Annotated in this window: 50 protein-coding genes, 1 tRNA gene and 1 other RNA gene (2 of these 52 running past the window's edge); 30 read left to right on the top strand and 22 right to left on the bottom strand. The window is 62.8% G+C overall.

All coding sequences use genetic code 11. The features are described from left to right. Positions 1 to 302, bottom strand: the 5' end (the start) of a protein-coding gene (locus D0Y96_RS01230; RefSeq protein WP_117297454.1) for an energy transducer TonB. 412 nt of this gene lie to the left of the window's left edge; 302 of the gene's 714 nt are visible here — the first part of the coding sequence; its start codon is at positions 300 to 302; the stop codon falls past the left edge of the window. A gap of 126 nt (positions 303 to 428) precedes the next feature. Between D0Y96_RS01230 and D0Y96_RS01225 the strand changes: the two genes are divergently transcribed. Further along, positions 429 to 950, top strand: a complete 522-nt coding sequence (locus tag D0Y96_RS01225; RefSeq protein WP_117297452.1) for a cupin domain-containing protein — start codon at positions 429 to 431, stop codon at positions 948 to 950. A 62-nt stretch (positions 951 to 1,012) separates the two neighbouring features. Here D0Y96_RS01225 and D0Y96_RS01220 read toward each other — a convergent pair whose 3' ends face one another. Further along, entirely contained in the window at positions 1,013 to 2,035 is a 1,023-nt protein-coding gene (locus D0Y96_RS01220) for a beta-ketoacyl-ACP synthase III (RefSeq protein ID WP_434090766.1), read from the bottom strand. A 186-nt stretch (positions 2,036 to 2,221) separates the two neighbouring features. After that, an RNA gene (ffs, locus tag D0Y96_RS01215) (signal recognition particle sRNA small type) lies at positions 2,222 to 2,319 on the bottom strand. 65 nt (positions 2,320 to 2,384) lie between these two features. Here ffs and D0Y96_RS01210 point away from each other — a divergent pair. The 12 genes from D0Y96_RS01210 to D0Y96_RS01155 all read left to right on the top strand — a co-directional run bounded on the left by D0Y96_RS01210 (position 2,385) and on the right by D0Y96_RS01155 (position 13,996). Next, positions 2,385 to 2,909 carry a Uma2 family endonuclease gene (locus D0Y96_RS01210; RefSeq protein ID WP_158562121.1) on the top strand — a complete coding sequence of 175 codons (525 nt, stop codon included), beginning with the start codon at positions 2,385 to 2,387 and terminating at the stop codon, positions 2,907 to 2,909. A 116-nt stretch (positions 2,910 to 3,025) separates the two neighbouring features. Beyond that, positions 3,026 to 4,603, top strand: coding sequence for a 30S ribosomal protein S12 methylthiotransferase RimO (gene rimO, locus D0Y96_RS01205; RefSeq protein ID WP_117297446.1), 1,578 nt, complete (start codon positions 3,026 to 3,028; stop codon positions 4,601 to 4,603). Further along, positions 4,600 to 4,830 carry a DNA gyrase inhibitor YacG gene (locus D0Y96_RS01200; RefSeq protein WP_117297445.1) on the top strand — a complete coding sequence of 77 codons (231 nt, stop codon included), beginning with the start codon at positions 4,600 to 4,602 and terminating at the stop codon, positions 4,828 to 4,830. Before rimO ends, D0Y96_RS01200 begins: the two co-directional genes overlap by 4 nt. Next, positions 4,820 to 5,299: a phosphatidylglycerophosphatase A family protein gene (locus D0Y96_RS01195; protein WP_252263369.1), complete on the top strand. Its 480-nt coding sequence runs from the start codon at positions 4,820 to 4,822 to the stop codon at positions 5,297 to 5,299. Before D0Y96_RS01200 ends, D0Y96_RS01195 begins: the two co-directional genes overlap by 11 nt. A 139-nt stretch (positions 5,300 to 5,438) precedes the next feature. Continuing rightward, positions 5,439 to 6,482 carry an SMP-30/gluconolactonase/LRE family protein gene (locus tag D0Y96_RS01190; RefSeq protein WP_350448941.1) on the top strand — a complete coding sequence of 348 codons (1,044 nt, stop codon included), beginning with the start codon at positions 5,439 to 5,441 and terminating at the stop codon, positions 6,480 to 6,482. 57 nt (positions 6,483 to 6,539) lie between these two features. Further along, entirely contained in the window at positions 6,540 to 7,784 is a 1,245-nt protein-coding gene (locus tag D0Y96_RS01185; protein ID WP_117297441.1) for a competence/damage-inducible protein A, read from the top strand. Between the two features lie 243 nt (positions 7,785 to 8,027). Beyond that, positions 8,028 to 8,684 (top strand): glycerol-3-phosphate 1-O-acyltransferase PlsY, encoded by a 657-nt coding sequence (plsY, locus tag D0Y96_RS01180; RefSeq protein WP_117297439.1) that lies wholly within the window; start codon positions 8,028 to 8,030, stop codon positions 8,682 to 8,684. Then, complete coding sequence (locus tag D0Y96_RS01175) at positions 8,681 to 9,688, top strand: NAD(P)H-dependent glycerol-3-phosphate dehydrogenase (protein ID WP_117297437.1); 1,008 nt, start codon at positions 8,681 to 8,683, stop codon at positions 9,686 to 9,688. The genes plsY and D0Y96_RS01175 overlap by 4 nt, the downstream gene beginning before the upstream one ends. A gap of 223 nt (positions 9,689 to 9,911) precedes the next feature. Then, positions 9,912 to 10,844, top strand: a complete 933-nt coding sequence (locus D0Y96_RS01170) for an HD-GYP domain-containing protein (protein ID WP_117297435.1) — start codon at positions 9,912 to 9,914, stop codon at positions 10,842 to 10,844. A gap of 72 nt (positions 10,845 to 10,916) precedes the next feature. After that, on the top strand, positions 10,917 to 11,882 hold the full coding sequence (gene ftsY / locus D0Y96_RS01165; RefSeq protein ID WP_117297433.1) for a signal recognition particle-docking protein FtsY: 966 nt from the start codon (positions 10,917 to 10,919) through the stop codon (positions 11,880 to 11,882). Between the two features lie 37 nt (positions 11,883 to 11,919). Further along, positions 11,920 to 13,110 (top strand): bifunctional diaminohydroxyphosphoribosylaminopyrimidine deaminase/5-amino-6-(5-phosphoribosylamino)uracil reductase RibD, encoded by a 1,191-nt coding sequence (gene ribD / locus D0Y96_RS01160; protein ID WP_350448940.1) that lies wholly within the window; start codon positions 11,920 to 11,922, stop codon positions 13,108 to 13,110. Positions 13,111 to 13,315: 205 nt separating this feature from the next. After that, positions 13,316 to 13,996: a riboflavin synthase gene (locus D0Y96_RS01155; protein ID WP_350448939.1), complete on the top strand. Its 681-nt coding sequence runs from the start codon at positions 13,316 to 13,318 to the stop codon at positions 13,994 to 13,996. A gap of 134 nt (positions 13,997 to 14,130) precedes the next feature. Here D0Y96_RS01155 and D0Y96_RS01150 read toward each other — a convergent pair whose 3' ends face one another. From D0Y96_RS01150 to D0Y96_RS01140, 3 genes are read right to left on the bottom strand one after another with little or no spacing between them, the layout of a single operon-like run. Further along, positions 14,131 to 15,348, bottom strand: a complete 1,218-nt coding sequence (locus D0Y96_RS01150) for a threonine synthase (RefSeq protein ID WP_117297426.1) — start codon at positions 15,346 to 15,348, stop codon at positions 14,131 to 14,133. A 42-nt stretch (positions 15,349 to 15,390) separates the two neighbouring features. After that, positions 15,391 to 16,071 (bottom strand): VTT domain-containing protein, encoded by a 681-nt coding sequence (locus D0Y96_RS01145; RefSeq protein WP_158562119.1) that lies wholly within the window; start codon positions 16,069 to 16,071, stop codon positions 15,391 to 15,393. A gap of 50 nt (positions 16,072 to 16,121) precedes the next feature. Beyond that, positions 16,122 to 16,991 (bottom strand): menaquinone biosynthetic enzyme MqnA/MqnD family protein, encoded by an 870-nt coding sequence (locus tag D0Y96_RS01140; protein ID WP_350448938.1) that lies wholly within the window; start codon positions 16,989 to 16,991, stop codon positions 16,122 to 16,124. 497 nt (positions 16,992 to 17,488) lie between these two features. On the opposite strand from D0Y96_RS01140, the gene dprA reads away from it, so the two are divergent. The 5 genes from dprA (at position 17,489) to D0Y96_RS01115 (ending at position 24,795) form a co-directional block, all read left to right on the top strand. After that, positions 17,489 to 18,421, top strand: a complete 933-nt coding sequence (gene dprA / locus D0Y96_RS01135; RefSeq protein WP_350448937.1) for a DNA-processing protein DprA — start codon at positions 17,489 to 17,491, stop codon at positions 18,419 to 18,421. Between the two features lie 156 nt (positions 18,422 to 18,577). Continuing rightward, positions 18,578 to 21,202 carry a type I DNA topoisomerase gene (topA, locus tag D0Y96_RS01130; protein ID WP_117297420.1) on the top strand — a complete coding sequence of 875 codons (2,625 nt, stop codon included), beginning with the start codon at positions 18,578 to 18,580 and terminating at the stop codon, positions 21,200 to 21,202. A 119-nt stretch (positions 21,203 to 21,321) separates the two neighbouring features. Further along, the gene (locus tag D0Y96_RS01125; protein ID WP_117297417.1) at positions 21,322 to 21,606 is read left to right on the top strand and encodes a DUF427 domain-containing protein; all 285 of its coding nucleotides are present in this window, start codon (positions 21,322 to 21,324) and stop codon (positions 21,604 to 21,606) included. A 55-nt stretch (positions 21,607 to 21,661) separates the two neighbouring features. After that, positions 21,662 to 22,021 carry a PadR family transcriptional regulator gene (locus tag D0Y96_RS01120; protein WP_117297415.1) on the top strand — a complete coding sequence of 120 codons (360 nt, stop codon included), beginning with the start codon at positions 21,662 to 21,664 and terminating at the stop codon, positions 22,019 to 22,021. Between the two features lie 71 nt (positions 22,022 to 22,092). Further along, positions 22,093 to 24,795: an ABC transporter permease gene (locus D0Y96_RS01115; protein WP_158562118.1), complete on the top strand. Its 2,703-nt coding sequence runs from the start codon at positions 22,093 to 22,095 to the stop codon at positions 24,793 to 24,795. Positions 24,796 to 24,923: 128 nt separating this feature from the next. Here D0Y96_RS01115 and D0Y96_RS01110 read toward each other — a convergent pair whose 3' ends face one another. The 10 genes from D0Y96_RS01110 to D0Y96_RS01065 form a co-directional block, all read right to left on the bottom strand. Beyond that, positions 24,924 to 26,369 (bottom strand): sensor histidine kinase, encoded by a 1,446-nt coding sequence (locus D0Y96_RS01110; protein ID WP_117297412.1) that lies wholly within the window; start codon positions 26,367 to 26,369, stop codon positions 24,924 to 24,926. Between the two features lie 67 nt (positions 26,370 to 26,436). Continuing rightward, positions 26,437 to 26,922, bottom strand: a complete 486-nt coding sequence (locus tag D0Y96_RS01105; protein WP_117297410.1) for a DUF4174 domain-containing protein — start codon at positions 26,920 to 26,922, stop codon at positions 26,437 to 26,439. 94 nt (positions 26,923 to 27,016) lie between these two features. Continuing rightward, positions 27,017 to 28,048: a ketol-acid reductoisomerase gene (gene ilvC / locus D0Y96_RS01100; protein ID WP_117297407.1), complete on the bottom strand. Its 1,032-nt coding sequence runs from the start codon at positions 28,046 to 28,048 to the stop codon at positions 27,017 to 27,019. 73 nt (positions 28,049 to 28,121) lie between these two features. Continuing rightward, the gene (ilvN, locus tag D0Y96_RS01095) at positions 28,122 to 28,721 is read right to left on the bottom strand and encodes an acetolactate synthase small subunit (RefSeq protein WP_117297405.1); all 600 of its coding nucleotides are present in this window, start codon (positions 28,719 to 28,721) and stop codon (positions 28,122 to 28,124) included. A gap of 2 nt (positions 28,722 to 28,723) precedes the next feature. Then, a complete protein-coding gene (gene ilvB / locus D0Y96_RS01090) occupies positions 28,724 to 30,475 on the bottom strand; it encodes a biosynthetic-type acetolactate synthase large subunit (RefSeq protein ID WP_117297403.1) in 1,752 nt (583 codons plus the stop codon). Positions 30,476 to 30,558: 83 nt separating this feature from the next. Next, positions 30,559 to 32,247, bottom strand: coding sequence for a dihydroxy-acid dehydratase (gene ilvD / locus D0Y96_RS01085; protein ID WP_117297401.1), 1,689 nt, complete (start codon positions 32,245 to 32,247; stop codon positions 30,559 to 30,561). A 37-nt stretch (positions 32,248 to 32,284) separates the two neighbouring features. Then, the gene (gene leuD / locus D0Y96_RS01080; RefSeq protein WP_117297399.1) at positions 32,285 to 32,884 is read right to left on the bottom strand and encodes a 3-isopropylmalate dehydratase small subunit; all 600 of its coding nucleotides are present in this window, start codon (positions 32,882 to 32,884) and stop codon (positions 32,285 to 32,287) included. Further along, positions 32,884 to 34,317, bottom strand: a complete 1,434-nt coding sequence (leuC, locus tag D0Y96_RS01075) for a 3-isopropylmalate dehydratase large subunit (protein WP_117297397.1) — start codon at positions 34,315 to 34,317, stop codon at positions 32,884 to 32,886. The genes leuD and leuC overlap by 1 nt, the downstream gene beginning before the upstream one ends. Before the next feature lie 80 nt (positions 34,318 to 34,397). Next, a complete protein-coding gene (gene leuB / locus D0Y96_RS01070) occupies positions 34,398 to 35,483 on the bottom strand; it encodes a 3-isopropylmalate dehydrogenase (protein ID WP_117297395.1) in 1,086 nt (361 codons plus the stop codon). A 90-nt stretch (positions 35,484 to 35,573) separates the two neighbouring features. Beyond that, positions 35,574 to 36,773, bottom strand: coding sequence for a 2-isopropylmalate synthase (locus D0Y96_RS01065; protein ID WP_117297393.1), 1,200 nt, complete (start codon positions 36,771 to 36,773; stop codon positions 35,574 to 35,576). Positions 36,774 to 37,093: 320 nt separating this feature from the next. Between D0Y96_RS01065 and D0Y96_RS01060 the strand changes: the two genes are divergently transcribed. Both D0Y96_RS01060 and D0Y96_RS01055 read left to right on the top strand, forming a co-directional pair. Continuing rightward, entirely contained in the window at positions 37,094 to 38,017 is a 924-nt protein-coding gene (locus D0Y96_RS01060) for a LysR family transcriptional regulator (protein WP_117297391.1), read from the top strand. 149 nt (positions 38,018 to 38,166) lie between these two features. Further along, positions 38,167 to 38,760, top strand: a complete 594-nt coding sequence (locus tag D0Y96_RS01055) for an acyloxyacyl hydrolase (protein ID WP_252263368.1) — start codon at positions 38,167 to 38,169, stop codon at positions 38,758 to 38,760. A gap of 279 nt (positions 38,761 to 39,039) precedes the next feature. Here the strand turns inward: D0Y96_RS01055 and D0Y96_RS01050 are convergent, their stop codons facing one another. From D0Y96_RS01050 to D0Y96_RS01040, 3 genes are all read right to left on the bottom strand, one after another. Further along, entirely contained in the window at positions 39,040 to 39,627 is a 588-nt protein-coding gene (locus D0Y96_RS01050) for an outer membrane beta-barrel protein (RefSeq protein ID WP_158562117.1), read from the bottom strand. Between the two features lie 122 nt (positions 39,628 to 39,749). After that, positions 39,750 to 41,525: a M48 family metalloprotease gene (locus tag D0Y96_RS01045; protein ID WP_117297385.1), complete on the bottom strand. Its 1,776-nt coding sequence runs from the start codon at positions 41,523 to 41,525 to the stop codon at positions 39,750 to 39,752. Positions 41,526 to 41,624: 99 nt separating this feature from the next. Further along, the gene (locus tag D0Y96_RS01040; protein ID WP_147324883.1) at positions 41,625 to 42,695 is read right to left on the bottom strand and encodes an energy transducer TonB; all 1,071 of its coding nucleotides are present in this window, start codon (positions 42,693 to 42,695) and stop codon (positions 41,625 to 41,627) included. Positions 42,696 to 43,192: 497 nt separating this feature from the next. On the opposite strand from D0Y96_RS01040, the gene galE reads away from it, so the two are divergent. From galE to D0Y96_RS01025, 3 genes are all read left to right on the top strand, one after another. After that, complete coding sequence (gene galE / locus D0Y96_RS01035; RefSeq protein ID WP_117297381.1) at positions 43,193 to 44,158, top strand: UDP-glucose 4-epimerase GalE; 966 nt, start codon at positions 43,193 to 43,195, stop codon at positions 44,156 to 44,158. Between the two features lie 262 nt (positions 44,159 to 44,420). Further along, entirely contained in the window at positions 44,421 to 44,996 is a 576-nt protein-coding gene (locus D0Y96_RS01030; RefSeq protein WP_117297379.1) for a DUF421 domain-containing protein, read from the top strand. A 219-nt stretch (positions 44,997 to 45,215) separates the two neighbouring features. Continuing rightward, positions 45,216 to 45,560: a CxxC-x17-CxxC domain-containing protein gene (locus D0Y96_RS01025; protein WP_117297377.1), complete on the top strand. Its 345-nt coding sequence runs from the start codon at positions 45,216 to 45,218 to the stop codon at positions 45,558 to 45,560. Positions 45,561 to 45,645: 85 nt separating this feature from the next. On the opposite strand, the gene D0Y96_RS01020 is transcribed toward D0Y96_RS01025, so the two are convergent. Then, on the bottom strand, positions 45,646 to 47,022 hold the full coding sequence (locus D0Y96_RS01020) for a glucuronyl esterase domain-containing protein (RefSeq protein WP_252263367.1): 1,377 nt from the start codon (positions 47,020 to 47,022) through the stop codon (positions 45,646 to 45,648). Between the two features lie 274 nt (positions 47,023 to 47,296). Between D0Y96_RS01020 and D0Y96_RS01015 the strand changes: the two genes are divergently transcribed. From D0Y96_RS01015 to D0Y96_RS01005, 3 genes are all read left to right on the top strand, one after another. Further along, the gene (locus D0Y96_RS01015; protein ID WP_117297375.1) at positions 47,297 to 48,328 is read left to right on the top strand and encodes a glycine--tRNA ligase subunit alpha; all 1,032 of its coding nucleotides are present in this window, start codon (positions 47,297 to 47,299) and stop codon (positions 48,326 to 48,328) included. Between the two features lie 23 nt (positions 48,329 to 48,351). Continuing rightward, on the top strand, positions 48,352 to 50,451 hold the full coding sequence (gene glyS, locus D0Y96_RS01010) for a glycine--tRNA ligase subunit beta (protein ID WP_117297373.1): 2,100 nt from the start codon (positions 48,352 to 48,354) through the stop codon (positions 50,449 to 50,451). A 99-nt stretch (positions 50,452 to 50,550) separates the two neighbouring features. Further along, entirely contained in the window at positions 50,551 to 50,928 is a 378-nt protein-coding gene (locus D0Y96_RS01005) for a hypothetical protein (RefSeq protein WP_147324882.1), read from the top strand. Between the two features lie 287 nt (positions 50,929 to 51,215). Here the strand turns inward: D0Y96_RS01005 and D0Y96_RS01000 are convergent, their stop codons facing one another. After that, positions 51,216 to 52,229, bottom strand: a complete 1,014-nt coding sequence (locus tag D0Y96_RS01000; protein ID WP_350448936.1) for a zinc-dependent alcohol dehydrogenase family protein — start codon at positions 52,227 to 52,229, stop codon at positions 51,216 to 51,218. Between the two features lie 139 nt (positions 52,230 to 52,368). On the opposite strand from D0Y96_RS01000, the gene D0Y96_RS00995 reads away from it, so the two are divergent. From D0Y96_RS00995 to zwf, 3 genes are all read left to right on the top strand, one after another. Beyond that, positions 52,369 to 52,445 (top strand) — tRNA-Arg (locus D0Y96_RS00995). Between the two features lie 54 nt (positions 52,446 to 52,499). Next, complete coding sequence (locus tag D0Y96_RS00990) at positions 52,500 to 53,507, top strand: zinc-binding alcohol dehydrogenase family protein (RefSeq protein WP_117297367.1); 1,008 nt, start codon at positions 52,500 to 52,502, stop codon at positions 53,505 to 53,507. 100 nt (positions 53,508 to 53,607) lie between these two features. After that, positions 53,608 to 54,987: a glucose-6-phosphate dehydrogenase gene (gene zwf / locus D0Y96_RS00985; RefSeq protein WP_117297365.1), complete on the top strand. Its 1,380-nt coding sequence runs from the start codon at positions 53,608 to 53,610 to the stop codon at positions 54,985 to 54,987. 49 nt (positions 54,988 to 55,036) lie between these two features. Here the strand turns inward: zwf and D0Y96_RS00980 are convergent, their stop codons facing one another. After that, complete coding sequence (locus D0Y96_RS00980; RefSeq protein ID WP_117297363.1) at positions 55,037 to 56,083, bottom strand: metallophosphoesterase; 1,047 nt, start codon at positions 56,081 to 56,083, stop codon at positions 55,037 to 55,039. Between the two features lie 207 nt (positions 56,084 to 56,290). Between D0Y96_RS00980 and D0Y96_RS00975 the strand changes: the two genes are divergently transcribed. Continuing rightward, positions 56,291 to 56,942: the 5' portion of a quinone oxidoreductase family protein gene (locus D0Y96_RS00975; protein ID WP_117297361.1), read on the top strand. It continues 311 nt past the right edge of the window; the window shows 652 of its 963 coding nt (coding positions 1-652); it begins with the start codon at positions 56,291 to 56,293; the stop codon falls past the right edge of the window.

Here is a 56,942-nt window from a genome sequence, read left to right as displayed (position 1 = left end):
GGGCCGGGAGCTTCGGCGGCGATGTGGGCGGGAATGAGGCGCGGCGCCGTGAAGGCATTGTCGATCCGCACAGGCGGCGCAGCGGACGAGACGGTATGCTGCACGGGCGCCGGCGCGACGGGCGGCGGTGGCGCGGTGAGAAGCATGCTGAGCGACTGGCGGGGCAGCGCCGCCGGATACAGATATGGAATGAGTGCAAGGCCGCCGAGAAGCGCGGCCTGCAGTGCGAACGATCCTGCGGCATAACGGCGGCTGCGGGTGCGAATCTGCCCGGCCGACTCCATCAGACTGTCTTCGAACATAGGTTCTCCCTCAGTGATATGGCTGAGAGAGCGAGACACCTGCTGTATCAGACACCGAACGTTAACATGAGTTCCCGCAAAGCTGGCTTACGATAAACATCACCGGCCAGGACAGGGGACCGATATATGACCGCAGATGAAATCAAAGCGCTTCTGAATCTGGAGCCGCATCCGCGTGAGGGCGGCTTCTTCGTGGAAACGTGGAAATCGGATGAGACGATTCCGGTGGACACGCTGCCGTCGCGATATCACGGTCCGCGCCACGCGGGCACGGCGATCTACTACCTGCTGGAGCCGGGAACGTTTTCGGAGATCCACCGGCTCTCCTCCGATGAGGTGTTTCACTTCTACCTGGGCGATCCGGTGGAGATGGTGCAGCTGGCTCCCGATGGCTCGGGTCGGACGATTGTGATCGGCAGCGATCTGAAGCAGGGCATGCAGCCGCAGGTGCTGGCGCCGAAAGGCGTGTGGCAGGGCTCACGGCTGCTGCCGGGCGGAAGATTTGCGCTGCTGGGATGCACGGTGAGCCCGGGCTTCGATTACGCGGATTATGAAGCGGGCAGCCGCGTGGAGCTGCTGCACCGCTATCCGCAGTACCGCGAGCACATCGAGGCGCTGACGCGGGTGGAGGCCTTCGGGCTGTTTTAAATCGCCCACGTCCGAAGATCCGGACGTGGGGTACCCGGCAACCTGCTGTATGCCGGCAGGCTCTAGATCTCCCAGCGCAGCAGGGCAGCTCCGACGGTGAAGCCGGCTCCGACGCTCGCGAGCAGCACCAGATCGTTCTTCTTCAGGCGGCCTTCCTGACGGGCGGTGTCGATGGCAAGAGGAATGGTGGCGGCGGTGGTATTGCCGTAGCGGTCGATGTTGATGATGACCTTTTCCTGCGGGAGGCCGAGCCGCTCGGCGCTGGAGTCGATGATGCGCTTGTTGGCCTGGTGGGGAATGAAGCAGCCGAGCTCTTCAGGCGTGACCTGGTTCCGGGCAAGGACTTTTTCCGTGGCCTCGACCATCTTGCGCACGGCGAACTTGTAGACCGCCTGGCCGTCCTGGTGGACGTAGTGCATCTTCTTCGTGACGGTCTCGATGGAGGCGGGATGCAGGCTTCCGCCGGCGGGCATATTGAGCGAGCAGCCGCCTGAGCCGTCGATCTCATGCACGAAATCGATCATGCCGGTCTCGCCTTCCGCGGCGGGCTCGATCAGCACGGCTCCGGCGCCGTCGCCGAAGAGCACGCAGGTGGAGCGGTCGGTGTAGTCGATGATGGAAGACATGGTGTCGGCGCCGATGACGAGCACCTTCGAATGCGCGCCGCTCTCAACGAGTTTGCAGCCCACCTGCAGGGCATAAACGAAGCCGGAGCAGGCGGCGGAGAGATCGAATCCCCAGGCGCCTTTGGCGCCGAGCTTGTCCTGCACGAGGCAGGCTGTGGAGGGGAAGAGCATGTCGGGCGTGACGGTGGCGACGATGATGACTTCGACATCGGACGGCTCGATGCCGCGCTCGGCGAGGCAGCGCTTTGCGGCTTCGACGGCCATGTCGCTGGTGGCCTGGCCCTTTTCGACGATGTGGCGCTCGCGGATGCCGACACGTGTGGTGATCCACTCGTCATTGGTGTCGACCATTTTTTCGAGATCGGCGTTGGTAAGCACGCGAGGCGGGACCCAGGTTCCCAGGGCGCTGATTTTTGCCCGGCGAGCAGTACGCGGGCGGACTTCAAGAGTCAAAGGGATTCTCCGTAAATTGCGGATCAGGCTCCGACATCAAAGCACTCTCCGGTAAGGCCGGAGAACCTTCCGTTCAAAAAGAGTATTTTCGCCGACGAGCGTGGAAGCTGTCTATGAAGGCCAGTGTAAGGATTGTGTAACCGGGCTCAGAAGCATCGGGGCACGGAGTGAACGAGCAGGAACAAGATGGATATGTACCGGGGTTCCTGCTGCGCACGCACTGGCCCGTTACCGTTGCTTCCTTCCGGACCTGGCGGGGTTGGCGGGATTGCGTCGCGCAGGTCCCGGCACAAGAGTGATGATAGCACCTCGAAAGAGGACTGCGGTGTTAGACTCGGGGCCAAAGGAGGCGAATATGGCGACAGCATCCGCGCATCCTCACGTACCGGTGGAAGTCTATCTGCGCTCATCAGAATATGAGCCCGATGCGGAGTACGTCGATGGAGAGATCGAGGAGCGGCCGATGGGCGAGTTCGACCACACTTCATGGCAACAGGCGATTCAGAAGTGGTTCTGGCAGCACGAGCAGGAATGGAATATTCGTGTAAGGCCCGAGCTGCGCGTACAGGTGTCTGACACTCGTTTTCGCGTTCCGGATGTGACGGTGCTGGATCGCAGCCGGCCCATCGAGCAGATTATTACGCATGCTCCTGTTGCGATCTTCGAAGTGCTTTCGCCGGAAGACAGCATGACACGCATTCTGCGCAAGCTGAGAGATTATGAGGCGATGGGTATCGCTCAGATATGGGTCATCGATCCGGAGGAGCAAAATGGCTTCTATCGATTTCACAACAGTGAGCTGACGCCAGCCTCTGTTTTTGGAACGCCGGACGAGCCGATTCATTTCGAAATGACGGAGATCGAGAAGCTGCTGGACTGACAGGATGCTGCACAGGGGCAGGCAGGAAAATGCAGATCCCTCCACCCCACGCTGCGCGCTTCGGTCGGGATGACAATTCAGAGAGTCTGAGCAAATACCTCCGGTAAAATAGAGATGTGAAGCATCTTTCTGAAAACGACGGCTCTGTTGCCGTTCTCAACGAAACCCCGCGCCCGAAAATTGGATTCGTCTCCCTGGGCTGTCCCAAGAATCTGGTCGACAGCGAAGTGATGATGGGGCTGCTTGACCGCGCCGGCGCCGAGATCACGACGAAGCCGGAGGCCGCGGACATTCTTGTCGTCAATACGTGCTCGTTTATCGATACGGCGAAACAGGAGTCGGTCGATACGATTCTGGAGATGGCGCAGCACAAGACCAGCGGCTCGGCGCGGCGGCTGATCGTTGCCGGGTGTCTGGTGGAGCGCTATCGCGACGAGATCCGGAGGAATATTCCCGAGGTCGATGCCGTGGTGGGCACCGGCGAGCTGGAGCAGATTCTGGCTGCGGCCGGGCTGGAGGCACCGAAGCCGCAGACAATCCTGGCCAACGCTTCGCCGTTTCATATTCTTTCCGCCGAAGGCGGAGCCGCCCGTGCGGCCAGCACAGCGGCGCAGGCCACGGCAGCACGGCCGGAGGGCGATCTGCGCGAGCAGCAGGGCCGTTTTGCGCGCGATACCTGGGATGGCGCGACGGCGCAGCTGCCGCAGTATCTTTACGATCACACCACGCCGCGGCTGCTGGCGACGAAGAAGGCTTCGGCGTATATCAAGATCGCCGAGGGCTGCGATCATCCGTGCAGCTTCTGCGTGATTCCCAACCTGCGCGGCAAGTTCCGCTCGCGGCGTTTTGAGTCGGTGGTTGCCGAGGCGGAGGCGCTGGTGGCGCAGGGGGTGCGCGAGATCACGCTGATCGGGCAGGATACAACCTGCTACGGCGAGGACCTGGATCTGAAGGATGGGCTGGCGCTGCTGCTGGACCGGCTGGCGCAGATCGAAGGGCTGGTGTGGCTGCGCTTTCTGTATGCGTATCCGAACCGGATTACCGGAAAGCTGCTCGAAACCATCGCAAAGCACGACAACATCTGCAAGTATCTCGACGTTCCGCTGCAGCATGCCTCTCCGGCGGTGCTGAAGACGATGAAGCGCGGGGCGGGCGCGGAGATTTTTCTGAAGACGATCGCCAAAGTGCGGGCGGCGGTGCCGGGAATCGCGCTGCGGACGTCGTTCATCGTCGGTTTTCCGGGCGAGACGGAGGAAGACTTCGAGACGCTCTGCGATTTTGTGAAAGAGGCGAAGTTCGACTGGCTGGGCGTCTTCGGCTACTCGGACGAAGAGGGCTCACGGGCCTTTGAGCTGGGTGAGAAGGTTCCGGCGCGCACGATTGAGCGGCGCAAGCGCGCGCTGATGAAGCTGCAGCAGGGCATCAGCAAAAAAGGGAAGGCCGCGCAGGTGGGCCGCGCAGTGAATGTGCTGATCGAGGGCGAATCGGAAGAGACGCCGCTGCTGTGGGAGGGACGGACGCAGTTTCATGCGCCGGAGATCGACGGTACGGTGTACATCAACGACTTCGGCCCTTACGAATCGCTGACGCCGGGAGCGTTTTACCGCTGCGAGATCACCGAATCGCACGACTACGATGTGGTGGCGCGGGTGATCGAGGAGGCGGGTCCGGCTGCCGCGGAGGTCTCGCGATGACTCTGAAGAATCAGGTCCTGCGCTGCCCCACATGCCGGACGCTGGTAACGGCGGGGGATGAGAACTTTCCCTTCTGCAGCGACCGCTGCCGGGCGGTCGATCTGGGCAAATGGGCGAGCGGCGTCTACCGCATCTCTTCGCCGGTGCTCGATCCGGAGGTGCTGGAGGGAGCCGAGGCTGCCTCGGCCGATGCCGTGCGGCGGCAGCGTGAGGAAGATGAAACATAAGACGCTGTGGGCGTGGACGGCGGGAACCTTTTTCGGAATCGGGCTGGTGGGGCCGGGGCCTGGAACGTGGGCGTCGCTGGCGGCGGCTCTGCTGTGGTTCGGGGCGGCCTCAACGCTGCATCTTACTTCGACAGGACTGATTGCGTGGACGGCGGTTGCGGCGCTGGCGGTTGCGGCGATCGGCATTCCGGCGGGAACGATCGTGGCGCGGGAGTCAGGGCGCGAAGACCCGGGCCATGTGGTGATCGACGAAGTGGCGGGGCAGTGGGTGGCGCTGCTGGCGTGCCCGGTGGAGACGCGGCACATGGCGCTGGCTTTCCTGCTCTTCCGGGTATTCGATATCGTAAAGCCATGGCCGGCGCGGCAGCTGGAACGACTGCACGGCGGTACCGGGATTATGCTGGATGACATCGCCGCCGGTGCGTATGCGCTGATCGTGATGGTGGTGGTGCGGCACTGGTGGCGATGAAGATCAGTTGCCAGTGGTCAGTCCCCGGTGGTCAGTTGTTAGTGGTCAGTGGTCTGCAACCGGAAACCGGATGCTGAGAACTAAGAACTAAGGACTGGGGACTAAAAACTGTGGGTTGCAGACGGAAAACCGGAACGAAATGATGCCACGTATTCTCAAATCCGATCCTGGCGGAGCACCCCGTATCGAGGCGGTGGTTCCGGACGCGGCGCTGCCTGGCGGCGAGCTGGAAGTGTCGGGGGCGAACCTGGCGCCGGTTGCCTGGAGGCGTCCGGTGGCGATGCTGGGCGAGCTGTCGGCTCCGGTGCTGCTGAGCCGCAGCCAGCGCATGGTGCTGCGCGTTCCGGAAGAGGCGCAGAGCGGACGGCTGCGTGTGCTGCAGAACGGCGCGCAGAGCAATGGCGTGGAGGTACAGATTGCGACCCCGATTGCGACCGGGGTGCACGCGGTTGCGAATCCGGCGGTGGATCAGGCAGGGAATATCTACGTCACCTTTTCCGGGCAGCGCGGGCAGGAGACGCCGGTGTCGGTCTTCCGGATCGGGCGCGACAACGAGCTGCGCCCATTCGTGACCGGGGTAATGAATGCGACGGGCCTGGCGGTGGACCAGGATGGCCTGCTTTATATCTCCTCGCGCCAGGAGGGCACGGTTTACAGCGCTTCGCGCACCGGAGTGGCCTCAGTGTATGCGGAGGGCATGGGCGTGGCGACGGGCCTGGCCTTCGATGGCGAGGGCAATCTGTACGTCGGCGACCGCAGCGGAACGATCTTCAAGATTGCGCCGGATCGCCAGATCTTCGTCTTTGCCACGCTGGAGCCGAGCGTGGCCGCGTACCACCTGGCCTTCGGGCAGGAGGGCACGCTTTATGTCGCCGGGCCGACGGCTTCGAGCCACGACGCCGTGTATGCCATTGACCGCGACGGGAATACGCGGGTGTTTTACCGCGGCCTGGGCCGGCCGCAGGGAATGGCGGTGGACATTGCCGGGAGCCTGTATGTGGCCGCTTCGCTGCACGGACACCGCGGCATTGTGCGGATCACGCAGGACGGAGAGGCGTCGCTGGCGGTCTCGGGCTCAGGCATTGTGGGTTTCTGTTTCGTTCCGGGCGGGGGAGCGCTGCTGGCTACCGCGAGCGCCGTTTATCATGTAGCTTTGGGTATCGAGGGCTGGCGGCTGTTCTGACGACATTCGTTTGCCCGCGGCTCTCCCCCGCACCCCACGTACGGTAAACAGGTCGGAATGAACTCGGAGATCATCGCAATTGGTTCGGAGCTGCTGACTCCGTGGCGCCAGGACACCAACTCCCTCTACATCACGGAAAAGCTCACGGAGCTGGGCGTCTCTGTCGCGTTCAAGACGATTGCGGGCGACCGCCGGAAGCATCTGGTGAGCGCGGTGCGCACGGCGCTGCAGCGCGTGGACATTGTGGTGATTACCGGCGGGCTGGGTCCGACCGAAGACGATCTGACGCGCGAGGCGGTGGCCGAGGCGCTGAACATCGGCATCAAACGCGATCCCGACATCATTGCCCACCTGTATGCGCGCGCGGCGGCACGGCGCATGACGATGACGCGCAACAACGAGAAGCAGGCGGATGTGCTGGACGGCGCGACGATCCTGGCGAATCCGCGCGGAAGCGCTCCGGGGCAGTGGCTGGATACGGTCTACGGGGATCATCGCAAGCTGATCATGCTGCTGCCGGGGCCTCCGGGAGAGATGAAGCCGCTCTTCGACGAGCAGTGCCGGCCGCGTCTCGAAGGGATTTTGCCGAAGCGGGCCTTTGCACGGCGCACGCTGAAGGCGGCGATGATCGGCGAGTCGGCGGCGGATGCGCGGATCGCTCCGATTTATACGCAGTACCAGGATGTGGAGACGACGATCCTGGCGCACATGTGCGATATCCAGATCGATCTTTTCTGCGCGAAGCCCTTCGCCTCACTGGCGCAGACGCGGGTGGATGAGCTGGCGGAGCGGCTGGAAGAGGAACTGGATGACGTGCTCTATTCCTCGCAGGGAGAGTCGCTGGAACAGATCGTTCTCTACTACCTGGGGATGCGAGGCGCGACGATCTCGGTAGCGGAAAGCTGCACGGGCGGGCTGGTCGCCGAGAGGCTGACGAGCATCAGCGGCAGTTCGCGGTCGTTTATGGGCGGCGCAGTGGTGTACAGCGATCAGCTGAAGACGGAGTTTGCGGGCGTGAGCCCGGCCCTGATCGAGAGGCACGGCGCGGTGAGCCGCGAAGTGGCGACGGCGCTGGCCGAAGGCATTCGCCTGCGCTGCGAGACGACCTTCGGCGTGGGCATCACGGGGATTGCCGGTCCCGGTGGCGGAACGGAAGAGAAGCCGGTCGGTCTCGTCTACATCTCGGTGAGCGATGGCGAGTACACGGAGACGGTGGAGAAGCGCTTCTCGGGCGACCGCGAGCGCATCCGCTTTTTCGCCAGCCACCAGGCGCTGGACCTGGTGCGGCGGAGACTGATGTGAGCACAGGGCGCAGAAAACAGGGCGCAGGGCGTAGAAACAGCCATTAGGGATTAGGGATGGATGTACAGAATTTCCTGATGGCCGGCCTTCTTCTCTGAAAGATGCGCAAGCTATGTCCGAAAATCCGGAGATGAGGCTCCCCATGTTTTGACGCCAATGGCGAAGGGCTGTTCCTGACGGCTAATCCCTAATCCCTCATCCCTCGTCGCTGATCCCTGCCTCTGATTTACACTCGTAATCGCAATGCCCGTTGTGACTTATCTCATCGTTGCTGCTGTTGCGTATCTTCTGGGCTCGATTCCCTTCGGCTACATTCTGGTTCGTCTCTTTCGCAATGAGGATATTCGCGCAAAGGGAAGCGGCAATATCGGCGCGACCAATGTGGTGCGCTCGGGCGCAAAGGGACTGGGTGCGCTGACCTTTCTTCTCGATGTTTGCAAGGGATACTTGGCCGTGTTTCTGTGCGGGCACCTGGCGGCCATTTCCTCGCTGACCGCGATTCCGGCGGGCAAGGCCGAGGCGCTGGCTGCGCTCTGCGTCATTCTGGGACATATCTACACGGTCTGGCTGGGATTCAAAGGCGGCAAAGGCGTGGCGACGGCTCTGGGAGTCTTTCTGGCGCTGGCGCTGTGGCCGGCGCTGGCTGCGATGGGCATCTTTATTATCGTGTTTGCTCTGTCGCGCTATGTCTCGCTGGGATCGATTCTGGCCGCGATTGCGTTTCCGGTCTTCGCATTTCTGCTGCCGCATGCGCCACGCGATCCCTGGCTGAGCGCGGTGATGGTGATTGCGCCGCTGATCGTGATTGCGAAGCACCATCAGAATATCGGGCGGCTGCTGCAGGGCAGGGAGTACCGTTTCGGCAAATCAGATAAGACTTCGGGAACGGCGGCGGCATGAGCCACATTGCCGTGATGGGCAGCGGGGCATGGGGCACCGCGATTGCTCTGAGCCTGGCGCAGCGCGGCGGCCATCGCATTGCGCTGCAGGCGCATTCGGAGGCGTCGGCTGCGGTGCTGCGGGAGCGTGGCGAGAACGCGGTCTTTCTGCCGGGGTTTCCGCTGCCGAAGGAGATTCGCGTTACGGCAGATGCCGCGGAGGCGCTGGAGGGGGCGGAGATCGTCGTCGGGGTGATGCCCTCGCAGTATGTGCGCCACAGCTTCGAGAGGTTTGCTCCGTACCTGCACGAGGACCAGGTGCTGGTGAGCGCGAGCAAGGGCATCGAAGACGAGACCGGTCTGCGCATGACGGAGGTGATCGCCTCAGTGCTGCGCGCGCGCGGTTTGCATCTGCCGGTGGCGGCGCTGGGAGGTCCGTCGTTTGCGCAGGAGGTTGCGGCGGGCTCGCCGACGGCGATCACGGTGGCGACTCCGGATATGCCGCTGGCGGTGCGGCTGCAGCGGGAGTTTTCAAGCGGGACGCTGAGGCTTTACACCAACGAAGATGTGATCGGCGTGGAGCTGGGCGGAGCGCTCAAGAACGTCATCGCGATTGCAGCCGGGGTGGTCACCGGACTGGAGCTGGGGCACAACAGCATGGCGGCGCTGATTACGCGGGGCGTTGCCGAGATCACGCGTCTGGCCGTGGCCTGCGGCGGACGGCGCGAGACGCTGGCCGGTCTTTCCGGCCTGGGCGATCTGGTGCTGACCTGCACGGGATCGCTCTCGCGCAACCGCACGGTCGGCATCGAGCTGGGCCGCGGACGGCGGCTGCCGGAGATTCTGGAAGGACTGCACGGCAAAGTCGCCGAGGGCGTGCGGACGACGCCGGCGGCGCTGGGGCTGGCGCGGCGGCACGGCGTGGAGATGCCCATCGCCGAGCAGATGGCCGCGATTCTGCACCAGGGCAAGTCGCCGGTGGAGGCGATTCGGCAGCTCATGCAGCGGCCGGGAAGAGATGAGTAACGGGAGCGATCCGGGCGCGGCAGCGCAGAAGTAACGTCCCCCTTCGTCCTGCCCAGGTAACACTTTCGGGTGAACCGTGGTCACGTTTGCAAACTTACACTGAATGCAGCCTCTCCCCTGCTGAGGAGAGAGGCGAAGGGTGATCTGTTTGTCCGCATTTCGGTGGCGAATCTTTCGGCGGTTTCTGGCAGTGCAGGGAAGCCTCGTGTGTTTCGCCGGGTTGATGATTTTTGTTGTGCTGGAAGCCGGCGCGCCCGTGTGGGCTGCGGTCACGGCGGGGATTCTGGCCGGTGTGCTGGCGAGCGCGGCCGCATCGTGGTGGTGGAGCCGCAGGCTGGCGCGGCAGAATCAGCAGCTTGTTCGCCAGATTGAAGCCAGTTTTCAGCAGCAGAGAAGCGTTCCGGAAGAGCGGGAGTGGGAGCAGTCGCTCTTCTCCGGCATTGCGCAGGCGTGGGAGACGGCGGCGTACAACTTCCGCAATGCGTGGTCGGAGCGGCATGCGGCGGCGCGGCGCAACTATCAGGCGCTTACCGAGCTGATGCAGATGACGGCGCGCGCAGTGGATGAGCGCGTGAGCTATCTGCGCGGGCATTCGGACCGCGTGGCGGTGTGGTCGGAGATGATCGCGCGCGAGATGGGCCTCGACGCGGAGCAGACGGAGCGCATTCGTCTGGCGGCGCTGCTGCACGATATCGGCACGATCGGGATTGAAAATTACATTGTGATGAAGGAAACGCCGCTTTCTCCGGAGGAGTTTGACATTGTCAAAGCCCACACGGTGAAGGGCGCGTCGATTCTGCGGCCGATTGAGGCGCTGGAAGATCTGATTCCGGGAATCGAGCTGCATCACGAATCGCTGGACGGGCTTGGGTATCCTTATGGGCTGCGCGGCGAGGAGATTCCGCTGATGCCGCGGATTATCGCGGTGGCGGACAGCTTCGATGCCATGACCAGCAGCCGTCCCTGGCAGCAGGCGATGAACCCGGCTTACGTTGTGGAAGTGCTGACGCGGCTGGCGGAGAAGCGGTATGACCCGGCGGTGGTTGCGGCGCTGACGGCGCTGTTCCGGCGGGGAGAGATTGAAGTGAAGAATTCGCGCCCGCCGGTGTCGTTCCGGCTGCGCCGGCCCGCGGGCGACGAAGAGCGCGTGGTCTGAGCCGCCAGGCCGAGGCGGGGAACACGAGGGCTTGTTACACTCGATTTACGACAGAGTGAGGTCCCGGCGCGCATGATTCAAACGTTGTTCGGCAGCCTGAACGAAGCTCAGGAGCCACAGAAGAAAGGCTTCTTCGACCGCATGAAGCAGGCGGTCTCGCGCACGCGCGAGAGCCTGGGCGAGCGGATCGAGGGCGTCATCGCGCTGACCCGCGAGGTGGACGAAGCCGCGCTGGAAGATCTGGAGATGAGCCTGATCGCCTCCGATATCGGCGTGACGACGGCGGCGGAGATTATCGAACGGCTGCGCGATCGCGGCAAGCGCCAGGGCATTCGCAACGGAGCGGAGCTCAAGGATCTGCTGCGCGAGCATCTGAAGCAGATTCTGGACGAGCAGCAGCGGCCGGTGGCGAAGGTGGCCGCGCCTCCTGAAGTAATTATGATGGTCGGCGTGAACGGCACGGGTAAGACGACGACCAGCGGCAAGCTGGCGGCGTGGTACCGCGCGCAGGCGAAGACGGTGCTGATGTGCGCCGCCGATACCTTTCGCGCCGCGGCCATCGAGCAGCTCGAGGTCTGGGGCGAGCGGAGCGGGGTGGAGATTGTCCGGACGAAGCAGGGCGGCGATCCTTCGGCGGTGCTCTTTGATGCGCTGCAGGCGGCGAAGTCTCGCCACAACGACGTGCTGATCGTCGATACGGCGGGACGGCTGCACACCAAGAACAGCCTGATGGCGGAGCTGGACAAGATGCGCCGCACGACGCAGCGCATTATTCCCGATGCTCCTCATGAAGTGCTGCTGGTGATGGATGCGACGACGGGACAGAACGGGCTGCAGCAGGCGCGTCTGTTTACCGAATCTGCCGGGGTGACCGGCATTGTGCTCACCAAGCTGGACGGAACGGCCAAGGGCGGCATTGCGATCGCCATTGCGCGTGAGCTGAAGCTGCCTGTGCGTTTTGTCGGTGTGGGAGAGAAGATCGAAGATATTCTGCCGTTCGACAGCGGAGCGTTTGTCGATTCGCTGCTGGGGAACTGACCGGGAAGCCGTCGAACGCAGGCAGTGAGAGGAAGTTGTGCCGAACGAAATGACTTCAGCGCAGCAGCCGGACAGGGTGCAGGCCGATCAGCACCCGTCGCCACAGTCACGAACTTCTCTTCAGGAAGATGAGCGCTGGATGGTGCGCGCTCTGCAGCTGGCTCTCTCCTCGGTAGGCCTGGCCTCGCCGAATCCCGCAGTAGGGTGCGTGCTGGTTAAAGACGGCACGGTAGTGGGCGAAGGCTTCCACGCATACGACAGGCTCGATCACGCGGAGGTGGTGGCGCTGCGCCAGGCGGGAGAGAAGGCCCGCGGCGCGACGGCCTACGTGACGCTGGAACCGTGCTGTCACACGGGACGCACCGGACCCTGCACCGAAGCACTGATCCAGGCGGGCGTGGCCCGCGTGGTGGCGGCGACGGGCGATCCGAATCCGCAGGTCAGCGGCAAGGGGCTTGCGCGGCTGCGCGATGCGGGCATTACAGCGGAAGAAGGCGTGCTGCGGCGCGAGGCGCAGGAGCAGAACGATGCCTTTGCGCGCTACATTCGCACGGGCATGCCCTTTGTGACGCTGAAGGCGGGCGTCTCTTTCGATGGGCGCATTGCGCCGCCGCCGGGAACGGCGCCGATCGGCAGAACCACCTTCATTACCGGAGAAGAGTCGCGCGCCGAGGTGCAGCGGATGCGCCACGCGGCCGACGCGATCATGACCGGCATCCATACGATTCTGAATGACGATCCTCTGCTGACCGACCGGTCGGGGCTGGCGCGGCGGCGTCCGCTGCTGCGGGTGGTCCTCGATTCGGCGCTGCGTCTGCCGCTGGATTCGCAGCTGGTGCGCACGGCGAAGGACGATGTGCTGATCTTCTGCACGATTCCCGTGACCGACCGGCAGCGGGCGCTGGAGGCAATGGGCGTGCGGGTGGAGCGGGTCGAATCATCGCCTGAGGGATCGCGGGTTTCGCTGCGCCGCGTGCTGGAGCGGCTGGGCGAGATGCAGATGACTTCGGTGCTGCTGGAGGCCGGATCGCAGCTGAACAGCTCGGCGCTGACCGAGGAGCATGTGGACCGGCTGGCGCTCTTTTATGCACCGGTCTTTCTGGGCTCGGTCGCGGTCCCGCTGCTGGGCGCAGTCGATGCACCGCAGATTCATCCGGACCGGATCACCGTGGATGCCTTCGGGCGCGATCTCCGCGTGCTGGGCTACCTGCGCGATCCATGGCTGTAACAGGGCGCAGGGAACAGGTCGCAGGGCACAGAAGCCGGTGCGGTGCTTCGGTGGGCGGGGGCATTTTGAAGTGTGGAGAAGACAAATCATCCCTCCGCGGCTGAAGCCGCGCTTATTTTGAGCCTCCTGTGGCACGGCTGAAGCCATGCCCTTCCCAAAACCGCTCCAACTGGCCCACTGCCGACGTTTCCCCTGGCTGAGATCTGTGCTCGGAGCGCGGTACTCTAAAAATATGTTTACCGGACTGATCGAAGCGACAGGCAATATTCTTTCCGTGGAAGAGCGGGCGGGAGCGTGGCGGATTGCGGTCTCCGCGCCCACGCTGGCGGGCCGTCTGAAGACCGGCGACAGCATCGCCGTGAGCGGCGTGTGCCTGACGGCGCTCGATATCGGTCCGGAGATTTTCCATGCCGATCTGGCGGCGGAGACGGTGGCGCGCACCTCGCTCTCGCGGCTGAGAGCGGGAGCGGTGGTGAACCTGGAGCTGCCGACTGCGGCCGGAACGCCGCTGGGAGGCCATATCGTGCAGGGGCATGTGGACAGCACGGGAACGCTGGCGGCGCTCAATCCTGTCGATCCGTCGGCCGCGGCGGACAAGACGGACTGGTGGCTCGAGGTGCGGGTTCCGGAAGAGACGCGCCGGTATGTGGTGGAGAAGGGCTCGATCGCGATCGAGGGCATCAGCCTGACGATTGCGCGGCGCGAGGCCGAGACGATTGCGGTCGCGGTGATTCCGCACACGTATGCGGTGACGAACCTGCATACGCTGCGCGTGGGCGATCCGGTGAACCTCGAAGCCGATGTGCTGATGAAGCTGGCGCTGCAGCAGAAGACGGAGTCGCCGTTCGAGCTGACGATGGAGTATCTGATCGCCAACGGATACTGAGGAAGACAGGCCCCAGTGGCCAGTTGTCAGTCCTCAGTGGGCAGTCCCCAGTCTCAGTAGCCGGTTCCCAGTGGCCCCGTTCTCCGGAAGGAAAACAGTCTGCTGACCACTGAGAACTGACCACTGACAACCTGTCACTGGGGCGTGATGATGCCGCCGACCGGAACGCGCTCGGGGTATTCCTTCTCCGGCGTGCGGGTCAGGTGCATGGCTTCGGCGAGGGTGTCGACGTACTTCAGGCCGGCGCCGGTGTTGAAGATCACGACGCGGTCTTTGGGCGTGAGGAATCCGTCGGCGATGAGCTGATCGTATGCCGCGGTGGCCGTTGCGCCTTCGGGGCAGAGCAGCAGGCCCTCGTTCCGCGACCAGTCGAGCAGCGACTCCAGAATGCGATCGTCAGGAATATCGATGACGGTGCCTTCCGATTTGCGCACAATGTCGAGGATGATGGAGTCGCCGTACGGCTTGGGCACGCGCAGGCCGGCGGCAAAGGTGGCCGCGTTCTCAAACATCTTCGAGACGGAGGCGCCTTCGCGGTAAGCGCGGGCCACGGGAGCGCAGCCGGAGGCCTGCACGGCGATCATCTTCGGACGGCGGCCGGGAGCGACCCAGCCGAGCTGCTCCATCTCCTCGAAGGCCTTCCACATGCCGATGAGGCCGACGCCGCCGCCGGTGGGGTAGAAGACGGCATCGGGGTAGGTCCAGCCGAGCTGCTCGACCAGCTCATAGCCCATGGTCTTTTTGCCTTCGACGCGGAAGGGCTCCTTGAGCGTGGAGATATCGAACCAGCCCTCTTTGTCCTTTCGCTCGGCGACCATGCGCGCGCAGTCGGAGATGAGGCCGTCGACGAGGGTGACGTGCGCGCCGTAGGCCACGCCTTCGAGGTAATTGGCCATAGGCACATCGCGGGGCATGAAGATATGCGCCTCAATGCCCGCGGCGGCGGCGTAGGCGGCGAGGGCTCCGGCGGCGTTTCCGGCGGAGGGCGCGGCGAGCTTTTCGAGGCCGTAATGCTTCGCCATCGTGACGGCCATGGCGAGTCCGCGAGCCTTGAAGGTGCCGGTGGGATTTGCGGCCTCTTCCTTGATCCAGAGGTTCTCGTGGCGGCGGCTGTGCAGCATCGGCGTCCAGCCTTCGCCGAGCGTGACCGGCTCGACTTCGGGCAGCACAGAGGCATAGCGCCACATGGACTGCGTGGCGTTTCCGTCGGGGCGGACGGCGGTTTGCTTCAGCGAATCGCTGTCGTAGCGAACGTAGAGCGCTCCGGCACAGGCGGGGCAGACGGTCTGCGGTGTGTCGGCGGAGACGTGTTTCGCGCAGCGCGAGCATTCAAGAAAGGAGATCGCAGGCATAACAACAGATTAAAGCAAGACAGGCAGCGCGCAGAGACCGGCTCAGCGCGCTGCAGGCGTGGGAGATGATTTTGCGATAGGCTTTGTGTCCTTCTCGCGGCGCTGTTCGAGCCGGTATCTCCAGATGCCGAAGAGGATTCCGGCGACGACCAGGCCGAGAAAGGTCCAGAGGATGGCTGTTGACCAGCCGGAGAGCGAGTGGTTCCACCAGTGAAGGATGCGGCGTCCGTAAAGATAGCCGAGCAGGGCTTCGAGGCCGTAGCGAAGGCTGCGGGCCATGCCTAAAGCGAGGAACATCTGTCTGCGCGAGACGCCCAGCGCGCCGGCGGCGAGCAGAAAGGGAAGCAGCGGCACGGGCGGCGGCAGCAGCGCAGCGCATGCAACCGAGAGCAGCGCGTGCTCCTTCACCCAGCGCTCGATGCGGCGGCGAAAGCGTTTGGAGGCGAAGCGGTCGAGCATGGCCTGGCCGCCCTTCTTCCCCGCGCTCCAGGTGAACCATCCGCCGCAGAGGCTGCCGGCGACGGCGGCCAGCGCAGTCAGCCAGGGAAGCGCATGGTGTGCGGAGAGCAGCAGCACCAGAATGTCGGTGCTGCCGGGAATGGGGGTCGGGATGGGACAGGAGTCGATGACAGCGACGAGGAAAACGCCGCTGAAGCCCAGATGCAGCAGCCAGCCGGGAATAAAACTTCTGCGTCTGGCTGCGAATTCGAGAACGAGGCTCACGAAGACCTGGACGCAGAATAGCGGGAAAGGGCTGCGTGACCGGCGAGGTTTTACAGAAATTTCAGCCGCGGCACGGCGGGAAGCGCTCCGCACTCGACGCCGTAGCGGTAGAAGAGATCCATTCCGCTGAGGCAGGCATCGTCGAGCAGGTACCAGATGTTTTGGGTGAGATAGGTGCGGATGGTCTCGGGCGGAACGACGATGCGGCCCGTCCATTCCTCGACCAGATCGTCGATGTGCGCCATGCCGGCGTCGCGCGAGCGCTGAAAGTCCTGAATGACGAACGGAGCGGCGATACCGGTGTCGGCGAGCGATTCGGGGCGGATGGCCCAGAAGGCGGAGACCCAGGGGGTTCCGGTGAGCATGCGCCACTCGTGGGCGAGATCGAGATACAGCAGCTGCTCGCCGGTCTCGCGCTCGCGGCGTTCGCGGTCTTCGAGAGCGAGCAGGGCGGGATCGCCGATCAGCAGCGCGGCATCGGCGGTGCGGAGCATGGCTTCGAGATCGGGTGGGTGAGGAAGGAATTCGGGCCGGCGCTTCCAGAAGCGGTGAAACAGGATGCGGGTGTAGGTGGCCGAGGTGCGGGAGGAGGTATCGAGCGCGACGCGCTCGACGCCGCTGAGACCGCCGGGATGGCGCACGACGAGAATGATGGAGCGCACGCAGTCGAGTGAGGCGATGGCGCAGCCGGGAATGACGGAGAGCGAGGGGTTGGAGGCGTAGGCGGCGATCGGCACGAGGCCGATGTCGGCGGTTCCGTCGGCGAGGCGCGCGGCGCACTCGGCTGGAGTGGAGGATTCGATGGTGTAGCGGTTGCTGAGGAAGGTTTTGCCGGGCTCGTGCTCGAAGCTCCACATTAAAGGAGCGGGATTGAGGAAGTGGATGGCAGCGATACGTAAGTGCGTCTGAACAAGGCTCACTCACCAGTTTACAGGGGACAGGGACTTTTCTGCTCCGCAGGCAGGCGCGGGGACGTGGGTCAGCTCGGGATGTGAAAAGACAAATCATTCAAAGTGACCCGCTGCCGGACGCGGCATAGCTTCCGTAATGCGATGAAGCGGTGATTTGCTTGACTTGCCGGATGGCGGCGGATAGTCTCCGGCCCAATACACCCTGAAAAGAAAGGCTGCACGGCGACTGGAGTTTCCGCCGTCTGAGGAATCCCCGTCTGATTTCGCCTTCCGCTTCCTCTTCTGATCCTGCCTCTGTTTCCACGACCGAAGAGCGCCTTGCGTGGCTTGCGCTCGCTCTCACTCCGGGGCTGGGGCCGCGGCGCATTCTGCGGGCGGTCGGGCAGTGCGGCGCCGCGGAGGGCATTCTGCACCTGCCGCTGACGGAGCTGGAGGCGCTTCACTTTCCCGCGGAGGCGGCGCAATCCATCGCTCGCGGAGACTCGGCGCGCGCCGCCGGGAAAGAAGTGGAAGCTCTGGCGAAGACCGGAGCGGTCTTTCTGACCCTTCGCGACAAGGCGTATCCGGAGCGGCTGCGCCAGATCTTCGATCCCCCGGCGCTGCTGTGGGTGCGGGGCGATGTGACTCTGCTGGCGCGTCCGTCGATTGCCGTGGTCGGCACGCGGAAGCCGACGCTGTACGGGGCGGGCATGGCGGAGATGCTGTCGCGGGAGCTGGCGCAGCGCGGGCTGATGATTCTGAGCGGGATGGCGCGCGGAGTGGACACGGCGGCGCACAAGGGGGCGATTGCGGCGAAGCGTCCCACGACGGCGGTGTGGGGGACGGGGATTGACGTGATCTATCCCAAAGAAAACAAAGCGCTGGCGGAGCAGATGATCGCCGGAGGAGGAGCGATTGTCTCGGAGCTGCCGCTGGGGACCTTTCCGGCGCCGCAGAACTTTCCCAAACGCAACCGCATTCTGAGCGGGATGAGCGTGGGCGTGCTGGTGGTGGAGGCGGGCGAGTTCAGCGGGACGCGGGTGACGGCGCGTTGCGCGCTCGAACAGAATCGAGATGTTTATGCGGTGCCGGGCAACGTGACCACCAAAAATGCCTGGGGGCCTAACACGTTGATAAAGCAGGGCGCCAAGCTCACGGCGACGTGGGAGGACATCTGGGAAGACCTGCCTACGCAGATCCGGCTGGAGGTCGAGGAGCGGGAGGGGCTTGCATCCGAAGCGCCTCCTGCTGCATCGTTATTCGAGGAAGCACCCCTGCCGCCTTCTGAGGCGCGGGTGCTTGGCGTGCTCCGTCAGGATGAGGCGTTACAGCTGGATGAAATTATGGAGAAGCTCGAACCGGAGCTAAGCTCTTCTGAAGTCTTCACCGCGCTTTTTGAACTGGAACTTTCCGGACGCATACGGCAACTTCCCGGCAAGAACTACGTCAGGTGTTTCTGAGGTGGCGTGGTATCTCCGGCTGTATGGGCAGGATGAGGTTTTGGCCGGCTCCGGTAGATTCCATCCGGCGCCTCATGGTACTTTCCAGAAGAATTGGCGTGGCGTCCGGCCGGGCAGCAGCATGGCCACACAGGACGCGGGTAGTAAAGGAAAAGAATGAGCAAATCCCTCGTTATCGTCGAATCGCCTGCCAAGGCTAAGACGATCGGTAAATATCTGGGCAAGGATTTTCAGGTCGAGGCCTCCGTGGGCCACGTGAAGGACCTGCCAAAGAACAAAATCGGCGTGGATCTTACAGACGGGACCTTTGAGCCCGAGCTGATCGTCATTCCCGGCAAGGAAAAGGTAGTGGACCGGCTGAAGAAGCTGGCGGCGAAGGCAGACAGTGTGTACCTGGCGCCTGACCCGGACCGTGAAGGCGAGGCCATTGCCGCGCATCTGGCCGATGAGCTGCGCCCGGTCGTAAAAAAGAATGCCATCCATCGGGTCACCTTCAACGAGATCACCTCGAAGGCGGTGAAAGCCGCCTTTCAGCATGCGCGCAGCGTCGATCAGCATCTGGTGGATGCGCAGCAGACGCGCCGCGTGCTCGACCGCATCGTGGGTTACCAGATCTCGCCGCTGTTATGGGACAAAGTCCGCCGCGGGCTTTCGGCCGGACGCGTGCAGACGGTGGCACTGCGCCTGATTGTCGAGCGCGAGCAGGAGATCAAGGACTTCAATTCCGTCGAGTACTGGACGCTCGATGCGGATCTGAACAGAAAAGGCGACCGCTTTACCGCGCGCTTTACCGGCATCGGCGGGGAACGAGCCAAAGTCGATACGGTCGATACGCCGTCACTGCCGAACCAGCAGATTACCGATACGGTTCTGGCGCAGCTCAAAAAAGCCGCGTGGTCGGTGCGCAGCGTCGACCGCCGCGAGCGGAAGCGCAACCCCGCCGCGCCGTTCACCACGAGCAAGCTGCAGCAGGATGCGTCCAGACAATTAGGCTTCAACGTGAAGCGCACGATGGGCGTGGCGCAGCGGCTGTATGAAGGCATCGACCTGGGCAGCGAAGGCACGGTGGGTCTGATTACCTACATGCGTACCGACTCGACCCGTGTTTCGCCGGATGCGATTCAGGGCGCCCGCACCTATATTCAGTCGAAGCTGGGCAAACACTATCTGCCCGATTCGCCGAACATCTTCAAGTCGAAGAAGGATGCGCAGGACGCGCACGAAGCGATTCGCCCGTCTGATCCGTCGCTGCATCCGGACCAGATCCGCAAATATCTTTCCGACGAGCAGTACCGGCTCTACAAGCTGATCTGGCAGCGGTTTATCGCTTCGCAGATGCTGGCGGCCGTCTACGACCAGACGACGGTCGATATCCTGGCCAAAGCCGATCGCGGCTACGATTTTCGCGTCACCGGCTCGGTGCTGAAGTTCGACGGCTTTCTGAAGGTCTATGAAGAGTCGAAGGACAAGAAGGACGAGGATGACGAATCGCTTGCCAATCGTCTGCCCGCCCTCGAACCGGGCGACCGGCTTACGCTCAATGAGCTGAAGCCGGAGCAGCACTATACCGAGCCGCCTCCGCGCTACAACGAAGCGTCGCTGGTGAAGGAGCTGGAAGAGCAGGGCATCGGGCGTCCCTCAACGTACGCGTCGATCATCAACACCATTCAGGATCGCGAGTACGTGCAGAAGATCGGCGGACGGACAGGGCGTTTTGTGCCGACCGAGATCGGCACGGTCGTCACCGGCCTGCTGGTGAAGAACTTCCCCTACATCTTCGATACGAAGTACACGGCGCGCCTCGAAGAGGAGCTGGACGATATCGAGGACGGCAAGGAGAAATGGACCGATCTGCTTGGCGGCTTCTACGGCCACTTCGAGAAGGAGCTGAAGGTCGCCGGGAAGAAGATGGAAGACATCAAGCGGATGGAGAAGGCAACGGACGAGAAGTGTCCGGAGTGCGGCTCGCCGCTGGTGCTGAAGTGGGGCAAGTTCGGCTCGTTCTACGCCTGCAGCTCGTATGACAAGAAGAAGAAGGGAAGCTGCTCGTATACGCGCGAGAACTTCGAGGCGAAGCCGAACCTGATCCTCTCCGATGCTGCCGAGAACGAGCAGGAAGAGGAGTACTGCGAGAACTGCGGCCGCGCGATGGTGCTGCGCAACGGGCCGTGGGGTCCGTTTATGGCCTGCCCGGGCTATAACGAGGACCCGCCCTGCAAAACCGTGCGACGGCTGAACCAGAAGCAGCAGCAGAAGCCTCCGCAGCCGCTCGATGAGAACTGCCCGAAGTGCGGCAGCCAGCTGGTGCTGCGCAACGGCCAGTATGGCGAGTTCGTCTCCTGTTCGGCATACCCGAAGTGCAAGTACATCAAGCAGAACACGATCGGCATGAAGTGCCCGAAGTGCGAAGTGGGCGAGATTGTCGAGAAAAAGGCGCGGCGCGGCAACCTGTTTTATGGCTGCTCCGAGTACCCGAAGTGCGACTTTACGGCGAACTACAAGCCGGTCGACCAGAAGTGCCCGGAGTGCGGCAGTCCATACCTGATGGAGAAGACGCTGAAGTCGGGCGTGTACCTGGTCTGCCCGAACAATAAGAAATCGGCGGCCGAGGACGAGGCTCCGAAGAAGAAAAAGGGCAAGGCCGAGCCGAATGGCGAGGCCGCCTGCAGCTTCACGAAGCGGATCGGCGACGCTCCGCCGCCGGCAGAGCCCCCCACTGCCGCCACGCACGGCCCGGTGATCGAACGCGAGAAGAGAGAGCGGGCGCAGCCGGTCGCCTGACCGCTGCACCCCGCTGTCGCGTCCGGCTGATCCGGCCGCCGCAGGTTGTGTCGTTTTCACCTCGAGCGGCATCTGCTAATGTGAAGAGTCGGAATTTACGTGAGAGGATCGGCAGATTCATGGCGAAGGCAATCTGGAACGGAAAAGTAGTTGCAGAAAGTGAAACTTACGAGACGGTCGAGGGCAATATCTACTTTCCGGAGAGCTCGGTGAAGCGCGAATATTTTCGTCCCAGCTCCACGACCTCGACCTGTCCCTGGAAGGGTCAGGCGCGTTATTACTCCCTGCTGATCGACGGGCAGGAGAATCAGGATGCGGCCTGGTATTATCCCGACCCCAAGCCGGCCGCGCGTAACATCAAGAACCACATCGCTTTCTGGCGCGGCGTTGAAGTAGAGAAGTAGCTTTTCCTTTGGCTGTAGACATTCTACCCCTCCACGGGTGTAGAGTGTCTACATCATGGCGCCAGCCCCGGAACCCTATCGCAATCGTATCGAGCTGCTTCAGGGCACGCTCGACATGCTTATTCTTCAGACCCTGCAATGGGGTCCGCAGCACGGCTATGGCATCAGCCAGGCCATCCGCTCCCAGTCCGGCGAAGTTCTGCAGGTGGAGACCGGCTCTCTGTATCCGGCGCTGCAGCGCATCGAGCGGCAGGGCTGGATCAGCTCCGAGTGGGGGCAGACGGAGCAGAAGCAGCGGGCGAAGTTTTACCAGATCACAGAAACAGGCAGGCAGCAGCTGGCACGCGACCGCTCCCGGTGGGAGACGATGGTGGCGGCTATCACCGGCATTCTGCAGCCGGTACCGGAGAGCTGACAAAGGGGATGGGGCGCGGTTTCCTCCCTGCGGATCAGTCAGCACAGGGAGGGCCGGAAAGCGAGGGAGCGATGAGCCTGTGGCAACGATGGTTCGGCCGGTACGGCGCAGAGGCGCGCAGGCGCGATCTCGACGACGAGATTGCGGCGCATCTGGCGATGGCGGCGGCGGAGCGCGAGACGAGCGGGGCCGATGCTGCGACGGCGCGGCACGAGGCGGAGCGGGAGTTCGGCAATGCGGCTCTGGTGAAAGACGTAGCGCGTGAGAGCCGGGGATGGATGGGTCCGGAGCGGCTGCTGCAGGACGCGCGGTATGCGCTGCGCCAGATGCGGCGCTCGCCGGGGTTTGCTGTGACGGTGATCGGCACGCTGGCACTTGGCATTGGCGCGGCGACGGCGATGTTCACCGTTGTGGACCATGTGATGCTGCGTCCGCTGCCGTATGCGCAGGCCGACCGGCTGGTGACACTGAGTGAAGCCAGCCAGACGGGCAGGCCCGGATTCGGCGTGACGTATCCGGACGTGCGGGCATGGGCGGAGCAGAGCCATGCTGTTGAGAAGGCGGCGTTTTATAACCGGCTGAGTCCGCGGGATTTTCTGCAGAACGGCGACGCCTCGGTGCGCGTTTCGGGCGAGCTGGTGAGCGCGAATCTCTTCGATGTGCTGGGCGTGCATCCGCAGCTGGGGCGCGGCTTCGATGAGGATGCGAGCGGGCTTGCCACGAATGGCAATCCGAATGTGATGGTGCTGAGCTACGGGGCGTGGCAGACGGTCTTTCATGGCGATACGGAGATTGCGGGCAGAGCGGTGAAGGTCAACACCGACACGTATACGGTGGTGGGCGTGATGCCGCAGGGGTTCAGCTTTCCCTTTGACGCGGCGGCGGAGGCTCCTCAGATATGGGTACTGGGTCAGCCGGGGCCGAAGGATATGCTGCGCAACTCCGATACGCCGAATTATGAAGTGATCGCGCGGCTGCGGCAGGGGATTGCGGAATCGGCCGCGGCGGCGGAGCTGAATACGCTGCAGAAGCAGGTCGTGCAGGGATATGCCGATGCGCAGAGCCGCGAGGACCGTGCGGTGGTCCGGCTGCGGAATTATGCGGACACGGTGGTGGATGCGGACCTGAAGCGGGCTTTGCTGGTGCTCTCTGCGGCGACGGGCGTGCTGTGGCTGATTGCCTGCATCAACGTTACGCATCTGCTGCTGGCCCGCGCCACGACGCGGCGCAGAGAGATCGCGATGCGGGGCGCGCTGGGAGCGAGCCGGGGACGCATTGTGCAGCAGCTTGCGGTGGAGGGGCTGATGCTGAGCGGCGTGGCGGCGGTGCTGGGAACGGCGATCGGAATGGCGGTGATCCGGCTTTCGCGCGGCGCGATTCCGACTCATCTGAAGGTCGATATGTCGGCGCACGTGAACCTGACGATTCTGTCGGTGCTGTGCGCGCTTACGCTGCTGTCGGCGGTGATCTCTTCGGTATGGCCGGCGCTGCTGGCGGCGCGCGCGCCGATTGAGCCGGCGCTGAAGCAGGGAGGGAGGCAGAGCGGCGCGGGACGCGGCATGAGCCGGCTGCGCGGGCTGCTGGTGGTGGCCGAGATCGCGATGTCGCTGACGCTGCTGGCCGGCTGCGGACTGCTGCTGCGCACACTCTACACGCTGCGCCATGTGCCGCTCGGCTTTCGCACCGATCATATTCTCGTGGCCGATCTCAGTATTCCCTCGTGGCGCTTTACGGGCATGAACATGACCACCTCGCTGTATCAGCCGCTGCTCGACCAGGTGCAGCAGATGCCGGGCGTGCAGGCGGCGGGGCTGATGACGGAGGTGCCGCTGGGCAACACGTTCAACGTGATGCTCACGCTGAACGGAGAGGGGCACGGGATGGACAGCGCGCACAATATCACCGCGGTGTTCAAATCCGTCAGCCCGTCGATACAGAAGGTTCTCGGCTTCCGGCTGCTGGCGGGGCGGTTCTTCGACGAGCGGGATACGCCGAGCTCGCAGCCGGTTTTCGTGGTCAACCGCGCCTTCGCGGAGCGGAATGCGCCCGATCCGAAAGATCCGGCGTCGATTGTGGGGACGAATCTGTGGCACTTCGGCAAGACGCCGGCGCAGGTGATCGGCGTGCTCGACGATGAGAGGCAGAGCTCGATCATGAAGCCCTCGCAGCCGGAGATCGAAGCGAGTATCCGGCAGCTTGCGCCGGGCGTCAGCTTTTACAGCGTGCTGGAGGGCAATGCGATGGATATTGCGCTTCGCACCAGCCTGCCCCCGGAGCAGATGATTCCGCAGTTTCGCGAGATTCTTCGCAAAGCCAGCCCGGAGTTCGCGCATGTTCCGATCACCACGATGGACCGGATCGTCGACGACTCTTACGGGAGCCAGCGGCTGGCGGCGCATCTGCTGGAGGTCTTTGGCGGCTCGGCGCTGCTGCTGTGCATCGCCGGGCTCTACGGCCTGCTGGCCTACCTTGTGAGCCAGCGCACGCGCGAGATGGGCGTGCGGCTGGCCCTGGGCGCGCCGCGCAGCAGCGTGCTGCTGCTGATGCTGCGCGAGGCAGGCGCGATGATTCTTACCGGCGTGGCGGTTGGCACGGTCTTCACTCTGGTGTCAGGCAGGCTGATTCGCAGCTGGCTTTACGGCGTGACCGCGCATGACTTTCGCACGCTGGCTGTGGCGAGTCTGCTGCTGGCTGTGAGCGGCCTGGCGGCGGCGTGGCTGCCGGCACGGCGCGCGGCGAGTGTGGACCCGGTGGAGGCGCTGCGGGCGGAGTGAAGCAGGGATTAGGGATCAGGGATTAGCCATTAGTTTCGGACAGATCAGCAGCTTTTCTAATCCTTGATCTCTAACAGCTAATCGCTGCGATAACTAATCTCTGATCCCTAATGGCTGATCCCTGTTTCTCAATACGCGAGAAGCTGCTGCAGGGGAAGGCGGATCTGGAAGCAGGTCGATCCTGGCCTGGATTCGACGTGTACAAAGCCGCGGTGGCGCCGCACCACACGCTGCACGACATCGAGTCCGAGGCCGAGGGCCGTGCCCTGCGGCTTGGTGGTGAAGAAAGGCTCGAAGATACGCGCCTGAATGTCATCCGGAATGCCCGGCCCGTCGTCCCATATCTCGATCATCATTAGATCGCCGGAGACCTGCACGCTGAGGATGATCGTGCCGTGGTCGCGAATCGCGTCGAGAGCGTTTTCGAGCAGAGCCATCCAGACCTGGTTCAGCTCGCTGCCGTAGGCGGAGATGAAGGGAAGGTTCGGAGCAAAGCGGCGCTCGATGGTGACCTGGCCGAGACGCGACTGCAGCATGGCCAGCGTGTTTTCGAGCGACTGCGGAATGTCGATCTCCTGAATCGGCGCCTGGTCCATGAAGGAGTAGTCTTTGATGGCGCGGATGAGATCGAAGATGCGGCCGGTCGAGTCGAGCATGGCCTCGGCCATGCGCTCGGTACGCACGGAGGAGGCAAACTGCGTCAGGACGACTTCAAGCGGAGGTCCCTGCAGGATGACGGCGAGCGCGTCGAGCTGCGCGGTGGTGACTCCCATCTCGGCCAGCTCGGGAGCGATCTGCCATTCACCCTCGACCTCGTGCGCCTTCATCCAGCGCAGCAGCGCGTCTTCGCGCTCGGCCTGGCGGGCGGTATCCGGCTCTGCTTTCTGCGCGTCTTCGCGCACCGCGGCCTGCCAGCTCTGCACTTTTTTGAGGACGTCGTCTTTCAGACAAAGACTGCCGAGGCGGAACTTCTGATGGCCGTAGACGCGCAGCTCGCTTAACAGTCCGGAGGCGGAGCGCTGCGCGGCCGAGGCCGGATTGTTCAGCTCATGGGCAAGATTGCCCGCCAGCTTGCCGAGCGCATTCAGCTTTTCCGCCTGCTGCTCGAGGCGTGTGATCTCGCGGACGCGGTCGAGAAGCACCGAGACGCAGATGTGCGTCATGGGCGGAACGGCCGCCAGCAGGGCGGGAAAGAGGTCGCGATGGTACTGCAGCGCCCACACGTCGGTCGCCGCGTAACCCTGGCCGCCGAAGCTCTTCATGCGCGAGTAGGGAAGCAGGCCGGTGATCTGGCCGGAGCGGCCGATGAAGAGTGCCGCCGGGGCTCCGCGCTCGCGGCGCACGTGTACCTCTCCCCGGAGCAGGATGGTCATGGTCGTCGCGGGATCGCCTTCATGAAAGATGACGGTGCCGGCTTCGACAAAAAGCTCCGTGGCATTCGCAGCAAGCCACTCGAGGTCGGTATCGGAGAGACCGTGCAGCGCAGAGACACCTTTCAGCGCTTCGACGAGCTCCGGGACCGGGGTTCGCGGGGGTTCGAGCTGCTGGGTGGAGGCGGGAGGTGCAAAGTTCATAAGCGGGGCCTCCTTTAGATGGTAACCGATGCCCCTGTGAAGAGGGAGATACGAAAAACGGCGCGGATCAGTTCGCGTGCGGCCGCAGCATTTCGGCTTTTCGCTCGGGCATGCTGTCGATCAGCGCGTTGAGCTGATCGACGGGAAGCGGTTTGGCGCTGCGCAGCTTCTCTTTGCCGTCCTCGCCGAGCAGCAGGACAGTGAATTTGTCGACCGGAATGTGGTAACGCGCGCGGATGCTGTCGATCTCCTGCGCGGGCAGGAGCGCATAGGGCGTGTCGAGCGGGGTCGCATAGGCTTTGGGGTCGGGCACGAGGGGCGTGAGCATGACGAAGCGATCCATCATGTCGTCGGCGGCGGCATCGAGCGAGGCGGTCTGCTCTTTCAGGAGCGGGTCGCCGGCGCCGGGGCTGAAGACGAGCAGCGGCCGGTAGCAGCCGCGCATGGCGTCGAGCGACCTGGGGATGACCTGGCAGGAGGGACGAGCCTGCGCCCACAGCGATGTTCCGGTAAACAGAAGCGTCAGGGCGAGAAGTTGTCGGCGCAGCGCCATAAGGGTGAGTGTAAAAAATCTGCGAGGTGGATGGGATGCGCGGCGGCAGGAATGCTTTGAGACATCCCCGCCGCTGTGCTGAGTGAAACGCGAGTTACGCGCCGACGGGCTGCGGCGTGTTGTCCTTTACCGTGACCGGATCGAGGAAGGGCATGGCGGCACGCAGTGTGGCGCCTACCTCTTCGATCTGGTGCTTCGCTTCCTCGCGGCGGATCGCGTCGAAGTTCTTTTTGCCCGACTTGTTCTCTTCGATGAAGTTCTTCGCGAAGGTTCCGTCCTGGATCTCGGTGAGGAGCTTCTTCATCGCGGCGCGGGTCTCGTCGGTGACGATGCGCGGGCCGGCGGTGTAGTCGCCGTACTCGGCGGTGTTCGAGATGGAGTAGCGCATGTAGGCGAGGCCGCCGCGATACATCAGGTCGACGATGAGCTTGAGCTCGTGCAGACACTCGAAGTAAGCGATCTCGGGCTGATATCCGGCCTCGACCAGGGTTTCGAATCCGGCCTTGACCAGCGCCGCGGTGCCGCCGCAGAGCACGGCCTGCTCGCCGAAGAGGTCGGTCTCGGTCTCTTCGGTGAAGGTGGTTTCGATGACGCCGGCGCGGGTGCAGCCGATGCCTTTGGAGTAAGAAAGGCCGAGGGCGAGGGCATTGCCGGAGGCGTCCTGATGCACGGCGACGAGGCCGGGCGTGCCGCCGCCTTCGGTGAAGACTTCACGGACGCGATGGCCGGGAGCCTTGGGCGCGGCGAGGAAGACATCGACGCCGGCGGGGGGCTTGATGGTGCCGTAGCGGATGTTGAATCCGTGCGCGAAGGCGAGGGCCTTGCCGGGTGTGAGGTGCGGCTCGATCTCGTCGGCGTAGACTTTGGCCTGGGTCTCGTCGGGGGTGAGAATCATGATGACGTCGGCCCATGAGGCGGCGTCGGCGATGGAGGTGACTTCGAGGCCGGCCTTCTTCGCCTTCTCGATCGACTTGCTGGTGGAGGGAAGCCCGATCCGCACCTGCACTCCGGAATCCTTCAGGTTCAGGGCGTGTGCGTGGCCCTGCGAGCCATAGCCGATGATGGCCACTTTCTTTCGCTGAATCAGCGCCAGATCGGCGTCCTGGTCGTGGTATGTCTTTGCCATTCTGATTTCCTCTATGTTCTCAAGTTGCGATTGGTGATTCGGTCGTTAAAAAGAGGATTCGTCCGCGAATCCTTCAGAGCAAGCCTGTCTCCCCGGCCATGAGAATGTTGCTGTCCTCGGTGGCGAGGGCGTCGGTTTCGCCCGCTTCGGCAACGCCGGGCAGACGCATGGCGTCGAGCACGCGGCTGGTGTGCTGGCCGCGGCGCATGACCATGCGGCCGGTGCGGGAGATTTCAAGAATACGATCGCCGCTCTCGTTGAGCACCTGGATGAGGCCTTCGATTTTGCTTTCGACGCCGGTGATCTCGATCATCAGCGATTCGGGCGCGAGATCGACGATGCGGGCGCGGAAGACCTCGACCAGCTCGAAGATATGCGAGCGGGTCTTCGGGTTTGCGGCGACCTTGATGAGCGCCAGCTCGCGCGCGACACAGGAGCGCTGCCCCACGTCATCGACCTCAAGCACGTTTTCGAGCTTGTAGAGGCTGGCCATGATGCGATGGCCGGCGGTCGGCGAGGATTCGGCGACGATGGTCATGCGCGAGACCCCGGTGCGCTCGGTGCGGCCGACGGTGAGCGAGACGATGTTGATATTCAGACGGCGGAAGAGCGAGGCGACGCGCGTGAGCACGCCCGGCTTGTCTTCCACGAGTGCGACAAATGTGTGCAGCATGCTTACACGTCCTGTGCGGTTTCGATCAGAGGGTTATGGCCGGGTCTGCGGATCATCTCATGCAGAGCGCTGCCGGCGGGGATCATGGGATAGACCGAGTCCTCTTTTTCGACCAGGAAGTTGATCAGGTACGGTCCCTTCTGCTCGCGCGCCTGGCGCACGGCGGGCAGCACCTCGGCGCGGGTGCGCACGGCAGCGCCGGGGATGTCGTGCGCGGCGGCCAGCTTCACGAAGTCGGGGCTGAGGATGGGCGAGGATTCGTAGTTCTTCTCGTAGAAGAACTCCTGCCACTGCCGCACCATGCCGAGGAAGCCGTTGTTGATGACGGCGATGTTGAGGTCGATGTTCTCCTGGCGGATGGTGGAGAGCTCGGCTGCAGTCATCTGGAAGCCGCCGTCGCCGGCGATGACCCAGACTTCCTTCTCCGGGCAGGCGATCTTCGCGCCGATGGCCGCGGGCAGGGCAAAGCCCATGGTGCCGAGGCCCCCGGAAGTGACCAGCGTGCGTGGCGTGTCGTGCTTGTAGTACTGCGCCTCCCACATCTGGTGCTGGCCGACGTCGGTAACGACGATGGCTTTGCCGTCGGTCTCGCGCCAGAGATCGTGCATGACATGCGCGGCGTAAAGATGGCCGGTATCGGGCAGGTTCTGAATGTCGCGCACCGCGCATTCGCCCTTCATGGCATTCACTTCGCGCACCCAGGGCGACTCCTCGCCGGCGTCGTAGCGCGGGGCGAGGTGCGGCAGAAGCTGCTCGAGCACCTGGGCCAGATCGCCGATGAGGGCGACGTCGGCCTTCACATTCTTGTTGATCTCGGCGGGATCGATCTCGATGTGGATCTTCTTTGCGTTGGGCGCGTAGGTGGCGAGGGTGCCGGTGACGCGGTCGTCGAAGCGCATGCCGCAGGCGATGAGCAGGTCGGCCTGCTGGATGGCGTGATTGACCCACGCCTCGCCGTGCATGCCCATCATGCCGACGGAGAGCGGATGCGAGGCAGGGAAGCCGCCGAGACCGAGCAGGGTGCAGCTTACGGGAATCTGCATGCGCTCGGCGAGGGTGCGGACCTGATCGGTCGCGTGCGATTCGATGACGCCGTGTCCGGCGAGGATGACGGGCTTCTTCGCGGAGCGGATGAGCTCGGCCGCGCTTTGAATGGAGGCCGACTCCGCCCTGAGCATGGGATGCGGACGATGGGGGCTGGGCGCAGCGGCGGCGAAGTCAAAGGCTGCGCTCTGCTGCTGCGCGTCCTTGGTGATATCGACCAGCACCGGACCGGGACGGCCCGACTTTGCGATGAGGAAGGCCTCGCGCAGAACCAGCGCGATGTCTTCGGTGCGGGTGACGAGATAGTTGTGCTTGGTCACGGGCAGGGTGATGCCGGTGATGTCGACTTCCTGAAAGGCATCGGAGCCGAGCGCCTTGCTGCCCACCTGGCCGGTGATGCAGACCAGAGGCACCGAATCCATCATGGCGGTGGCGATACCGGTGACGAGATTGGTTGCGCCCGGGCCGGAGGTGGCCATCGCCACGCCGACTTTGCCGGAGGCGCGTGCATAGCCGTCGGCCATGTGCGCCGCGCCCTGCTCGTGCCGCACGAGGATGTGCCGGATGGGGAACTTGCGCAGCGCATCGTAGATGGGAAGAATCGCGCCGCCCGGATAGCCGAAGACATCGCGCACGCCCTCGCCTTCGAGGGTCGCCCAGACGATCTCCGAGCCGGTGAGGCGTGTACTTGTATGCTTTGCTTCACTCATCGCACACTCCCTGAAAGTTGACAGTTGTCAGTTACCGGTCCCCAGTTCAAAAAAACTGACGGCTAATAACCGGCAACTCATAACTAATTCGTCACCGCGCCCTTTGATGCCGAGGTGACCGAGTTTGCGTACTTGTGGAAGACGCCGCGGGTGAACTTCGGCTCGGGTTTCTTCCAGGTCTTCAACCGCTCTGCAAGCTCGGCATCGGAGATCTCGACGCTGAGTTTGCGGTTGGGAATATCGAAGTGGATGATGTCGCCTTCGCGCACGGCGGCGATCGGTCCACCGACGGCGGCTTCGGGAGCGACGTGGCCCGCCATAAGTCCGCGCGTTGCGCCGGAGAAGCGTCCGTCGGTGAGCAGCGCGACGGTGTCGCTGAGCTCGGGGATTCCGGCGACGGCGGCGGTGATGGCCAGCATCTCGCGCATGCCGGGTCCGCCCTTCGGGCCTTCATAACGGATGACCATCACGTCGTTCGGTTTGATGGAGCCCGATTCGACGGCGGCAAAGGCGTCCTGTTCGCACTCGAAGACGCGCGCCGGTCCGCGATGCTCGAGGCGCTTGTGCCCGGCCACCTTGATGACGCAGCCTTCGGGAGCGATGTTGCCCTTGAGGATGACCAGGCCGCCGGTCGGCTTGATGGCGTTGTCGAGCGCATGGATCACGTTCTGTCCCGCGGTCTCCGTGGCTGCGGAGGCTTCCTCGGCGAGCGTCTTTCCGGTGACGTTGAGGCAGTCGCCGCGCAGCAGGCCAGCGTCGAGCAGGCGCTTTGCGAGCAGACGGCTGCCGCCGGCGTTGAAGTAATCGACGGCGACGAACTGGCCGCCCGGCTTCAGATCGCAGAGCAGCGGCGTCTTCGAGCTGATGCGGTCGAAGTCATCGATGGTGAGCGGCAGGTTCGCTTCATGCGCGATGGCGAGGAAGTGCAGCACGGCGTTGGTCGAACCACCGGAGGCGGCAACGCTGACGATGGCGTTTTCGAGCGACTCGGGCGTGATGAGCTTGCTGGGGCGCAGATCGTTCTTCGCCGCTTCCATCACCAGACGGCCGGCCTCGCGGGCGGCATCGAGCTTGTCGGACAGGAAGGCGGGAACGCTCGACAGACCCATCGGAGAGATGCCGAGAAACTCGCAGGCCATGGCCATGGTGTTTGCCGTGAACTGGCCGCCGCATGCTCCGACGCTGGGACAGGCGCTGACTTCGACGGCTTCGAGGCCGGCGTCGTCGAGCTTGCCCGCGGCGTGCGCGCCGACCGCTTCGAAGACATCCTGCACGGTGAGGTCTTTGCCGTTCAGATGCCCCGGCGCGATGGAGCCGCCGTAGAACATGAGCGAGGGAATGTCGAGACGGGCGAGCGCCATGACGGTGCCGGGCATATTTTTGTCGCAGCCGGCGATGGCCACAAGGCCGTCGAAGAGATTGCCGCGCGTGACCAGCTCCACGGAGTCGGCGATGACTTCGCGGCTGATGAGCGAGGCCTTCATGCCTTCGGTGCCCATGGTGATGCCGTCGGAGATGGTGATGGTGTTGAACTCCATCGGCGTGCCGCCCGCTTCGCGGATGCCTTCCTTCACGGCTTCGGCGAGCTGGCGCAGGTGGAAGTTGCAGGGGCCGATCTCGGTCCACGTATTGGCGATGCCGATGATGGGCTTCGCGAGATCTTCGCGCGAGTAGCCGCTGGCCTTGAGCATGGCGCGGGCCGGCGCGCGGTTCGGTCCTTCGGTCAGTGCGATGGAGTAAAGCTTGGCTTTATTGCTTCCGTTCGAACTCATGCCTGCGTCTTTTCCTGTTCTCGGTCGATGGAGCTGTTTAAGAAGCGCGCGGAGCTACCCAGAACGCCGCATCGTGCTGTTTCTCATAAGTGTCGAGAGCGCCGGTGTGCCGCAGGGTGAGCCCGATGTCGTCGAGCCCTTCGAGCAGGCAGTAGCGGCGGAAGGGATCGATGCTGAAGCCGGTCGAAAATCCCTGGCCGTCGGTGATGGTATTTTCCTCGAGCGAGACGGTGAGGCGGTAGCCGTCGTTCTTCGCGGCGCGGTCGAGCAGCGTCTGCACCTGCTCTTCGGGCAGGGTGACGAGCAGGATGCCGTTCTTGCCGGCGTTCGAGTGGAAGATGTCGGCAAAGGTGGAGCCGATGACGCAGCGGAAACCGTAATCGGAGAGCGCCCAGGCGGCGTGCTCACGCGAGGAGCCGCAGCCGAAGTTCTTTCCGGCGACGAGGATCTCCGCGCCTTTATAGCGCGGGTTATTCAGCTCGAAGGCCGGGTCCTTGCGCCAGTCGAAGAAGAGAAACTCGCCGTAGCCGGTGCGCTCGATGCGCTTGAGAAACTGCTTGGGGATGATCTGGTCCGTGTCGACGTTGACGCGGTCCAGCGGCATGACCCCGGAGGTGAGTGTGCGAAATGCCTGCATTACGCCAGAACCTCTTCCTTTTTGAATTCCCATGTGCGCACATCGGTGAAGTGGCCGAGGACAGCAGCGGCTGCGGCCATCATCGGACTGACCAGATGCGTGCGGCCGCCGCGTCCCTGACGGCCTTCGAAGTTGCGATTGCTGGTGGAGGCGCAGCGCTCGCCCGGCTGCAGAATGTCGGGGTTCATACCCAGGCACATGGAGCAGCCCGGCTCGCGCCATTCAAAGCCCGCCTCGCGGAAGATGGCATCGAGGCCTTCGCTTTCGGCCTGCGCCTTCACGAGCTGCGATCCGGGCACGACCATGGCGTGCACACTCGGATGCACGTGATAACCGGTGACGACCTTCGCCGCGGCGCGCAGATCTTCAATGCGCGAGTTGGTGCAGGAGCCGATGAAGACGCGCTCGATGGTGACCTCTTCGATCGGCGTGCCGGCCTTCAGGTTCATGTATTCGAGAGCGCGCTCGAAGCCGCGGCGGTCGGCGTCATTCGCGGTGGCCGCAGGATCGGGAACCACATCGGTGACGGCAACGACCATGCCCGGGCTGGTGCCCCAGGTGACATAAGGAGCCAGCTCGATGGCCGGGATGATGAGCTCGCGGTCGAACTTCGCGCCTTCGTCGGAAGCGAGGCTGCGCCACTCCGCGACGGCCTTTTCCCAGTGCTCGCCCTGTGGGGAGAATTTGCGTCCCTTCAGATAGGCGAAGGTGGTCTCGTCGGGAGCGATCATGCCGGCGCGCGCACCGGCTTCGATGCTCATGTTGCAGAGCGTCATGCGGCCTTCCATCGAGAGCGAACGGATGGCCGAGCCCGCGTACTCGATCACGTGCCCTGTCGCGCCGTCGGTGCCGATGCGGCCGATGATGCCGAGAGCCACGTCTTTTGCGGTAACGCCGTCGGGCAGCTCACCCTCGACCGCAATGCGGAAGGTCTTCGGCTTCGACTGCGGCAGGCACTGCGTCGCCATGACATGTTCGACCTCGGAGGTGCCGATGCCGAAGGCCAGAGCGCCGAAGGCTCCGTGTGTGGAGGTGTGTGAGTCGCCGCAGACGATGGTCATGCCGGGCTTGGTGAAGCCAAGCTCAGGACCGATGACGTGAACGATGCCCTGATTGGGCGACTGCACGTCGAAGAGCTCGACGCCGAAGTCAGCGCAGTTCTTCCGCAGCGTGTCGATCTGCTTTGCGGCGATCGCGTCCTCAATAATGAGGCGGTTGGCCGTGGTCGGCACGTTGTGATCGACGGTGGCAATGGTGCGGTCGGGACGGCGCAGCTTTCTGCCCGTCATGCGCAGCCCTTCAAAGGCCTGCGGCGAGGTGACTTCATGCACCAGGTGCAGATCGATGTAGAGCAGCGCCGGCTCATTCGGCGGCTCTGCGACCAGGTGGGATTCCCAGACTTTCTCAAACAGCGTTTTCGGATTCGATGACATCGTTTTGTCTCACTTCTGATCTGAGTTGTCAGTTGTTAGTGAACAGTCTCCAGTAGTCTGAACTGAAAACTGACAACCGTTCACTGGCCCACGGGGACTTTCAGCGTTTCGAGGATCTGCTGGCCCATCTGCTGCGTCGAGAGCGTCTGTACACCCTGCTGTCCGCGGGCGAGGTCGGCGGTGCGGTAGCCCTGCTCGAGCACGCTGCGAACGGCGGTCTCGACGGACTGCGCCTCCTGCTCGAGCTTTGCCGAGTGGCGCAGCACCATCGCGGCGGTGAGAATCGCGCCCAGAGGATTGGCGAGCCCCTTGCCGGCAATATCCGGAGCGGAGCCGTGCACCGGCTCATAGAGATTGACCTTGCCGCCGATGGTGGCCGAGGGCAGCATGCCGAGCGATCCGGTAATGACGGCGGCTTCGTCGGAGAGGATGTCGCCGAAGAGGTTTTCGGTCACCACGACGTCGTAGCTGCGCGGGGTGTTCATCAGGTGCATGGACATGGCGTCGACATACTGATGCTCGAGCGTGACCTGCGGATACTCCTTCGCGACTTCGGTGACTGTTGCGCGCCAGAGCTGCGAGACTTCGAGCACGTTCGCCTTGTCGACCGAGGTCACTTTCTTCCGCCGCGCGGAGGCGAGCTCAAAGGCGACCTTCGCCACGCGGACGACTTCATCCTTTGTGTAGCGCATGGTGTTCCACGCGGAGTTGGCTGCGCGGTCCCATGCGCGGGGCTCGCCGAAATAGAGGCCGCCGAGCAGCTCACGCACAAAGAGAATGTCGGCGCCGTCGACGACTTCCGCCTTCAGCGGAGAATTGACGGCCAGTGCGGGCCACGCAAAGGAGGGCCGCAGATTGGCGAAGCCGCCCAGCGCCTGACGCAGCTTTAGCAGGCCGGCTTCGGGGCGCTTGTCCGGAGTGAGGGAATTGAACTCATTGCCGCCCACCGCGCCAAGCAGCACCGCATCGCTGCCGAGCGCCGTATTGAGCGTCGCGTCCGGCAGAGGCGTGCCGTGCGCCTTGATGGCCACACCGCCGATGAGCGCTTCGCTGAACTGAAAATCATGGCCACCGAGATCGGCAACGGACTTCAGCACGCGCACCGCTTCACTGGTCACTTCCGGGCCGATACCATCGCCCGCCACCACAAGAACCTTCAGCTTCATATTGCAGACTCTCCGTCTCAGCGAGGGGACGGCCACAGCGTGCCGTCCGGGTCAGGGTCGAAACAAATCGGACCGTATTCGGAGTCCGTGTCAGTGCGATTCGACGACAGGCTCGGTTGCGATCAGATCTTCGTGCCGCTCGTGATGCGCCACGAGATTGATCAGATCCTGGTCGTAGATCGCTTTTTTGCGGTCGGCCAGACTGGTAAAGGCGCGATAAGCCGCTTCCAGATCGTCGGAGCCGAGATGATAGCCGAGCTGTTCGAGCCGCGAGCGCAGCGCATGGCGGCCGGAGTGTTTGCCGAGCACCATGCGGTTGGCCGGAACACCCATCGATGCCGGCGTCATGATCTCGTAGGTGAGCGGATTGGACAGCACGCCGTGCTGATGAATGCCGGCCTCGTGCGCGAAGGCATTGCTGCCGACGACGGCCTTGTTCGGCGAAGGCGCAAAGCTGATGGTGCCGGCCAACTGCTGGCTAATCGGATACAGATGGTCGAGCTTCAGTCCGTGTGTGACCGGATAGCGGTCTGCGCGCACGTGCAGCGCGGCGGCGACCTCTTCGAGCGCGGCATTGCCGGCCCGCTCGCCGATGCCGTTGATGGTGCACTCGACCTGGCGGGCGCCGGCGTCGATGGCGGCCAGCGTATTGGCCACCGCGAGACCGAGATCGTCGTGGCAGTGCGAGGAGAGGGTGACTTTATCCGCTCCGGGCACGCGCTCGCGGATCATGCGGAACATCGCCGAATAATCGTCGGGAACGGTGTAGCCGACGGTGTCGGGCAGATTGATGATGACTGCTCCGGCCTCGATCGCCACGCTGACGATTTTGCAGAGAAAATCGGGATCGGTGCGGGTCGAGTCTTCCGGCGAGAACTCGACTTCATCGACCAGACCCTTTGCCAGAGAGACCGACTGCGCGGCCTGATCGAGAGCCTCTTCGCGGCTGATTCGCAGCTTGTACTGCAGGTGAATGTCGGAGCTGGCGAGGAAGATGTGAATCCGCGACCGCGCGGCCTTTTCAAGGGCTTTGCCGGCACGCTCGATATCTTCGCGGCGCGAGCGGGCGAGCGAGGCGATGCGGGGACCGCGTATTTCGCGGGAGATGGTCTCGATGGCTGCGAAATCTCCATCGGAGGCGATGGCGAATCCGGCTTCGAGAATGTCGACGCCGAGGTCAGCCAGGGAATGGGCCATGGCCAGCTTTTCATGCTGGGTCATGCTGCAGCCGGGGGACTGTTCTCCGTCACGCAGGGTCGTATCGAAAAAGTGAAGGCGCTGTTGATCCATTCGGTATGCCTGCTGCGAGCAATTGCTCTCAAAGAAAGTTTCCCAGAGTCGCGCGGATAAATCAAATTTGTAGTTTTTGTGGATTTAATAGATATTTGTAATGAAGACGGCGAAGAAGCGGTCAGTTAAAAGCGGTTCGCGGAAACCAGCCGGCAGCACAACCGGTTCGCGGTGAGGGAATGCCTAGCCGGAACGGCGAAGGTATGGCCGTTCGGGGCGGTGAAGCAATGCATTAAGACCCGGGGCACTCTCGCTATCCGCTTTTCTGCTGACCGCTTCTTCGCTAACCGCTTTTCCAGCTTTCTCTACCTAATTTATCTATGGACCTGCATCAGCTCGAGACCTTTCTTACGGTAGTGGAAGAGCGCGGGTTTTCGCGCGCGGCCGCGCGTCTGCACCGTACGCAGCCGGCCGTGAGCCATGTGATTCGCAGGCTGGAAGAAGAGGTGGGCGAGCAGCTCTTTGAGCGCACATCGCGCGAGGGCACGCTGACGGCGGCGGGTGAGTTACTACTCGGGTACGCCCAGAGATTGCTGCGTCTGCGCACGGAGGCGGAGACGGCGCTCGACGAGCTGCGGTCGCTCGAGCGCGGGCGGCTGGTTCTGGCGGCGAACGAGCACACCTGTCTGTATCTGCTGCCGGTTCTCGACGAGTTCAGCCGCGTCTGTCCGCATATCGGCGTGACGGTGCAGCGGGCGCTGGCGAGCCGTATTCCCGATCAGCTTCTGGAGCGGGTGGTCGAGTTCGGGATTGTCTCGTTCCGGCCAGCGGGCGATCACTTCCGCTCGATCGCGGTCTTTACAGATTCGGTGGCGTTTATCGTCAATCCCAGTCATCCGCTGGCGAAGGAGAAGCACGTTTCCATCCGCGATCTGGGCGCGCAGAACTTCGTGGCGCACAATGTGGTGTCGCCGCTGCGGAGGCGCGTGATCGAGACGTTTGAGGAGCACAAGACGCCGCTGAACATGCGCACCGAGCTGCCGAGCCTTGAGGCGATCAAGCGGTTTGTGGCGATGGGGAATGGCGTGGCGCTGGTTCCGGCGCTGACGGTGCAGCAGGAGCTGGCGCGCGGGGAGCTGGTCCGGGTTCCGGTGCCGGAGCTGGCGATCGAGCGGCAGCTTTGGCTGATTCACCGCCGCCATTCCACGCTTTCGCACGCGGGCACGGCCTTTCTGCGCGTGGTGAAGGCTCTGGCCGTCGAGCGCGGCAAGCCGTTCATGTACCGCATTGAGCAAGGGGAATGAGGGGGGACTGCTGTCGAATCGCTCTTCGACAGGTACAATGGCCGAGTGGGCTGCGTCATCAGGGCAGACCCGACTTTGACGAGCCCGAGAGGCGTTCCGCCTGCGGTGCTTTCGGCAGGCGAGAGGTTCTGGAACGAATGAGGAAATTTTTGTTGTTAGCAGTGCTGCTGCCGATGCTGGCAGTTGCGGGTTTTGCGCAGGAAAGCCGGCAGGACATCAGCGTAAGCGGTGCGGGCTTTATTCCTCCTTATGCTTATGGCAACGGCGTGCTGCTGCATGCAACCGTTGGTTATGGCGGTCTTCTCAGCTATCGCTACATGCTGACCCCCCGCAGCGCACTGGAGCTGAACTATCAGTACGTGCAGAACGTGAATCACTTTCTGATTCCGACCAACAATATTCTGGTGCATACCCGGATGCAGGAAATCTCCGGCGCGTATGTCTACAATTTCATCTTCAAAAACTTCAACCCGTTTCTCGAGGCAGGTGTGGGCGGCTACATCTTCACTCCGATCGACGACTCGAAGACGAACTTTCAGAACAGCCTGAGCCAGAACACGAATATCGGGCTGTTGTACGGCGGCGGCATCGCCTACGAGATCAGCCCGAGCTTTGACATTCGGGCGGAGTATCGCGGCATCGTCGTAAAGACGCCCTCCTTCAGCTTCCCGAACAATGACACGCGCACCAACCGGTACTACAACATCTACAACCCGGTGATCGGTGTGGCGTATCACTTCTGAGTCATTCGTAGGCTGATCGAAGATCCCGGGCTGCGGCCCGGGATCTTTCTTTTGGGCGCTTCTTTTGGGCGCAGAGACGGGATGCCTCCTCGCAGGGAGAGGGCTGAGCATGGCGGCGCGCAAGAGTGCGGTGCGGAGGTCGGCGCTGCGGTCGGGGGGCTGGAGGGCAAGCGATGACGAGAGCTGTTGCTGTGATCGCGGCAGGCTGCTGCGCTGCGATCTGCAGAAAAGCGAAAGGGCTGAGCCGAAGCCCAGCCCTTTACATATTGCGGTAGAGAATTACCGGCCCAGGATTCGGTAGTTGAAGCCAATTCCCCATCCGGTCGGAGTCAGGCCATTGCTCGGTCTCCCATTTGTAAAGGCCGCACCTGGCGCGGAGGGCCAGAACTGCCACTCGTAGCCGGCGCGTGCCGAGATCCGGCTCGTAATCCGGTATTCGCCGTCGACGCCCGGAGCATAGGCAAAATAGCTGCCGCTGCCGATTGGCTCGGCGACCGCCTGACTGACCGATGGATAGGTCTGAAGACCAGCGCCGAGCAGAAACTTGCCCCAGACAGACAGATGGTGAAAGCGGACTATCCGGTAGCGTGGTCCGATCAGGTAATTGGATAGTTTCTCCGTACTCGCGTTTTTGCTGCTCCAGTTCAGCCAGCGGGCTTCGCCTTCCGCGCCCCATTTGGGGTGTACGTTGTAGTCAACAAAAACAGTGGGGCCCACATCGCGTCCGAGATAGTCGTTGGCGAAGTTGGAGAACTCACCTCCGGCCCAGATGGAAGACCCGCCACCGGTCACAGCTGGGGCGCTCTGCGCATAGATTGCGGCTGGCAAAAAGAAGAGAGTGGCTGCAATAACAATTTTTTTAAGCACGATAGGATCTCCAAGAAAAGCCTGAAATTTCCAGGAAGATGTGCGCTCTGTTGTAAGAACACCGAACACAGTGAAAGGATGTGCAGCCGGTGGTAACCAGCTGCACATCGATGCTCAAAGAGTTACTGCTGCTGCGGTTGTGCGTTGCCGGCATCGGCGGCTGGCGGAGCCGCTGCGGCACCTGCACCTGCGTCAGCCGGAGGAGGTGCTGCCGTGCCCTGGGTTGCGCCTGCGGGCAGATCGGCGGGTATCTGATAGCGCTGGAGACGGAAGTAGACCGGAGTAATCTCAAGCGGCATCTTGTCGCGGGCGTTGAGCAGAGTGACCGGCTTGACGTTGAGCCAGATCACCTTGTCATCCCAGGGATCGATCTTCAGGTGGCTGTTCAGAGGAAGGGCGGCAATCTGGTTCAGGTTGTCCATGTCGAGCCGCGGTGCGTTCGGCATCAGGCCGGAGAGCCAGGGGCTTCCGTCCTCGCGCACCAGCGAGTCGCCCAGGCGCGGCGTCAGCAGCGCATTGAGAGGCTTTTCGCGGTCGCGCAGCTGCTCGAAGAACAGGCCCACGCTGCCGGCCTTGTCGTGATAGACGGAGTTGTTGAAGAGCTCGACCGCCTTCTTCGCTGCGGCTTCGTTGTCGATGACCGAGTGATCCATATGAATCCGCTGGAAGGCGGCTTCATCAGGGAAGAGCAGGCGGTCGTTGAAGGCGTAGCGGGTGTCGATGCGATGGCCGAGGATGATGTGCGCGAGCTGGAAGCTGAGCACCGCGGCCAGATCCTCTTCGGTAGGCAGCACGTCGACCAGACCCTTGCTGAGCAGAATGGTGTTGCCGACCGACATCGATTCGAGCGGCGTGGTGAGGATGACGCGGCAGTGAATATCATTCGGCAGCGCGAGCTTGTTGCCGATGATGATGTTGTTGGTCACCGTCTCGAGGACCTTGTCGAAATCGCTCGGAGGAGCGATGAGTCCGGCCTGGGTGAGGCGGTCGAGAACGTTCTGTTCGGCCTGAGAGACCCATTCACGCTGGGCCTGCAGGGGGCTGACGTCGGCGGAGTTGGCGCTCTGGTCCTGCGCGTTGTCGATCTCCATCGATTCGTTATCGGTCTCGCGGGTGGGCAGCTTCAGCGAGTAGCCCCAGTAGTAGGTCTGTCCGCGGAGGCTTTCGGCCTTCGAGCCTTTGCCGGCGCGAATCGTGTCCTCGACGTAGATGGCGGCGGGCAGCCACAGTCCCTGCTGCACGTTCATGCGCCAGCTGTCGAAGTGGAAGTAGTGCGGCACATCATCGCTGGAGTTGTCGGTGAAGGCGCCGTTGAAGCGGACGATGTTGCCGTCCTGATCCTCCACCCAGATGCGGCCGAAGAAGCGGCCGTTGCCGGTATGGGTTTTGGGACGCACATCAAAGACAATGGTGCGCACGTTGCCGAGGAACTCGCGGCGCACATACGAAAAGTCGTAGTGCTGCAGATCGAAGCCGCTCGGATCGACGAACATCATGTCCATGAATCCGGTCGCCGAGTTCTTCATGTGGAAGGAATCCGTGAGTCCGGAGACAAATTTCAGCGAACCTTTGAAGAATCCAACGGAGCTCTTTTTGCCGGAGTACTCTTCAGCGTTGAAGGTCTTGCCGAAGTCCACGCGTCCGAGCATGTACTGATCCGAAACCGGAATCTGATACAGCTTCGGGTCCGGACGCATGTCCTGAATGTAGGACTGCACGACCGGAGTGCTCTTTCGAATCTGAGCGACAGTGGCACGCTCGCGGGCGATCGCCTTCTGGACCAGCTCTGTCTGCTGCGGCGTAAGAGGCACCAGAGGAGAGGTACGCGGGGTTTTCGCATAGGCAGCGGCAAAGCTGACCGAAACAGCCAGCCCCAGCACGGTTAACTTACGAAACATGTTTTAGTTCTCCTGGACTTCATTCCTGCATTTCCAAATCGCCGAACCGGCGCCCCAAAATAAATCTCAGTATGCGGCGCAGATTCAGCCAAAAACCATTCAGGCCATCTGAAAGGTGATGTGCACCACGCTCACCTGATCGACGGCGTGCCCATCGCGCGTGGCCGGCTTGAAGCGGATATGCTCCGCTGCCACCCTTGCCTGCTCATCCAGCCCGTGTCCGAGACCGCTGATGACGCGCAGAACCTCGACCTGGCCGGCCGCTGTGAACCGAACCTCCAGCGTGACGTCGCCCTGAATTTTAAGCTGCCGTGCCTCCGGTGTGTAGTTGGGCAGGGGCTTGGAGAGGACGACGATGGAAGTCGCTGCCGGCTCCTGCGGCCTGACTGCTACGGGCGTTGCGGGCCCGTAAGCGGGTGAGCCGAAGCTGCCGCGGGCGACGGTGCCTCCGCTGCCTGGACGGCCGGTTCCGCCGACGACGCCGGAGCCGAATCCCGCTGAAGCGACCGCACCGCGATCTTTACCGCCCGGAACTCCGTTGGCGACGCCGGAGCCGAAGTCTACGCCGTGCACTGATCCGCCGCGGGCCGATCCGGCCGCAGGCTGTCCGGCGCCTGGCGAGCCGTTAAACGAGCCCACGGTGGCGAGCTGCGAGGGACGGGTGGCATTCGGATTCGGCTTTACGCCGACCGGATCGCCGAAGCCGCCGGTCTTCAGGCTCGGTTCCGCGCGGTTGTTGGCGACCGGCGTGGGCGTCTCACTCTTAAAGAGGCCGACTTTGGGCTGCGGGGGAGGGGTCACGCGGCGCGGGGGAGCGGCTTCGATCTTCGGCATAGCGGGAACCGGAACCTTGATCTCGGCGATCTTCGGCGGCTCCGGAACAGGCTTGGGCAGCTCGATCCGCCGGGGTTTTTCCACAGGAGGGGGAGGGATGACCTTCACCTTGGGTACCGGGGGGACATAGGGCTTCGGCTGCTCGACGGGAAAGATCAGCTGCGTCGTGTCGTACCGTTTGACCTGAACCTGATGTACTCCGGAAGCGGTCAGCAGCAGAACAAGGGCAGCAATGGTTGCGTTGATGGCCGTACTGGCGCCAAGCGAGCGCATCCGGCCCTTTTCCTCTGGAAGAAGGCCGAAGGTTCCGCGATCAAATGCTTCGTTTGTTGCCATAACCTCTGTGGTTTCCATTTCCGGTTCAGTTGAATTCAGACGAAACTCCCTCTGCGCCGACACATCCTTTGTATCTGTGTGCACTTGAGTCGCCATTCTGTTTCGCCGGTTCGAATCGCCTTTTCGGCTTCGGAGCTTCCGGGCCGGACCCTGGCGCCTGAACACGCCGAGCATAAAAAGGGACCGGACAACTGCGGCTCGGGAAGAAAATAGTTACCGTAAGATAACCTGGAACCGATGAACAGCAGGTAACCAAAGTGGGAAAAATTCCCGGATTTGATTACATCCGTAACTATAACGCAGAAGATGGGAGGCTTCTCCGGTTTTCGATATGCTGAGTAACTACTACCGTATTTGCTCGTCGGGCAGCGTAAAAATTCTGCGATTCGAAACGGATGCCGGACAACCTGGCCGGGGAAGGAAAGAGAAGCAGAGCAAAACTCCCGGACGGGTTCGCTATGATGTAAGCAAATTATAGCATTTAAAGGAGATACTGCTTGCGCATACTGGTTACCGGAGGCGCCGGATACATCGGCGGGACCGTTGCTCACGTTCTGATGGAACACGGACACGACGTAATTGTTCTGGACAATCTTTGCCATGCGCGCCGCTCGATGGTTCCCACCGGCGCCGAGTTCGTCGAGGGAGACATCGCCGACCGGGCTCTCCTTAAAAATCTCTTTGCGCGCGGTATTGACGGTGTGATGCACTTCGCGGCGCTGATCGAGGCCGGGGAGAGCATGAAAAAGCCGGAGATCTACTTCCGGAACAATACCGCCTCGACGCTGGCGCTGCTGGAGTCGATGCTGGAGGCCGGGGTGAAGCGATTTGTCTTCTCCTCGACGGCCGCAGTGTACGGCGAGCCGGAGTCCGTACCGATACGGGAAGACGCGCCGCTGCGGCCGACCAATGCCTACGGCGAATCCAAACTGCTGGTTGAGCAGATGCTTTCCTGGTTCCATCGTATCCACGGTTTCCGTTATGCGAGCCTGCGCTACTTCAACGTCGCCGGCGCTCTTCCCGGCAGGGGAGAGGATCACGAGCCGGAATCCCACCTGATTCCGCTTATATTGGACGTTGCTCTGGGGCGAAGGGGCAACATCAAAATCTTCGGGAACGACTATCCCACCCCCGACGGCACCTGCATCCGCGATTACATCCATGTTCACGACCTTGCGCGCGCTCACCTTCTAGCCTTGGATGCACTCGGAGGCCGGGAGAGACTTATCTATAATCTCGGCAACGGTTCGGGGTTCAGTGTGCGCCAGGTCATCGAGGCGGCGCGCAGCATGACCGGCCGTGCCATTTCCGTCGAGGAGCTGCCCCGGCGTGCCGGCGACCCGGCCGTGCTGATCGCCAGCTCGGAGAAGATCGGGACCGAGCTGGGCTGGAAGCCGCAGCACAGCAGCCTCGAGGAGATCATCGGCAGCGCATGGGAGTGGCATCAGCAGCGCTACGCGTAACGTAACAGGGAACAGGGCTCAGGGCGCAGGGCTCAGAAACAACAAAAACAGGGCGCAGGGCGCACGGCTCAGGGCGCAGAAACAGCAAAAGACGCTATCCGATTTGTCGTCATTCGATTTAAGGTGGCATCTTTTGCTTTGGGAATGTAAATACCTGGAAGACAGTGCGGCCGCGGCTTAGGCAGCGAACGTCCAATCCTGAGTCCTGAGTCCTGAGTCCTGAGTCCTGAGTCCTGAGCCCTGAACGCTGTACCCTGTTTCCATGTTTCACGACATGTTTCACATGCAGCTTCCGCTGCTGGAGAAGATACTGCGCCCGATGATCGTGTATCTGGCGCTGATCCTGCTGCTGCGGGTCTTCGGCAAACGCGAGCTGGCGCAGCTCAACCCGTTCGATCTGGTGGTGCTGCTCTCGCTCTCCAACACGGTGCAGAACGCGATCATCGGAGATGACAACTCGATCTCCGGGGGCATTATCGGCGCGGTTGCTCTGCTGTCGATCAACTGGGTTGTGGTGCGCCTGCTGTACGGCTCGCCGAAGATGAACGAGGCGCTGGGGGGCACGGAGCGCGTGCTGGTGCTGGACGGAGTGGCCGACGAGCATGCTCTCAAACGGGAGCTGCTGACGGAGGAAGAGCTGCTCTCGGTGCTGCACCGTCAGGGCTTCGACAGCCTTAACGATGTGGCCCGCTGCGTGCTGGAGCCCAACGGCACCTTCTACGTGGAAGGGCGCAGGCCGTCGATGGACGAGGACCGCCAGCGCGAGCTGATCGACCGTCTGGAGATTCTGACCCGGGAGGTACAGGCTCTGCGGACCCAGATCAGCGGGGCCTCCTGAGCAGGAAGGCAAAGAAGAGCGGTTTACACCGGCACCACACTGTGTCATCCTGAGTTGCACCTGCTTCTGTGAGTGCAGGCGAAGACCTGCCGGAACAGCCCAGAACCAGATCTCCGGCTCGTCGACATCATCCGTCCTCCGATTCCTTCCAAGAAACAGAGCGGCTGGTCGCTACACGGGCACTCTTACGCGGGACTTTGCAAGATACGAGGGAATCACATGGCCGGCGATTTACAGCTCATCTGCAGCGACTGCGGACGGGAATTCACCTTTACAAGTCAGGATCAGGCATTTTTCCGGGAGCGCGGCTACTCCGCGCCCAAGCGCTGCAAGCCCTGTCGTTCGGCGAAAAAGAACGAGCAGGGAGGCGGCGGCGGAGGCGGCGGCTATCGGGCACAGGCGCAGGGCACCTCGGTGATCTGCTCCGGTTGCGGACAGCAGACCACGGTTCCGTTCGAGCCCCGCGGCGATCGTCCGGTATATTGCCGTGACTGCTACCAGGCGCAGAAGGGCGGCGCAGGTGGTGGTGGCGGCGGCGGCCGGGGCGGCCGCGGACGGTACTGATTCTTCGTACTGTTCGTTCATCGCATTCTGAGCAGCGGAAGGCCCGCGTACCATTTGGCGCGCGGGCTTCTGCATTGCTGTCGACTTATTCCGCCGGGAAGTAGTGGCTGGCGAAGGTAAGAAAGGTCGGCCAGTTCGGGACCGGAGTGTGTCCGTAGTCGTGCTGCCGGAAGCCGAGATCGCCGTCGATCAGCGGAGTTTTGATGGGAGGAAAGACGGTGGTGCCGAGATCCTTCTTTCCGAGCAGACGATAGACGGGGCCGGCCAGTACGGTGGCTTCGAACATGCCTTTGGCGTCGACCCATCCATCACCCTTGTCGGTGGCGCCGCCGCTGATGAAGACCGGACGGGGAGAGCAGAGAGCGATCAGATCGTCGGAGTCCACCGGCAGATCGCTGACGGTGAGCGGCCCGTCATACTTCAGGAAGTTTCCCGCCATCCAGTGATATGCGCCGATGCCGGCGATGTTGCCGAGCTGCTCGCCATAGTTGCGCCGCCAGAGAGAGGCTCCGGCTGCACCGGAGGAGCTGATGTAGCCGATGGCGAAGCGCTGATCGTATGCCATGGTCACGAGCGCCGCTTTGCCGTAGCGTGAATGGCCCTCGATGCCGACCTGTTTCGCATTGACGGCATGATCGGTCTCAAAGTAGTCGAGCGCCCGGCCGGCGCCCCAGGCCCATGCCCGCAGCGCGCCCCAGTCGTCGGGTCTGCGCGGCTGTCCTTTGTTGATCATGCCGATGATGCCCTCGGTCAGTCCGGCTCCGCTGTCGGGCTGCACATCGGTGGGAATGAGGCTTGCGTAACCCCATCCTTTGGCGATGACCTGTTCCTGCCACGAGGGGCCTGGAGGAGCGGCAGGGGGCTGAATGCCGCGCTTTTTGAAGAGGGCGGCCATCAGCACCGGATCATAGGTGAACTCCATGATGACGGGGACCGGCCCCTTCGCGCCGGCGGGCGTGGTGAGCGAGAGACGGATGTTCACAGAGATGGCGGGATACGAGGAGTTGTCGACGTGGCCGATGAGTTTCTTCGTGATGACGGGCACGCCGCCGACCGTCTCCCTGGCGGTATCGGTCAGCTCCCAGCTCACCTTCGGCGTCACACTGGGCACGCGGCCATAAACGTCTTCGCTGAAGGTCTCGACGAGCTCGGGGCGGCGCTTCTTCCACCACATCTTCGCCGAGGTGACCCGTTTGCCGTCATTCATCACGAGAGGGTCGGGAATCTTCTCGCCGGTATCGGCCTTCGACTCGTCATAGTTGACGGCGTTGGGCGCTTTGAGGTCGGCGCTGACTCCGGGACGCAGGGAGGTGATGTGAAGCTGATCCATCATCTGCTGATGGTCCTGCTCTGAGGTCATGTGCCCAGGCGCGGGAGTTTCCGCCTGGCTGAAGCCATTCACTGCGGAGCATGCGACAAGCGCCAGGCCCAGCAAATATACTCCGGGTCGCGAACGAACCATGGACTTTCTTCCTTCCGTTTTTTCTTCCGCTCCCGCAGAAGAGCCCTTTTCAAAGCGGGGCAAGCATATCGATTTACCTCGACACTTTCAAGACGCCTGCTGAGGAAAGTTCACGGCTGGGTCATTTATTTTCCCTCCCGTCTTATTTGCGGGCTTTACCGGATTCACGGCGGAAGGCCGGGGAGCAAGCGGGCGGCATGCACGGCGCAGGCTGCTGTTCTAAAATCACCTGAGCACCAGACGCATACAGAGACTGCATCGAAAGAGACTCCGCGTGTCCACACTTGCCACTTCCGCCGGGCGATCGGCGCTGACCTTTCAGGAACTTCTGTTCCGCCTTCAGAATTTCTGGGCCGAGCGCGGCTGCGTTCTTCAGCAGCCTTTTGATGTGGAGGTGGGCGCCGGCACGATGTCGCCCGACACGTTTCTGCGCGTTCTCGGGCCTGAGCCGATCCGTATTGCCTACGCGCAACCCTCGCGGCGTCCCGCCGACGGGCGCTATGGCGAGAATCCCAACCGGCTGTACAAGCACACGCAGCTGCAGGTGATTCTGAAGCCGCCGCCGGACGATATTCAGGATGTGTATCTGCAGTCGCTCGAAGCGATCGGCATCGATCTGCGCGAGCACGACATCAAGTTCGAGGAAGACAACTGGGAGTGGCCGGTGGGCGGCGCGTGGGGCGTGGGCTGGCAGGTGATGCTCGACGGGCTCGAGATCACGCAGTTCACCTACTTTCAGCAGTGCGGCGGCATGGACCTCGATCCCATTTCGGGTGAGATTACGTACGGGCTTGAGCGCATCGCGGCGTTTCTGCAGGACGTGGATTCGATCTACGACATTGTGTGGGCGCGGGACAAAAAGAGCGGCAAAGAGATCACGTACGGGCAGGTGCGCCTGCAGGAAGAGCTGCAGCTCTCGGTCTATAACTTCGAGGCGGCCGATGTCGAAAAGCTGTGGGAGCATCTGCGCCTTTACGAGTCGGAATGCCAGGCGCTGCTGACCGAATTCAACGCCGATTTCAATCCCAAAGCCGAGAAGGCCTCGGAGCGCCAGCAGAAGATTCACGACCGCGTGGTGCATGAGGACGAGACACCGCCGGCGGAAGAAGAGCTGTCGGAGAAGCTGAAGCGCTTTCCGGTTCTGGGAGCCTATGAGCTGTGCCTCAAGTGCTCGCACCTCTTCAATCTGCTGGATGCGCGCGGCGCGATTTCCGTAACCGAGCGCGTTGCTGTGATGGCCAGGATTCGCGCCATGGTGGTGGGTGTGGCCAAAGCTTACGCCACGCAGCGGCAGGGAATTCGATAGCCGGGAAGAGCAGAGACATCAATATGGCAGACTTTTTGTTTGAAGTTGGACTTGAAGAAATTCCGGCGCGCATGATCGCCGCCGCCCAGGCTGAGCTCGCCCGCCGCGTGCAGACTCTGCTGACCCGCGAGAGGCTGACGGCACCGGATGCGGAGGTGCGCAGCTACTCGACGCCGCGCCGTCTCGCCGTGCTGGTAACGGGAGTAGCCGCTGCGCAGGCCGATACGGAAGAGCAGCTGACCGGTCCCTCCTGGACGGTCGCCTTTAAAAACGGAGAGCCCACGCCGGCCGCGCATGCCTTTGCGAAAAAGGCGGGGGTCGAGCTTGCGGCGCTCACAAAAGTCACGACGCCGAAGGGCGAATATGTCGGCGCGACGGCGCTGCGCCGGGGCAGAACGACGCTGGAGATTCTGACGGCGGAGCTGCCGAAAGAGCTGGCGGCGATTTACTGGCCGAAGAACATGTACTGGCGCGAGGGCAAGCCGGAGCGCTTTGTCCGCCCGGTGAAGTGGCTGCTGGCGCTGCTCGATCACGCGATCGTGCCGGTGGAGTTTGCGGGAGTGCATGCGGCGAATCTGACTTACGGTCATCGCATTCTTCATGGCGACGGCGCCATTGCGATCCATCGTCCATCGGAGTATCTCGGAGCGCTCGAAGCGGCGAAGGTAACGGCCGATGTCGAATTGCGCCGCCATCGCATCCGCAAGGCGCTGGACGCGGAGACGCGGACGATTCCGGGAGCCCGCTGGCGTGAGGACGAGGCGCTGGTCGATACGGTGACGCACCTGACGGAGTGGCCTTCGGTGCTGCCGGGCGGCTTTGAGAGCGAGTATCTGGCGCTGCCGGAGGAAGTGCTGGTGACCGTGATGCGCGATCACCAGAAGTACTTTGCAGTGGAAGATGCGAACGGCAAACTGGCGCCGCATTTTCTGACTGTTCTGAATACGCATCCCGACGAGCGCGCCCGCGAGATCATTCGCCACGGCAATGAGCGCGTGCTGCGCGCACGCTTCAACGATGCGCGCTTCTTCTGGACCGTCGATCAGAAGATTCCGCTGAAGGACCGTCTCGAGATGCTGAAGGCGGTGACCTTTCACAAGGACATCGGCAGCTATTACGAGAAGACCAGGAAGAACGCCGATCTTGCGATGGACCTGGCGGCGCTTGCCGGCTCGCGCGGTGTAAGTGTGGACGCGAAGGCGCTGCTGACCGCGGTGGAGCTGGCCAAGACCGATCTGACGACGGAGCTGGTGAAGGAGTTCACAGAGCTGCAGGGCATTGTCGGCGGCCTCTATGCACGGCATCAGGGACTCGGCGAAGGCGTGGCGCAGGCGATCTACTGGCAGTATTCGCCGGCGGGCATCGACGATCCGATTCCGCCGACGGCGGAAGGGCAGATTCTTGGCCTGGCCGACCGCTTTCAGACGATTGCGGCGATGTTCGCGATTGGCCTTGAGCCGACCGGATCGAAGGACCCGTTCGGACTGCGCCGCGCGGCCAATGCCATTGTGAAGATTCTGGCTGAGTCCGGTTTGCCGCTCACGCTGTCGAGTCTTTCGGAGACGGCGAATATCTCCGATGCCGTGAAGGCGTCGCTGACGGCCTTCTTCCGCGAGCGCGTCGAGTTTTATCTGCGCGAAGTGCGCGGCTTTGCCTACGACGTAGTCAACGCGGTGCTGGCCGCGGGCTGCGACGATGTTCGCGATGCGATTGCCCGCGCGGAGGCGCTGTCGTCGGTGCGTGGGTCAGAGGATCTGGCCGCCATTTCGACGGCGTTCAAACGCATCAAGAATATTCTTCGCCAGGCGGAAGAGAAGAAGCAGTTCAGCAGCCAGGAAGAGAATGCGCCTGCTGCGCAGTTTCTCTCCGATCAGGCCGAGCAGTCGCTGTATGCCGAGGCGGAGAAGCTGGCTCCTGCGGTGGAATCTCTGCGCGCCAGCCGGGAGTACCGCCAGGCTCTGGAGCAGATTGCGACGCTGCGTCCGCATGTCGATCTCTTTTTCGACAAGGTGATGGTGATGGTGGAGGATGAGGCCGTTCGCCGGAACCGCCTGGCGCTGATTGCGCAGGTGCAGACGGGCTTCTCCTCGATTGCTGATTTTTCTGAGCTGGTCCTGGCCTGATATTCAGCCTGATATTCGGCCTGATATTCCGTCCGGGGCGGGCAAGATCATTTTGCGGCGCTCTTGTTTTTCACTCGCGGCAGGGAATACAGTCAGCGTGTGAAGTGCTGGCGCTATCTGCGAACGTGCTGCATCGTTCTGGTGGGGTGTCTGTGGATTACAGCCGCCTCCTGGTCGGAGCACGTTGCCGCGCAGTATCCACTCTGCCAGCCGTCTCACCTGCCCTGCTGTCCGCAGCCTGTAAGCAATACGAGTGAATCCTGCCCTGCCTGCCATCTCTCGATCACCTCTGCGGCCAAAGAGGTTCTGGAGCAGGAACGTCAGCAGGAGCGGCAGAAGGCCCTTTCGCAGAACCTGAGCACGCCGGGTCCGGTGACCGGTGTGGCGGTCAGCACGATGGAGGCCCATCGCGAGCTGACTGCGGGATTGTATTACCCCCTCGAAGTGTTCGCTCTCAAAGAAGATCTGCGCGTTTAGACTCCCTCTCCTTATGCCTGCCGGTACACGTGCGCCATTGCGCGCGCGCCTGTCTTTTCACGCAGCATTTTCAAAGGAGATTGTATGAAATTCAAAGTATTAGTATTTGCACTCGCCGCAGTCCTTCTGGGCTCGCTTTCGGCACAGGCGGCAGTCAGTATGTGTTGCGATCAGCCCGCCTGCTGTCATGGCGCCAGCTGCTGCGGTCAATAACGAACGACATGTCCGCCCTGTCTTCCTGGCAGGTCCGCAGGAGGGCGGGGCGGCACCGAAAGATGCCGTTCTTTTCAGGGAAGGACGACGGCCGCGCCGTCGATGGCGTCGCGCAGAACCGCATCGAGCGCGTCGTTCACCTGGTCGAGGCGGAAGCGAGTGGTCTGCGGACGGATGCCGATCTGCTGCGCGATGGCGACGAAATCCTTTGCATCCTGCCGTGTCATGTTGGCGACGCTGCGCATCTGGCGCTCGCCCCAGAGCAGCGAGTCGTAGTCGAACTGCGGAATGCGGTCGAGATGAATCGCATTGATGGCGACGATGCCGCCCTTGCGCAGCGAGCCGAGCGCGGCGAGAACCACGTCGCCGCTGGGCGCGAAGGTGACGGCGCAGTCGAGCGCTGCGGGAGGCTTCTCCGTAGCGTCGCCGACCCAGGCAGCGCCGCGCTCGCGCGCCAGGGCCCGGTGCGATTCGCCGCGAGACGAGACATAGACCTCGCAGCCCCAGTGCTTCAGCACATCAATGGTGAGATGGGCCGATGCGCCGAATCCAAAGAGACCGACGCGGTCGCCCGGCTGCACGCCGGCCACGCGCAGACTGCGAAAACCGATGATGCCCGCGCAGAGCAGCGGCGCGAGGCTTTCGGCGGAGGGCTCTTCGGGCAGCGGGATAAGAAAATCGGCGCGTGCTGTGGCGTACTCCGCGTAGCCGCCGTTGACGGAGTAACCGGTGAATACAGGATGGTCGCAGAGATTCTCCTGCCCCTTTCGGCAGAGCGGACAGGTGCCGTCGACGCCGCCGAGCCACGAGACGCCGACACGCTGGCCGATGTGGAGAGAGTCCTGCGGCACCGCGGAGCCGAAGCGCTCGATGCGCCCGACGATCTGATGTCCGGGCGTTACCCACTCGCGCAGAGGCTTCAGCTCGCCCAGGGTGATGTGCAGATCGGTGCGGCATACGCCGCATGCCTCGACGCGCAGCAGCGCCTCGCCTGCGCCGGGCTCGGGGACGGGGAGATCCTCGATGGCCAGCGGGCGGGTTTCCATCGGCGCGGGACGATGCAGGACGGCGGCTTTCATGGCAGACATGTTCGCACAGATTCGGCCGCCGCGCTGCCGTTGTAAACTCATGAAGTGGCTTCGCAGCGTGCATGGCCGGCGTGCCAGGCGCGAGCCTGTCATTCACTCCGGCGGTTTGCTGAGGCCGTCGTAATGAGACGTTGCATGTGGCCCTGTAGCTCAGGTGGATAGAGCGACGGTTTCCTAAACCGCAGGTCGGAAGTTCGAATCTTCCCAGGGTCACCACGATTTCCGGGCCCCGCACTCCGGTTCAGCCATATCCACGAAGGAGAAGAGGCAATGAAAGCGCTGTCGCTGATGGAAGCAGGCGATGTACGCGTTGTGGATGTTCCTGAGCCGGCGGTGAAGGACGGTGAGCTGCTGCTGCAGGTCGAGATGGTCGGGCTGTGCGGCTCAGACCTGAATTCCTTTCGCGGCAGAAATCCTCTGATTACCTATCCGCGCGTTCTGGGGCATGAGATTGCGGCTACGGTGCTGGAGGGCAACGCGTCGATTCCGGCAGGGACACATGTTGCGGTCTCTCCTTATCTGGGTTGTGGAGTTTGCCCGGCATGCACCCGTGGCCGCGAGAACACGTGCCGTCATAACCTGACCTACGGCGTACAGCGCGATGGCGCGTTTGTGGAGCGGCTGGCGGTAGCTCCGGGCAAGGTATTTCCTTCGACGCTTCCCTTGCGGTATCTGTGCATGGTGGAACCGCTCACGGTGGGCTTTCATGCGGCGGCCCGCGGCCGGATCACGAAAGAGGATACGGTAGCGGTCTTTGGCTGCGGCGGCGTGGGGCTGGGCGCGATTGCCGGTGCGGCATTCAATGGCGCGCGGGTGATTGCCATCGACCTCGATGACACGAAGCTGGCCACGGCGAGGCTGGCCGGAGCCGCCGAGGTGATTCACTCAGGCCGCGAGGACACGGCGACGCGGCTGCGCGAGATGACGCAGGGCGAGGGGCCGGATGTGGTGATCGAGGCGATCGGGCTTCCGTCGACCTTTCGGCTGGCGGTCGAGGTTGTGGCCTTTGCCGGGCGCGTGGTCTATATCGGATACGCGAAGGAGCCGATTGCGTATGAGACGCGGCTCTTTGTGCAGAAGGAGCTCGATATTCTGGGCTCGCGCAATGCTCTGCCGCAGGATTTTCGCCGGGTGGTGGCGATGCTTGAGACGGGCCGCTTTCCGGTGGATGAAGCGATCACGACGATTGTTCCGCTGGAGCGGGCGCCGTCGATGTTGTCGGAGTGGGCCGCCAACCCGGCTGGCTTCACCAAAATTATGGTTGAGGTAGCGCAGTAAGACGGAAGCAGCGCACGCGGTGCGAGACGATTCAGCGCTCCGCATCATCAAATATGTGAACGTGAAACCCGGATGAAACTGTAACCAGAAAAGGTGATGGATGGAGCAGCCCCAGCCGCAATCCGATGCTTTTGTGTTCTTCGGCGCCACCGGAGATCTTGCCTATAAGCAGATTTTTCCCGCTCTGCAGCGGCTTGCAAAGCGCGGCAGACTGAATGGCCCGGTGATCGGCGTGGCCAAGTCGGGCTGGAACCTGGAGCAGTTTAAGGCCCGCGCCAAAGACAGCGTGGAAGAGCACGGCGGCCTCGATCCGGAAGGCTTTCCGCAGCTCGAAGCGCGGCTTCGCTATGTGGATGGCGATTACAACGATCCTGCTACCTTCGCGCAGGTCCGCGAGAAACTGGGGCCGGCGAAGCATCCGCTGCACTATCTCGCGATTCCGCCCATTCTCTTTGGGAAAGTGGTGGACCAGCTGAAGAGCTCTGGCTGCAGCGAGGGCGCGCGCGTGGTGGTGGAGAAGCCCTTCGGACGCGATCTGGAGTCGGCGAGAGCGCTGAACGCAGAGATTGCCCGCGTCTTTCGCGAGCAGGACATCTTCCGGATCGATCATTACCTCGGCAAGAATGCCGTTCAGAATCTGATCTTCTTCCGCTTCGCCAACGCCTTCATCGAGCCCATCTGGAATCGCCAGTATGTTGAGAGCGTGCAGATCACGATGGCGGAGAAGTTCGGCATTCAGGGGCGCGGCGCGTTTTACGACGGCGTGGGCGCCATTCGCGATGTGGTGCAGAACCATCTGATGCAGCTGCTGAGCAATATCGCGATGGAGCCGCCTCCGTGTCCGGACACCGAAGCGCTGCGCGACGAGCGGATGAAGGTGCTGAAGAGTGTGCAGCCGCTGCGGCCGGAGGATGTGGTGCTGGGTCAGTTCCGCGGCTACCACGATGAGCCGGGCGTGAAGCCGGGCTCGCAGGTCGAGACCTTTGCGGCGCTGCGTTTTTTTGTGAACTCATGGCGCTGGCGCGACGTGCCGTTCTATATCCGCACGGGCAAAAATCTGCCGGTGACGGCGACGGAGGTGGTGGCGCGTCTGCGTCAGACGCCTCCCGTCTTCTCCGAGCAGCTGACGCCGCAGAATTATGTGTGCTTCCGGGTCAGTCCGAAGCCGCTGATCTCGATCGGCGCTTCGGTGAAGGAAGCAGGTGAGCGGCTGCGTGGATGCATGGTCGAGCTGACTGCCGATCAGCAGTGCGGGGAGTACGATCTGCTGCCTTATGAGGAGCTGCTGCAGGATGCGAGCTGCGGGAACCAGGTGTGGTTTGCCCGCCAGGATTATGTCGAGGAGTCGTGGCGCATTCTCGATCCGGTACTGAAGAGCCCGCCTCCGGTTCAGGTTTACGAGCCGGGAAGCTGGGGACCGGCCGATGCGGTGAAGCTCGCGGCCGACTTCGGCGGCTGGGATAATCCGACGAACGTGTAACTGCCGGGGCAGGCTCTGCTGCATCAGGGCCTGCCCGGTGCAGGATGCATCAGACGTGCAGGATGCTGACCTTGCCCTCGGATGTCTTCGAGAAGGCGTGGAGCGTGTGTCCGTTCTGATCGAGGTGCCGGAGCGTCAGGCTCTTTTTCGTCACCGTAAGATGGCTGAAGCCATAGACCTTTTCCGCATAGGGTCCGCGCTGTGAGGGATCGATCTTCAGTGTGTAGAGATCCGCGCCGCCACCGCCGGAGAGGAAGAAGCTGGTCGGATGCCCCTCGAACTCGAGGTGCTGCAGATCGTGGTCGTGTCCGGCGAGATAAACAGGCACATTGTATTTGCGCAGCAGCGGGTCCCAGTCGCGGATGAGCACCGCGTGATCGCCATGCGGTCCGTCGGAGTAGACGGGATGATGCCCCATCACGACAAGGTGCGGCGTGGTGCGCGGCTTCTTCAGCTCCGTCTCGAACCAGGCGATCTGCTCGGCATGCTCCTGCGGCGTGAGCGTGAAGTCGCGGCCCTTGCCGGTGGAACCGTCGAGGTGCGGCACGTTGCTGTCGAGCGCGATGAAGGTGATAAGAGGCTTCTTCGCGGGGAATTCGAAGGTGTACCAGCGGGCGGGCATGGTCCAGCGGGTGGGACCTGATGCGGTTTTGCCGCTGCGGGCGTACTCCAGCTCGGCGTCGACCTTGCTCTCCGGAAAGCGCTGGTAATCATGGTTGCCGAGGATGGCATACGCCGGGCAGGGGAAGGCGCCGTCCGGATACATGGCCTCAAACTGCTCGGTCCAGCGCGGCGACTGCGCGCCGCCTGCGAGCTCTCCATACCAGTTGTCGCCCAGCATGAGCAGCGCCTGCGTCTTCAGCGCATGCTGCTGCGCGTAAGCGCGCATGGCGGCGGCGACGCCGATCTGCCCTTCGTGGTGCCTGTCGTAGCCCCAGTCGCCGATCATCAGGAGATCGGCCTCACCATGAGCGGAAGGCAGAGCAGTGGCGTGTTGCGGAAAAGAACCGAGAGCAGCCAGAGCGCTGAAGGCAAAGCTCTGCTGCAGAAAGCGGCGGCGGTTCAGTGGGGCGGAACGTGTCGGATCAGAATTCATGCGCGTGTTATATCACTGCCGGATGAATAGAAAGTGTCTGAGAAATACCTTAGAAAATATGGCGGCAGAGAACAGGGAAACGACGCAGCAGCTCTGTGTGTCTCCTGATATTTTGTTTCCGTTGTGGGCTGCCGGCGCCGGCTCTATCGCGGAAGAAGAGCATTTCGCGGTGCATTCCCGGTAAAGTGGTGTCGGAGGAATCGGTTTATGAAAGCAGCGGTACTGCATCAGCTTGGACAGCTTCCTGTCTGTGAGGATTTTTCCGATCCTGTTGCCGGTGAGGGCGAGGTGATCGTCGAGATGCGCGCTGCGGGGATTCACCCGATTGTGAAGGCGCTGGCCGCGGGCACGCATTACGGAAGCACTGGCGATGTTCCGTTCATCGTGGGCATTGACGGCACCGGCGTTCTGGCAGACGGCACGCGGGTGTACTGCGGCGGGGCTCGCAAGCCTTATGGAACGATGGCGGAGCGCACTGTGGTGCCGAAGGGGATGTGCCTGCCTCTGCCGGAGGGGCTGACGCATGAGATGGCCGCGGCGCTTGCGAATCCGGGCATGTCGGCATGGCTCTCCCTGACGTGGCGGGCGCAGCTTGCCGCCGGCGAGACAGTTCTGATTCTGGGAGCGACCGGAGTGGCCGGCCATCTGGCGGTGCAGATGGCGAAGCTGCTGGGCGCGCGGCGTGTGATCGCGGCAGGACGCAACGCTGCACAGCTGGAGTCGCTGCGGGCACTGGGCGCGAATGCGGTGATTCAGCTCGACCAGCCGCAGGAGGATCTGGTGGCGGCGTTTGCCAGCGAGGTAAAGGCCGGAGGCATCGATGTGGTCATCGATTATCTGTGGGGCGCGCCGACGGAGG

The sequence above is a fragment of the Paracidobacterium acidisoli genome (assembly GCF_003428625.2).
GTDB lineage: Bacteria > Acidobacteriota > Terriglobia > Terriglobales > Acidobacteriaceae > Paracidobacterium > Paracidobacterium acidisoli.
This window is presented reverse-complemented; position numbering and strand designations above follow the sequence as displayed.

What these genes read in the sequence shown, in the direction of transcription:
- D0Y96_RS01225 (WP_117297452.1), top strand. Translation starts at nt 429, where the DNA reads ATGACCGCAGATGAAATCAAAGCGCTTCTGAATCTGGAGCCGCATCCG.
- D0Y96_RS01210 (WP_158562121.1), top strand. Translation starts at nt 2,385, where the DNA reads ATGGCGACAGCATCCGCGCATCCTCACGTACCGGTGGAAGTCTATCTG.
- D0Y96_RS01200 (WP_117297445.1), top strand. Translation starts at nt 4,600, where the DNA reads ATGACTCTGAAGAATCAGGTCCTGCGCTGCCCCACATGCCGGACGCTG.
- D0Y96_RS01195 (WP_252263369.1), top strand. Translation starts at nt 4,820, where the DNA reads ATGAAACATAAGACGCTGTGGGCGTGGACGGCGGGAACCTTTTTCGGA.
- D0Y96_RS01190 (WP_350448941.1), top strand. Translation starts at nt 5,439, where the DNA reads ATGATGCCACGTATTCTCAAATCCGATCCTGGCGGAGCACCCCGTATC.
- D0Y96_RS01185 (WP_117297441.1), top strand. Translation starts at nt 6,540, where the DNA reads ATGAACTCGGAGATCATCGCAATTGGTTCGGAGCTGCTGACTCCGTGG.
- plsY (WP_117297439.1), top strand. Translation starts at nt 8,028, where the DNA reads ATGCCCGTTGTGACTTATCTCATCGTTGCTGCTGTTGCGTATCTTCTG.
- D0Y96_RS01175 (WP_117297437.1), top strand. Translation starts at nt 8,681, where the DNA reads ATGAGCCACATTGCCGTGATGGGCAGCGGGGCATGGGGCACCGCGATT.
- D0Y96_RS01170 (WP_117297435.1), top strand. Translation starts at nt 9,912, where the DNA reads ATGATTTTTGTTGTGCTGGAAGCCGGCGCGCCCGTGTGGGCTGCGGTC.
- ftsY (WP_117297433.1), top strand. Translation starts at nt 10,917, where the DNA reads ATGATTCAAACGTTGTTCGGCAGCCTGAACGAAGCTCAGGAGCCACAG.
- D0Y96_RS01150 (WP_117297426.1), bottom strand. Translation starts at nt 15,348, where the DNA reads ATGCCTGCGATCTCCTTTCTTGAATGCTCGCGCTGCGCGAAACACGTC.
- topA (WP_117297420.1), top strand. Translation starts at nt 18,578, where the DNA reads ATGAGCAAATCCCTCGTTATCGTCGAATCGCCTGCCAAGGCTAAGACG.
- D0Y96_RS01125 (WP_117297417.1), top strand. Translation starts at nt 21,322, where the DNA reads ATGGCGAAGGCAATCTGGAACGGAAAAGTAGTTGCAGAAAGTGAAACT.
- D0Y96_RS01120 (WP_117297415.1), top strand. Translation starts at nt 21,662, where the DNA reads ATGGCGCCAGCCCCGGAACCCTATCGCAATCGTATCGAGCTGCTTCAG.
- D0Y96_RS01115 (WP_158562118.1), top strand. Translation starts at nt 22,093, where the DNA reads ATGAGCCTGTGGCAACGATGGTTCGGCCGGTACGGCGCAGAGGCGCGC.
- D0Y96_RS01110 (WP_117297412.1), bottom strand. Translation starts at nt 26,369, where the DNA reads ATGAACTTTGCACCTCCCGCCTCCACCCAGCAGCTCGAACCCCCGCGA.
- D0Y96_RS01105 (WP_117297410.1), bottom strand. Translation starts at nt 26,922, where the DNA reads ATGGCGCTGCGCCGACAACTTCTCGCCCTGACGCTTCTGTTTACCGGA.
- ilvC (WP_117297407.1), bottom strand. Translation starts at nt 28,048, where the DNA reads ATGGCAAAGACATACCACGACCAGGACGCCGATCTGGCGCTGATTCAG.
- ilvN (WP_117297405.1), bottom strand. Translation starts at nt 28,721, where the DNA reads ATGCTGCACACATTTGTCGCACTCGTGGAAGACAAGCCGGGCGTGCTC.
- ilvB (WP_117297403.1), bottom strand. Translation starts at nt 30,475, where the DNA reads ATGAGTGAAGCAAAGCATACAAGTACACGCCTCACCGGCTCGGAGATC.
- ilvD (WP_117297401.1), bottom strand. Translation starts at nt 32,247, where the DNA reads ATGAGTTCGAACGGAAGCAATAAAGCCAAGCTTTACTCCATCGCACTG.
- leuD (WP_117297399.1), bottom strand. Translation starts at nt 32,884, where the DNA reads ATGCAGGCATTTCGCACACTCACCTCCGGGGTCATGCCGCTGGACCGC.
- leuC (WP_117297397.1), bottom strand. Translation starts at nt 34,317, where the DNA reads ATGTCATCGAATCCGAAAACGCTGTTTGAGAAAGTCTGGGAATCCCAC.
- leuB (WP_117297395.1), bottom strand. Translation starts at nt 35,483, where the DNA reads ATGAAGCTGAAGGTTCTTGTGGTGGCGGGCGATGGTATCGGCCCGGAA.
- D0Y96_RS01065 (WP_117297393.1), bottom strand. Translation starts at nt 36,773, where the DNA reads ATGGATCAACAGCGCCTTCACTTTTTCGATACGACCCTGCGTGACGGA.
- D0Y96_RS01060 (WP_117297391.1), top strand. Translation starts at nt 37,094, where the DNA reads ATGGACCTGCATCAGCTCGAGACCTTTCTTACGGTAGTGGAAGAGCGC.
- D0Y96_RS01045 (WP_117297385.1), bottom strand. Translation starts at nt 41,525, where the DNA reads ATGTTTCGTAAGTTAACCGTGCTGGGGCTGGCTGTTTCGGTCAGCTTT.
- D0Y96_RS01040 (WP_147324883.1), bottom strand. Translation starts at nt 42,695, where the DNA reads ATGGCAACAAACGAAGCATTTGATCGCGGAACCTTCGGCCTTCTTCCA.
- D0Y96_RS01030 (WP_117297379.1), top strand. Translation starts at nt 44,421, where the DNA reads ATGTTTCACGACATGTTTCACATGCAGCTTCCGCTGCTGGAGAAGATA.
- D0Y96_RS01025 (WP_117297377.1), top strand. Translation starts at nt 45,216, where the DNA reads ATGGCCGGCGATTTACAGCTCATCTGCAGCGACTGCGGACGGGAATTC.
- D0Y96_RS01020 (WP_252263367.1), bottom strand. Translation starts at nt 47,022, where the DNA reads ATGGTTCGTTCGCGACCCGGAGTATATTTGCTGGGCCTGGCGCTTGTC.
- glyS (WP_117297373.1), top strand. Translation starts at nt 48,352, where the DNA reads ATGGCAGACTTTTTGTTTGAAGTTGGACTTGAAGAAATTCCGGCGCGC.
- D0Y96_RS01000 (WP_350448936.1), bottom strand. Translation starts at nt 52,229, where the DNA reads ATGTCTGCCATGAAAGCCGCCGTCCTGCATCGTCCCGCGCCGATGGAA.
- D0Y96_RS00990 (WP_117297367.1), top strand. Translation starts at nt 52,500, where the DNA reads ATGAAAGCGCTGTCGCTGATGGAAGCAGGCGATGTACGCGTTGTGGAT.
- zwf (WP_117297365.1), top strand. Translation starts at nt 53,608, where the DNA reads ATGGAGCAGCCCCAGCCGCAATCCGATGCTTTTGTGTTCTTCGGCGCC.
- D0Y96_RS00980 (WP_117297363.1), bottom strand. Translation starts at nt 56,083, where the DNA reads ATGAATTCTGATCCGACACGTTCCGCCCCACTGAACCGCCGCCGCTTT.